Annotated in this window: 54 protein-coding genes and 1 pseudogene (1 of these 55 cut by a window edge); 30 read left to right on the forward strand and 25 right to left on the reverse strand. The window is 69.0% G+C overall.

All coding sequences use genetic code 11. From position 1 onward, the window contains the following. Window positions 1–290: FGGY-family carbohydrate kinase (locus tag ACFY2X_RS07315; protein WP_389933711.1), on the forward strand; the 290-nt coding region annotated here is incomplete at its 5' end. Window positions 291–392: 102 nt separating this feature from the next. Here the strand turns inward: ACFY2X_RS07315 and ACFY2X_RS07320 are convergent. Beyond that, window positions 393–1,154 carry a class I SAM-dependent DNA methyltransferase gene (locus ACFY2X_RS07320; RefSeq protein WP_389933714.1) on the reverse strand — a complete coding sequence of 254 codons (762 nt, stop codon included), beginning with the start codon at window positions 1,152–1,154 and terminating at the stop codon, window positions 393–395. A 240-nt stretch (window positions 1,155–1,394) separates the two neighbouring features. After that, entirely contained in the window at window positions 1,395–2,396 is a 1,002-nt protein-coding gene (locus ACFY2X_RS07325) for a trypsin-like serine peptidase (RefSeq protein WP_389933717.1), read from the reverse strand. Between the two features lie 709 nt (window positions 2,397–3,105). Between ACFY2X_RS07325 and ACFY2X_RS07330 the strand changes: the two genes are divergently transcribed. Further along, window positions 3,106–3,672: a GNAT family N-acetyltransferase gene (locus ACFY2X_RS07330; RefSeq protein WP_389933721.1), complete on the forward strand. Its 567-nt coding sequence runs from the start codon at window positions 3,106–3,108 to the stop codon at window positions 3,670–3,672. A 273-nt stretch (window positions 3,673–3,945) separates the two neighbouring features. On the opposite strand, the gene ACFY2X_RS07335 is transcribed toward ACFY2X_RS07330, so the two are convergent. Next, the gene (locus tag ACFY2X_RS07335) at window positions 3,946–4,422 is read right to left on the reverse strand and encodes an NAD-dependent epimerase/dehydratase family protein (protein WP_389933724.1); all 477 of its coding nucleotides are present in this window, start codon (window positions 4,420–4,422) and stop codon (window positions 3,946–3,948) included. 517 nt (window positions 4,423–4,939) lie between these two features. Between ACFY2X_RS07335 and ACFY2X_RS07340 the strand changes: the two genes are divergently transcribed. Beyond that, window positions 4,940–5,635 carry an NAD(P)-dependent oxidoreductase gene (locus tag ACFY2X_RS07340; protein ID WP_389933727.1) on the forward strand — a complete coding sequence of 232 codons (696 nt, stop codon included), beginning with the start codon at window positions 4,940–4,942 and terminating at the stop codon, window positions 5,633–5,635. Between the two features lie 367 nt (window positions 5,636–6,002). Here the strand turns inward: ACFY2X_RS07340 and ACFY2X_RS07345 are convergent, their stop codons facing one another. Together ACFY2X_RS07345 and ACFY2X_RS07350 are read right to left on the reverse strand one after the other, a co-directional pair. Further along, window positions 6,003–6,467, reverse strand: coding sequence for a hypothetical protein (locus ACFY2X_RS07345; RefSeq protein ID WP_389933730.1), 465 nt, complete (start codon window positions 6,465–6,467; stop codon window positions 6,003–6,005). Window positions 6,468–6,615: 148 nt separating this feature from the next. Further along, complete coding sequence (locus ACFY2X_RS07350; RefSeq protein WP_389934771.1) at window positions 6,616–7,095, reverse strand: MarR family winged helix-turn-helix transcriptional regulator; 480 nt, start codon at window positions 7,093–7,095, stop codon at window positions 6,616–6,618. A 92-nt stretch (window positions 7,096–7,187) separates the two neighbouring features. Between ACFY2X_RS07350 and ACFY2X_RS07355 the strand changes: the two genes are divergently transcribed. Both ACFY2X_RS07355 and ACFY2X_RS07360 read left to right on the forward strand, forming a co-directional pair. Beyond that, entirely contained in the window at window positions 7,188–8,135 is a 948-nt protein-coding gene (locus ACFY2X_RS07355; protein WP_389933733.1) for a zinc-binding alcohol dehydrogenase family protein, read from the forward strand. Between the two features lie 70 nt (window positions 8,136–8,205). Next, a complete protein-coding gene (locus tag ACFY2X_RS07360) occupies window positions 8,206–8,772 on the forward strand; it encodes a GNAT family N-acetyltransferase (protein ID WP_389933736.1) in 567 nt (188 codons plus the stop codon). Window positions 8,773–8,808: 36 nt separating this feature from the next. Here the strand turns inward: ACFY2X_RS07360 and ACFY2X_RS07365 are convergent, their stop codons facing one another. Together ACFY2X_RS07365 and ACFY2X_RS07370 are read right to left on the reverse strand one after the other, a co-directional pair. Further along, the gene (locus tag ACFY2X_RS07365) at window positions 8,809–9,921 is read right to left on the reverse strand and encodes a hypothetical protein (protein ID WP_389933738.1); all 1,113 of its coding nucleotides are present in this window, start codon (window positions 9,919–9,921) and stop codon (window positions 8,809–8,811) included. Continuing rightward, window positions 9,918–11,174: a glucarate dehydratase family protein gene (locus ACFY2X_RS07370; protein ID WP_389933740.1), complete on the reverse strand. Its 1,257-nt coding sequence runs from the start codon at window positions 11,172–11,174 to the stop codon at window positions 9,918–9,920. The genes ACFY2X_RS07365 and ACFY2X_RS07370 overlap by 4 nt, the downstream gene beginning before the upstream one ends. A 129-nt stretch (window positions 11,175–11,303) precedes the next feature. Here ACFY2X_RS07370 and ACFY2X_RS07375 point away from each other — a divergent pair, with 129 nt between their 5' ends. Continuing rightward, window positions 11,304–12,776, forward strand: a complete 1,473-nt coding sequence (locus tag ACFY2X_RS07375; RefSeq protein WP_389933742.1) for an aldehyde dehydrogenase (NADP(+)) — start codon at window positions 11,304–11,306, stop codon at window positions 12,774–12,776. Window positions 12,777–12,875: 99 nt separating this feature from the next. Here the strand turns inward: ACFY2X_RS07375 and ACFY2X_RS07380 are convergent, their stop codons facing one another. From ACFY2X_RS07380 to ACFY2X_RS07400, 5 genes are read right to left on the reverse strand one after another with little or no spacing between them, the layout of a single operon-like run. After that, window positions 12,876–13,775 carry a 5-dehydro-4-deoxyglucarate dehydratase gene (locus tag ACFY2X_RS07380; RefSeq protein WP_389933744.1) on the reverse strand — a complete coding sequence of 300 codons (900 nt, stop codon included), beginning with the start codon at window positions 13,773–13,775 and terminating at the stop codon, window positions 12,876–12,878. Window positions 13,776–13,787: 12 nt separating this feature from the next. Continuing rightward, a complete protein-coding gene (locus ACFY2X_RS07385; RefSeq protein WP_389933747.1) occupies window positions 13,788–14,537 on the reverse strand; it encodes an IclR family transcriptional regulator in 750 nt (249 codons plus the stop codon). 52 nt (window positions 14,538–14,589) lie between these two features. Beyond that, window positions 14,590–15,447, reverse strand: a complete 858-nt coding sequence (locus ACFY2X_RS07390; protein WP_389933750.1) for a carbohydrate ABC transporter permease — start codon at window positions 15,445–15,447, stop codon at window positions 14,590–14,592. Continuing rightward, entirely contained in the window at window positions 15,444–16,367 is a 924-nt protein-coding gene (locus ACFY2X_RS07395) for a carbohydrate ABC transporter permease (protein WP_389933753.1), read from the reverse strand. The genes ACFY2X_RS07390 and ACFY2X_RS07395 overlap by 4 nt, the downstream gene beginning before the upstream one ends. Then, window positions 16,364–17,671 (reverse strand): ABC transporter substrate-binding protein, encoded by a 1,308-nt coding sequence (locus tag ACFY2X_RS07400; protein ID WP_389933755.1) that lies wholly within the window; start codon window positions 17,669–17,671, stop codon window positions 16,364–16,366. The genes ACFY2X_RS07395 and ACFY2X_RS07400 overlap by 4 nt, the downstream gene beginning before the upstream one ends. A gap of 136 nt (window positions 17,672–17,807) precedes the next feature. Here ACFY2X_RS07400 and ACFY2X_RS07405 point away from each other — a divergent pair, with 136 nt between their 5' ends. After that, window positions 17,808–18,647, forward strand: a complete 840-nt coding sequence (locus ACFY2X_RS07405) for an NAD-dependent epimerase/dehydratase family protein (RefSeq protein ID WP_389933758.1) — start codon at window positions 17,808–17,810, stop codon at window positions 18,645–18,647. Window positions 18,648–18,749: 102 nt separating this feature from the next. Here ACFY2X_RS07405 and ACFY2X_RS07410 read toward each other — a convergent pair whose 3' ends face one another. Further along, the gene (locus tag ACFY2X_RS07410; RefSeq protein ID WP_389934774.1) at window positions 18,750–19,802 is read right to left on the reverse strand and encodes a mandelate racemase/muconate lactonizing enzyme family protein; all 1,053 of its coding nucleotides are present in this window, start codon (window positions 19,800–19,802) and stop codon (window positions 18,750–18,752) included. Then, complete coding sequence (locus ACFY2X_RS07415) at window positions 19,802–20,689, reverse strand: NAD-dependent epimerase/dehydratase family protein (protein ID WP_389933761.1); 888 nt, start codon at window positions 20,687–20,689, stop codon at window positions 19,802–19,804. Before ACFY2X_RS07415 ends, ACFY2X_RS07410 begins: the two co-directional genes overlap by 1 nt. A gap of 146 nt (window positions 20,690–20,835) precedes the next feature. Between ACFY2X_RS07415 and ACFY2X_RS07420 the strand changes: the two genes are divergently transcribed. Continuing rightward, window positions 20,836–21,807, forward strand: coding sequence for a LacI family DNA-binding transcriptional regulator (locus ACFY2X_RS07420; protein ID WP_389933764.1), 972 nt, complete (start codon window positions 20,836–20,838; stop codon window positions 21,805–21,807). A 270-nt stretch (window positions 21,808–22,077) separates the two neighbouring features. Here ACFY2X_RS07420 and ACFY2X_RS07425 read toward each other — a convergent pair whose 3' ends face one another. Next, complete coding sequence (locus tag ACFY2X_RS07425) at window positions 22,078–24,159, reverse strand: ATP-binding protein (RefSeq protein WP_389933767.1); 2,082 nt, start codon at window positions 24,157–24,159, stop codon at window positions 22,078–22,080. A 320-nt stretch (window positions 24,160–24,479) separates the two neighbouring features. On the opposite strand from ACFY2X_RS07425, the gene ACFY2X_RS07430 reads away from it, so the two are divergent. Both ACFY2X_RS07430 and ACFY2X_RS07435 read left to right on the forward strand, forming a co-directional pair. Further along, window positions 24,480–24,902, forward strand: a complete 423-nt coding sequence (locus tag ACFY2X_RS07430; RefSeq protein ID WP_389933770.1) for a YchJ family protein — start codon at window positions 24,480–24,482, stop codon at window positions 24,900–24,902. Window positions 24,903–25,076: 174 nt separating this feature from the next. Continuing rightward, a complete protein-coding gene (locus ACFY2X_RS07435) occupies window positions 25,077–25,838 on the forward strand; it encodes an MBL fold metallo-hydrolase (protein WP_389933772.1) in 762 nt (253 codons plus the stop codon). Between the two features lie 157 nt (window positions 25,839–25,995). Here the strand turns inward: ACFY2X_RS07435 and ACFY2X_RS07440 are convergent, their stop codons facing one another. Continuing rightward, entirely contained in the window at window positions 25,996–26,475 is a 480-nt protein-coding gene (locus tag ACFY2X_RS07440; protein WP_389933774.1) for a nucleoside deaminase, read from the reverse strand. A gap of 114 nt (window positions 26,476–26,589) precedes the next feature. Continuing rightward, the gene (locus ACFY2X_RS07445; protein WP_389933777.1) at window positions 26,590–27,567 is read right to left on the reverse strand and encodes a GlxA family transcriptional regulator; all 978 of its coding nucleotides are present in this window, start codon (window positions 27,565–27,567) and stop codon (window positions 26,590–26,592) included. A 113-nt stretch (window positions 27,568–27,680) separates the two neighbouring features. Here ACFY2X_RS07445 and ACFY2X_RS07450 point away from each other — a divergent pair, with 113 nt between their 5' ends. Next, the gene (locus ACFY2X_RS07450; RefSeq protein WP_389933780.1) at window positions 27,681–28,616 is read left to right on the forward strand and encodes an NADP-dependent oxidoreductase; all 936 of its coding nucleotides are present in this window, start codon (window positions 27,681–27,683) and stop codon (window positions 28,614–28,616) included. Window positions 28,617–28,827: 211 nt separating this feature from the next. Beyond that, window positions 28,828–31,074 carry a family 2 encapsulin nanocompartment cargo protein terpene cyclase gene (locus ACFY2X_RS07455; RefSeq protein ID WP_389933782.1) on the forward strand — a complete coding sequence of 749 codons (2,247 nt, stop codon included), beginning with the start codon at window positions 28,828–28,830 and terminating at the stop codon, window positions 31,072–31,074. A 156-nt stretch (window positions 31,075–31,230) separates the two neighbouring features. Here the strand turns inward: ACFY2X_RS07455 and ACFY2X_RS07460 are convergent, their stop codons facing one another. Then, window positions 31,231–32,484 carry a serine hydrolase domain-containing protein gene (locus tag ACFY2X_RS07460; protein WP_389933785.1) on the reverse strand — a complete coding sequence of 418 codons (1,254 nt, stop codon included), beginning with the start codon at window positions 32,482–32,484 and terminating at the stop codon, window positions 31,231–31,233. Between the two features lie 360 nt (window positions 32,485–32,844). Here ACFY2X_RS07460 and ACFY2X_RS07465 point away from each other — a divergent pair, with 360 nt between their 5' ends. Beyond that, window positions 32,845–33,759: a DUF6891 domain-containing protein gene (locus ACFY2X_RS07465; protein WP_389933788.1), complete on the forward strand. Its 915-nt coding sequence runs from the start codon at window positions 32,845–32,847 to the stop codon at window positions 33,757–33,759. Between the two features lie 25 nt (window positions 33,760–33,784). Here ACFY2X_RS07465 and ACFY2X_RS07470 read toward each other — a convergent pair whose 3' ends face one another. The 3 genes from ACFY2X_RS07470 to ACFY2X_RS07480 form a co-directional block, all read right to left on the reverse strand. After that, the gene (locus tag ACFY2X_RS07470; protein WP_389933791.1) at window positions 33,785–33,940 is read right to left on the reverse strand and encodes a hypothetical protein; all 156 of its coding nucleotides are present in this window, start codon (window positions 33,938–33,940) and stop codon (window positions 33,785–33,787) included. Window positions 33,941–34,612: 672 nt separating this feature from the next. Next, a complete protein-coding gene (locus tag ACFY2X_RS07475; RefSeq protein ID WP_389933794.1) occupies window positions 34,613–35,197 on the reverse strand; it encodes a hypothetical protein in 585 nt (194 codons plus the stop codon). Window positions 35,198–35,213: 16 nt separating this feature from the next. Then, window positions 35,214–35,891 carry a C39 family peptidase gene (locus ACFY2X_RS07480; RefSeq protein WP_389933797.1) on the reverse strand — a complete coding sequence of 226 codons (678 nt, stop codon included), beginning with the start codon at window positions 35,889–35,891 and terminating at the stop codon, window positions 35,214–35,216. A gap of 554 nt (window positions 35,892–36,445) precedes the next feature. Between ACFY2X_RS07480 and ACFY2X_RS07485 the strand changes: the two are divergent. From ACFY2X_RS07485 to ACFY2X_RS07530, 10 genes and pseudogenes are all read left to right on the forward strand, one after another. Beyond that, window positions 36,446–36,535, forward strand: a pseudogene (locus ACFY2X_RS07485) (hypothetical protein); the annotation flags it as partial. 84 nt (window positions 36,536–36,619) lie between these two features. Beyond that, window positions 36,620–37,012 (forward strand): tyrosine-type recombinase/integrase, encoded by a 393-nt coding sequence (locus ACFY2X_RS07490; RefSeq protein ID WP_389933800.1) that lies wholly within the window; start codon window positions 36,620–36,622, stop codon window positions 37,010–37,012. After that, entirely contained in the window at window positions 37,002–37,253 is a 252-nt protein-coding gene (locus tag ACFY2X_RS07495) for a tyrosine-type recombinase/integrase (protein ID WP_389934778.1), read from the forward strand. Before ACFY2X_RS07490 ends, ACFY2X_RS07495 begins: the two co-directional genes overlap by 11 nt. A gap of 91 nt (window positions 37,254–37,344) precedes the next feature. Further along, complete coding sequence (locus ACFY2X_RS07500; protein WP_389933802.1) at window positions 37,345–38,778, forward strand: hypothetical protein; 1,434 nt, start codon at window positions 37,345–37,347, stop codon at window positions 38,776–38,778. A gap of 120 nt (window positions 38,779–38,898) precedes the next feature. Then, a complete protein-coding gene (locus tag ACFY2X_RS07505; RefSeq protein WP_389933805.1) occupies window positions 38,899–39,927 on the forward strand; it encodes a hypothetical protein in 1,029 nt (342 codons plus the stop codon). A gap of 30 nt (window positions 39,928–39,957) precedes the next feature. After that, on the forward strand, window positions 39,958–40,332 hold the full coding sequence (locus ACFY2X_RS07510; protein ID WP_389933808.1) for a Mu transposase C-terminal domain-containing protein: 375 nt from the start codon (window positions 39,958–39,960) through the stop codon (window positions 40,330–40,332). After that, window positions 40,295–40,477: a hypothetical protein gene (locus ACFY2X_RS07515; protein WP_389933811.1), complete on the forward strand. Its 183-nt coding sequence runs from the start codon at window positions 40,295–40,297 to the stop codon at window positions 40,475–40,477. Before ACFY2X_RS07510 ends, ACFY2X_RS07515 begins: the two co-directional genes overlap by 38 nt. Then, entirely contained in the window at window positions 40,477–41,241 is a 765-nt protein-coding gene (locus tag ACFY2X_RS07520) for an AAA family ATPase (RefSeq protein WP_389933814.1), read from the forward strand. The genes ACFY2X_RS07515 and ACFY2X_RS07520 overlap by 1 nt, the downstream gene beginning before the upstream one ends. Beyond that, window positions 41,234–42,721: a hypothetical protein gene (locus ACFY2X_RS07525; RefSeq protein WP_389933817.1), complete on the forward strand. Its 1,488-nt coding sequence runs from the start codon at window positions 41,234–41,236 to the stop codon at window positions 42,719–42,721. The genes ACFY2X_RS07520 and ACFY2X_RS07525 overlap by 8 nt, the downstream gene beginning before the upstream one ends. Next, complete coding sequence (locus tag ACFY2X_RS07530; protein ID WP_389933820.1) at window positions 42,718–43,509, forward strand: hypothetical protein; 792 nt, start codon at window positions 42,718–42,720, stop codon at window positions 43,507–43,509. The genes ACFY2X_RS07525 and ACFY2X_RS07530 overlap by 4 nt, the downstream gene beginning before the upstream one ends. A gap of 545 nt (window positions 43,510–44,054) precedes the next feature. Here the strand turns inward: ACFY2X_RS07530 and ACFY2X_RS07535 are convergent. The 3 genes from ACFY2X_RS07535 to ACFY2X_RS07545 all read right to left on the reverse strand — a co-directional run bounded on the left by ACFY2X_RS07535 (window position 44,055) and on the right by ACFY2X_RS07545 (window position 48,342). Continuing rightward, on the reverse strand, window positions 44,055–44,525 hold the full coding sequence (locus ACFY2X_RS07535; protein WP_389933823.1) for a hypothetical protein: 471 nt from the start codon (window positions 44,523–44,525) through the stop codon (window positions 44,055–44,057). A 442-nt stretch (window positions 44,526–44,967) separates the two neighbouring features. After that, window positions 44,968–46,197 carry a hypothetical protein gene (locus tag ACFY2X_RS07540; RefSeq protein WP_389933825.1) on the reverse strand — a complete coding sequence of 410 codons (1,230 nt, stop codon included), beginning with the start codon at window positions 46,195–46,197 and terminating at the stop codon, window positions 44,968–44,970. A gap of 993 nt (window positions 46,198–47,190) precedes the next feature. Next, window positions 47,191–48,342 carry a polysaccharide pyruvyl transferase family protein gene (locus ACFY2X_RS07545; RefSeq protein ID WP_389933828.1) on the reverse strand — a complete coding sequence of 384 codons (1,152 nt, stop codon included), beginning with the start codon at window positions 48,340–48,342 and terminating at the stop codon, window positions 47,191–47,193. A 142-nt stretch (window positions 48,343–48,484) separates the two neighbouring features. Here ACFY2X_RS07545 and ACFY2X_RS07550 point away from each other — a divergent pair, with 142 nt between their 5' ends. The 4 genes from ACFY2X_RS07550 (at window position 48,485) to ACFY2X_RS07565 (ending at window position 51,539) form a co-directional block, all read left to right on the forward strand. After that, entirely contained in the window at window positions 48,485–49,123 is a 639-nt protein-coding gene (locus ACFY2X_RS07550; RefSeq protein ID WP_389933830.1) for a class I SAM-dependent methyltransferase, read from the forward strand. Between the two features lie 12 nt (window positions 49,124–49,135). Continuing rightward, a complete protein-coding gene (locus tag ACFY2X_RS07555; RefSeq protein WP_389933833.1) occupies window positions 49,136–50,068 on the forward strand; it encodes a Ppx/GppA family phosphatase in 933 nt (310 codons plus the stop codon). Between the two features lie 37 nt (window positions 50,069–50,105). Then, a complete protein-coding gene (locus ACFY2X_RS07560) occupies window positions 50,106–50,918 on the forward strand; it encodes a DUF1206 domain-containing protein (RefSeq protein WP_389933836.1) in 813 nt (270 codons plus the stop codon). Window positions 50,919–51,083: 165 nt separating this feature from the next. Beyond that, entirely contained in the window at window positions 51,084–51,539 is a 456-nt protein-coding gene (locus ACFY2X_RS07565) for an ATP-binding protein (RefSeq protein WP_389933839.1), read from the forward strand. Window positions 51,540–51,640: 101 nt separating this feature from the next. Here the strand turns inward: ACFY2X_RS07565 and ACFY2X_RS07570 are convergent, their stop codons facing one another. Next, window positions 51,641–52,618 (reverse strand): response regulator transcription factor, encoded by a 978-nt coding sequence (locus ACFY2X_RS07570; protein ID WP_389933841.1) that lies wholly within the window; start codon window positions 52,616–52,618, stop codon window positions 51,641–51,643. A 124-nt stretch (window positions 52,619–52,742) separates the two neighbouring features. Between ACFY2X_RS07570 and ACFY2X_RS07575 the strand changes: the two genes are divergently transcribed. From ACFY2X_RS07575 to ACFY2X_RS07585, 3 genes are all read left to right on the forward strand, one after another. Beyond that, window positions 52,743–54,347, forward strand: coding sequence for an ABC transporter substrate-binding protein (locus tag ACFY2X_RS07575; protein ID WP_389933844.1), 1,605 nt, complete (start codon window positions 52,743–52,745; stop codon window positions 54,345–54,347). 65 nt (window positions 54,348–54,412) lie between these two features. Then, the gene (locus ACFY2X_RS07580) at window positions 54,413–55,336 is read left to right on the forward strand and encodes an ABC transporter permease (protein WP_389933847.1); all 924 of its coding nucleotides are present in this window, start codon (window positions 54,413–54,415) and stop codon (window positions 55,334–55,336) included. Then, window positions 55,329–55,411: the start of an ABC transporter permease gene (locus ACFY2X_RS07585; protein ID WP_389933849.1), read on the forward strand. Its footprint extends 805 nt past the window's final position; 83 of the gene's 888 nt are visible here — the first part of the coding sequence; the start codon lies at window positions 55,329–55,331; its stop codon lies off the right edge, out of view. The genes ACFY2X_RS07580 and ACFY2X_RS07585 overlap by 8 nt, the downstream gene beginning before the upstream one ends.

Below are 55,411 nucleotides of genomic sequence, written 5' to 3' on the forward strand. Positions count from 1 at the left end.
GTCTGGCCGACGGTCTTGAAGCGGTGCGCGGGCAGGGTGTCGAGACCGACCGGGTGTTGTTGATCGGCGGGGCGGCGCAGAACGCCGCGGTGCAGGAGATCGCCGCCCAGACGTTCGAGCCGCCGGTGATCATTCCGCTGCCCGGCGAGTATGTCGCGGACGGGGCGGCGGTCCAGGCGGCGTGGGCGCTGACGGGGGCGCGGCCGTGTTGGCCGTTGTCCGTCGCGGCCGAGCCGGTGCCCGACTACCGGCCCGTCATCCGCGAGCAGTACGCCCGATACGCGCGCTGATCATGCGCACGCCGACAGCCGAACATGCTGATCTAGCCGTTGGCGCCGATGCCGTCGGCGATTCGACGCTGAGGGACGTAGTACTTCGGTCTTCGGGCGAAGCTAGTGGTCCGGCGGGATGCGGTAGACGGACACGTGGGAACGCGACTCGGCGGTGAAGTCGGCTCCGGCCCAGTCGGCATGCCGGGTCTCCAACTCGAACCCGGCCAACTGAGCCATGAGGTCGAGCTCGGCCGGCCAGATGTAGCGATGCGGGCTACGGAACAGCTGAGCCTGTCTGCTCTCATCGAACCTGAAGTGGTGCGATACAACGTGCTGGCGCAGAACGTCGTAGGTGTCCAAGCCGATGTAGCCGGGCTCGCAATGCCAGACCGTGGCCGGCTGACCAGGTGGAAGCTTGCGGAGCTCAGGTACCCAGAGCTCAACCACGAACCGGCCGCCGGGTGTGAGGTGACGGGCAGCATTGCGGAAGCACGCGACCTGCTCGGCTTGGGTGAGCAGGTTGGAGATCGTGTTGTAGACAAGGTAGACGAGCGTGTACTTCCCCGGAGCGACGGCAGTCGCCATGTCGCCGACGATCACTGGGATCGTCGCTTCGTCCACCTTCGTTCGTAGTTGGTCGATCATCGGAGGTGACAGCTCTATGCCGGTGACGGGCACCCCTCGCGCGGCGAGCGGCACGGCCACGCGGCCGGTTCCGATGGCGAACTCGAGCGCGGGTCCGTCGCCCGCAAGCTCGGCCAGGCGACCCACGGTCGGCTCCAAGGCCTCGGGTGCGAACATGCCGGTACCCGGAGTGTCATAGTGCCGGGCGGCATCGATGTCCCAGATCTCCTCCTGTTGCATGCCGCCAACGATGGTCATGGGTGTACGCGTTGTCCAACGATTTTGTGATCCTACGGTCGCAAGCGCATTCAGACCGCCGGCCGTGCGCGGCTGCACCGCCAGCCGATCAAGCTCAAAGACCGTCAGCCACGCACAACGGAGATCATCCTGATCGGCCAGGGAACAGGATGTTTACAAGTCAGCGGTCAGAACCGGTTTCCTCCAGACCATGACACCGCGTCCGCCCCTCTGGGCGGACGCGGCGGGGACGGAGGCCGTCTAAGCGATGGAGCCGGTCCAGAGGTCGGAGGCCCTCCGGTAGACCGTGTACAACTCACCGTCGAAGTACGGTGAGACGCCGGTGTCATACCGATTGTCGCCATCGGTGTCGGAAACGCTGATCGTGATGCCGTTGAGATAGCCGGTACGGCTGTCACTCGTGTAATGGGTCAGCCACGAGGAACCGAGAGAGCCTTCACCGGTGAACGGGGAGTCCGCGCCTATGGGCCGGTCTGCGGGGAGGCCGGTGACCTTCATCGCGAATGTCGACCCGGTCGACCGTTCAAGGGTCTCGCCCGTGTAGGGCCGGCTGCCGTCGGGCTCGGGGCCGGCGGGGTAGCCGAAGACGTCGACCGTGGGCGCGAGCGGCTGGTTGAACGCGACCCCCTGACCGCCGACGTTCTCGGCCAACTTCCCGGCATTGGTCAGCACGTCCGGAGAAGAGGAGACGACACCGCTGTACACGTTGACGAAGGCGAGGTCGCGGTCGTAGTCCCGGATGTCGTCGAAGTCATAGTGGGCGACGCCCTGCTTCCCGACGTACAGGCCGAACGGGGTCATGCCCTCGGAGTAGCCGGGGACGAAGACCCACTTGGCCAGCGGGCCGCCCGGGGCCTCGATGTCCAGCAGGCAGTGACCTGCCGTCGCGACAACATTCCGGTATTTCGACTGCACAGCCGTGCCGGTGCACCAGTGCGGCTGGAGGTCGCTGCCGATGAAGAACACCTTGCCCGAGGTCGTGGGCATCCCCTCCTCCGGCGAGGTCGGCCCCTCCAGGGGTGGAATGGAAGCCGGAGGGCCGTCCGGGACGATGTCCGTAGACAGGCGTTCCCCGCCGACCGCAGTCCGCACGGCGTACGGCGTGGCGTTCTTCAGGTTGGCAGCCCCGTCGGCGAGCCAGAACCTCGCGACCTGCTGAGCCGTCGTCACGGTGGGAGCCAACGGGACCACCACCACACTCGCGGCCTGTGCCGGCTCGGTGACGATAGCGGAACCCAGCACGCTCAAGCCGATGCCTAACGCGATCAGTGCACGCCTCAAGGTTGATCTCCCATCCAGTCATGGGGCGTCTTCGCGCCCCGTCAGCGTGGAGAGCCGGCCGATCAACACGGCCGGCGAACAGCAAGATCGTAATCTTGGCCGAGGCTCTGACTCCAGAAGTTTTGGATCACGTGTTCGATACAAGAGCCTCGATGGGCCACCACTTCGCGGCTGCGGAGGCCGCGCACGCCAGAAGGCCATGAACAGGCACGACAGCCCGGCTCGGCGCACCGGCAGCGGCGTTCGGCGCGCTGCATCGGGAAGCCGAATGGGAAGCCACTCGGTCACGCGGTCTGCGCTTTGAAGATCTTGTTCATGACCACGGCGCCCTTGGTCAGCGCCGGCCTGATCTCCTGGCGGTGGACGGTCTCGGTCACGTTCGTTGACGAGTGGCCAACGAGACGCGCTATCTCTTCTATGGCGACATCACGCGCGGACAGCAGGGACACAAGCTGTGCCGCAGCTCGCGGGGGCACCAGTCCGTTCCGATACCGGCCGCGTTCGTGACCTTCTGGAACTTCCGGCGTACGTACCAGCGATCCATCGCACGGCCGTCCTCGCGACGGAACACGAGCGCGTCATCAGGGCCTCGTTCGCCCGACGCGAGAGTCAACATTCGTGGGCCGATGACTGTTTTTTCACAAGGGGGTCCGATGCCAGACTGCCGATCATGAGTGGTGGACAGGCCCCCGTTGTGATCCGGCCCTACCGAGATGAAGACCGCGATGCCGTAGTCACGCTGGCGCCGCGCCTCACCGAGGGAGTCGCGGTCTGGCGGGACGCCGATGCCGTCGCCCTGGCCGTGCGGGGCTGGGTCACCAGTTCCCTGGACCAGGACGGCAGGGATGGTCACGGGGTGCTTGTGGCGATCTCCGACGGCTGTGTCGCGGGCTTTGTCACCGTGACCACCCGGCGGCACTTCACCGGCCAAGTGGACGCCTACATCGGCGAGCTCGTCGTCTCCGCCGAACTGGAGGGCATGGGCGTCGGGCGTGCTCTGGCGGACGCTGCTGAGTCCTGGGCACGCGAACGCGGTCTGCAGCGCATCACGTTGGAGACCGGTGCGGCCAATGTCCGTGCCCGGAGCTTCTACCAGGCGCTGGGATATGCGGAGGAGGAGGTACGGTTGAGCAAGCCGGTATCGATTGATGATCAGGCGGCGTCAGCGGTGTCCGGTGTCGCCGCCTTTGAGCTTGGCCGGTCACTCGATGACGGGAATGCCGCCGGTTCGTCGTAGGCCTTGCGTTCGTTCAGGCGGTGATAGAGGGAGCCGAGCATTCGGTCGGTCGGTCCAGGCCTCGATCGTGGCCCAGGCGGGCGCGGCCGGTGTGCGGGCAGATGCCGGCGCCCGCGGACTTCCAGGCCGAGGCCCTCGATGTTGAGGGCGAGGACCTCGGCGGCGCGGGCTGCAGTTTCGTAGAGCATCCGCCACAGTGTCTTCTTCCGCAGCGGGATGCCGCGGCGCGACAGCAGCCGGGGCGGTCGCCGTCAGGCCGGCGCCGAGCCGAAATCAGCCGCGCGATGGGCGACCCATTGGGCATAGGTGAAAGCCGGTCGCCCGGTGACTTCCTCGACTGCCGGCAGTACTGGCTCCTCCGCCCTGACGGATGCCGTTCCATGCGGCGTAGCTCTGCGCGACGAAATGGGACACCCCGGTCGCTTGGGCGGCGGCCAGCAGGTGGTCCGACCCCTCGGTGCGCAGCCGGTTGGTGGTGGCGAACCAGCGGTCGAAGTGCTTGATGTCGGGCTTGCCGGAGATAGCGGTCATCTGGTGCACGATCACATCCGGCCGGGCCTGGGCCACCGCCTCACCGACCGACACCGCATCCAGCCCGTCCATCACGACCGCTTCAGCACCCAGCTGCTCCACCAAGTCCAGCTTCGCCACGCTCGTCGTCGTCGCCGTCACCTCGTGACCACGTGCCACAAGCTGTGGCACCAGCCGCCGCCCCAGCACCCCGGCCCCGCCGGCCACGAACACCCGCATGACCACCACCTTCCAGATTCCAAAACCTGTCTTCCCAACCCGAGACGAGACAGCCCGCCCTTCTGTGACATGGGAGGCAGGACAGTCGGGAAAAGATCGTTCGCGGCTATCAGCCGATGCCCCCGGTTTCATGGAGCAGTGAGCCGGCAGGCGGCGTTTGAGGAGCCGTGCCGGACGCAGGCCGGGCTTCAGGGGCTTTGCGTCAGATCAAGGATCCTGCGTCCGATGCAAAGCCGCACCGGATCTCCGACCTCGGCTCGGATGTCTTTCGCAGGTGGAGGGCCGAGGAGAGCGCCGTTATCGGGTGGCCGCCGGCTCAGCCGTGTTTCCTCCCATGTCACAGAACGGCCGGGCTGTCTCGTCTCGGGAGAGCTCGGGGGAGACGGACTCGGCCCTCGGAGCGTGGAGGAACGGAAAACGTACGCCAAGCCCGTTCTCCACCGCCCGCACGGGCGTCTCCAGCTTCTGACGGACAACACCACAGGAAACTCGGACACGACCAAGGAAGACAGCCGCCATGCGGATCGCAGTCTTCGGAGCCAACGGTCCCACCGGCCGCCTGCTCACCGACCAGGCACTGGCCGCCGGACATCGGGTCGCCGCGGTCACCCGGCAGCCGGACTCGTTTCCACTGCGCCATGATCTGCTCGAGGTGGTCGGTGCCGACGTCCTCGATCCGGTGGCCGTCGACGCCGCCGTGGCGGAGCGGGATGCGGTGCTGTCGACGCTCGGGGTGCCCCCTGGGAAGGAGCCGATCAGCACCTATTCGCGCGGTGTGGCCAATATCGTCGCCGCGATGAAACGGCATCGGGTGCGCCGGCTCGCCGTGGTCAGCTCAAGCGGGGTCGACCCGCACCCGTACTCCGAGGGCGGGTTCCTGTTCAACCGGGTATTGCTGCCATACGTGACGCGGGTACTGGGTAAGACGCTGTACGACGACATGCGGCGGATGGAAGCGCTGGTCCGCACCAGCGATCTTGACTGGACGATCCTGCGCCCGAGCGGGCTCTACCATTTGCCGTCGGTCACCGACTACACCCTCGTCGAGGGCCACGCCGACGGCAGGTTCACCGCCCGTGCGGACCTGGCCGCGAGCATGCTGGCCCTGCTGGACGACGACCGCCACCTCCGCACCACCGTCAGCGTCGTCACCACCACCGACAACCCCACCTTGCTCCAGTGGATCCGCCGCGAAGCACTCACCAAAAGCTGAGCCGATGGGCAGGGCGTCGTCCGGGTTGCGCCACCTCTCGGCGCCGAGAACCCAGATCTCCTTACAGCGCGGCTTCTCTCGCGGCGTCTGGAACACGCCGCACCCGTACACGGTCCGCAAGATCCGCCGCCGACCAGGTGCCGCCGGCTCGAATCAAGGCTTCAGGGCGAGTACCCGAGTCGGCGGACTCGGGTACGTACGGAGTCATCAGGTTCGGATCCTGCCGGGGCGCACACTTGTGATCTGCCCTCTGAACTGGGAGTTCTCCCCGGGTACGGCTTGCGTCCGTGTGCGGCCGTAGGCCGTCGAGAGCAGCCCTCGGCCGGAAAGCCGTACCCCGCCGGCGCTGTCGGGTGACAGATGGCCACTACCCGGAGGCTACGACCTCGCCGGCCATGATCTGAGGAGGGTTCGGAAGCAGGGAGGTGAGCCTTTCCCGCACGAAGTCCGCAGCCCTTTCGATGGATTCCTCGGCCCCGGCTTGATCTTCAAAGACGCTGGTGGAAACCATCACCCCACCCCCAGCGTCGACCCAGTAGTAAGCCACGAAGCCGGGGACCTGGCGCATGAGCGGCACGAACCCCTCACTCACCAGGCGTCCCGCCTCGGCGGGATCGGTTACCCCCTCATATCGCCGTACCGTTGCGTACACGGCTGATCTCCTTTCTGGGCCCAAGATCGCCCCGTGAGGGACGACATACCCCCACCACGCGTCTTCAGATGCCAAGGGCCTGTAAATGAATGACATGCCCAGGATCGCCCGGCTGCGGGCGTGACCCACGGTCGCTGCGGCCCGTTCACCTATGGCTCTGATGCCTCCGAGATCCTTCACATATGGCTTCGTCCGGAGTCGTTGACGGTTCAGGACCGGGTCGCCGCTGGCTGGACACTTCGCCTCACTGCTCGCGGGCAGAAGACCTTCCCCGGCCGCGGACACGGGATCCAGCCCGTTGGCGGACAGCGGTTCTCCCCGGCTCGGCTCAGGTCGATGGGGGGCGATGGGATGTTGACTTGGCGGGTCGGGGGGTCTGTTCGATCAGAGTCTCGGTGGCTCGATCGAGGAGATCGCAGAACTGCCTGTGCTCGGCTGGGGTGAACTTGTCGATGAGGGCTTTTTCGAGCACGTTGACTTCTTGGTAGGCCTCCTCGAGAAGGCGCTGACCGGCGTCGGCGAGGGTGGCGATCATGACCTTGGCGTGCACAGATGATGGCTGCCGGTCGATGAGGCCCTTGGTCTGCATGCCGGTGAGGACCGTGGCCATGCTCTGCTGGGTGACGCCGCAGGCGCGGGCCAGCTGGGCACCGGACATGCCTTCATCGCGGGAGAGGGCGAGCAGCACCGTGTACTGGGTCATGGTCAGCCCATAGGTGCGCAGGACGGCTTCGTGATGGGCCATCAGAGCCTGCTCGGCGCGGCGGATCCTGGTGCACAGGTATTCCTCGGCGGACACGTCGACCATATTTGTCACAGCTCCCTCATTTGACTCAGCTTCCTGAGACTCGCTATCGTCCGAGTATCAGGATACTGATTCGACCAAGAAGGTTGTGAATTATGAAGGCTGCCGTGCTCGCCGGCGACGACCAGTTCCACATGACCGAGATCGCCGAGCCCGTCCCCGGGCACGGGGAGGTGGCCATCCGCGTCGCTTACGCGGGTGTTCAGTGGGGAGACGTGCTGGTCCGCGACGGCCACTTCTCGACTCCTCGTCCCTTCGTGCCCGGCTTCGAGGCGTCCGGGCAGATCATCGCGGTCGGCGAGGGTGTCGACCCGGCACGCGTCGGTGAGCAGGTCATCGCGCTGACCAGTTCGGGCGGCTTCGCGGAAGTCGTTGTCGTTTCCTCGGTGCTGGCGATCGCGGCGCCCACCGTGGACTCCCGGACCGCCGCCGCGTTCGGCTGGGTCACCTCCACCGCCTATGACCTGATCAACACTGTCGCGGGTGTCCGGCCGGGCCAGAGCGTGCTGATCCACGCGGCAGCCGGCGGGGTCGGCACGCTCGCGGGACAGTTCGCCCGGGCCGCCGGCGCGGGGCGGGTCGTAGGTGTCGTGGGCAATCGGGGACAGGCCGACTACGCGCGGCAGTTCGGTTATGACCAGGTGATCAGCCGCGAGGAGTTCCCCCAGGCGCTGGACGGAGAGCTTTTCGATGTGATTCTCGACCCCATCGGCGGCCAGACCCGGCTGGCCAACCTGGAACGCCTGGCACCGCACGGCCGGATCGTGGTCTACGGCAACATCGCCACCTTCGAGCCGGTCTCGGTCTCGGCCAACGATCTGCTGATGCGGGGCACGTCGATGCTGACCTACAACAGCAACCTGCTCAGCCAGACCCATCCCGAGCGGCTCGCCGACAGCGCGCGCCGCGCGCTGGAACTGGTCGGAGACGGCAAGGTCGGCATCGATATCACCGCCGAATATGAGCTGGCCGACGTCGAGACCGCCATCGCCGATCTCGCCGGCGGAGCGACCCGCGGCAAGAGCATCGTCCGGATCGGATGACGCCAGTCCGGGTCTGCCCGGGGCGCGGCCGACTGTCGGATCTACCTGTGAGCATGTCAACCTCTACACCATGCACATCAGATTCGGAACGAAGGACGACGCCGAGCGTATTGCGACGCTGCATACCCAGAGTTGGCTGACCGCCTACGCCGGGATCATGCCCGCCGGCTATCTGAACGGACCGTCGCTGCTCGACGAGCGCAAGGCCATGTGGGCCACACGCCTCACCACCGTCGCCCCGGAACCGGATCACGCCTCCTGCCTGCTCGTCGCCGTCGACGACACCGCCCTGTTGGGGTTCGCCTACCTGACCCTTGAGGCCGATGGCCGCATCCTGCTCGACAACCTCCACGTCCAACCCCGGCGTAAGGGCTCCGGCATCGGCCGCCGGCTCATGCAGCACGCCTCCACCTGGGCGGCGAGCCGCCATCCGGGGAAGACCGTCTACCTGGGAGTGCTCCAGGCCAACGCCGCCGCAATCGCCTTCTACCGGCGTCTGGGCGGCCGCCCCACGAAGGAGTTCGTCGAGCGCTTCCCCGCCGGGTTCGAACTGCCCGTCGTCGAGTACACCTGGAATCCGGACGCGATCAGCACCCTTGCCGCCAACCGTTCCACCGATGATCGCCGGGCCTCCTGAATCGAGGGAACATCGCGACTGGGGATCACACCCGGTTCACCGGCTGAGCGCCTCCCGGAGCGCGGCGAGGCGGGCGGGCGAGGCCAGGCCCGCGTGATACAGGTGGAACTCCGTCGCCCCCGCCTTGGCGTAGGCGGCCAGCTGCTCGGCGAGGACGGCGGCGTCGGCGGGCCGTGGCGGCAGAGCCAGCACGTAGGCGCCGACGCGCTGCCCTGGCTGGGTCATCGCGGCCAGCCGGGCCAGGCGTTCCGCGTCGCCCGCCGGGTCGCCCCAGCAGTTGCCGACCAGCACGTCCACACCCGCCTCGCCGTACGGCAGCGCCGCGAACGCCCCCGTGGCCCACGGATCGGGAGTGGCGTGCAGGGTGATCGGCGTGCCGGGAGCCACCTCGCGGGCGACGGCGATCAGCCGCGCGCGCAGGTGCGCCGAGAGCTCGACCCGTACGGCCCGCACCGCTTCGGCGCTCTCACCCAGCGCCTCTGCCATCGACGCGAGCGGGGCCGCCTCGTCGACCGCCTGCTCGACCAGCCGCCTGACGCCCTCCGGGTGGCGGGGAGCGCAGGCCGTACAGAAGCAGAGGGAGAGCAGGTCGGCGAGGACGCCCGTCCAGTCGGCGCCGGCGGTCTTCTCGTGCGTGTTCTGGTGGGGGAAGCCCGCCGGGCCGCATGACTCCAGCACCAGCCCGTCCGGCTCGCCCAAGGTCAGGATCTCGCGGACCAGGCGCTCGCAGTAGTCGACGACATCCGGATGGGCGGGGCAGAGCGCGTGAGAGTACCGGTCACCGAAGGCGTTGCGTGTGACCAGGTCCGGGTGGGCGGTGCCGAGGTGGGAGTTGTGGGTGAGCACGGTCCAGGCCAGCACCTTGAGCCCGGCCGCCGTCAGCGTGTCCCGCGCCCGCAGGTAGGCGTCGGGCGGCGTCCAGGTGGGCGAGGCGGGCACCAGTGTGCCCCAGGCCTCGGGACGCACGGGCAGGTAGAAGGCCGAGTGGGGGACTTCGAGCACGCGGTGTGCGGGGTGGTACGGCGTGGCGGCGCGGGTGGCGTGGTAGGAGGCGGCCAGCGCGACCGCCTCCACGCCGAGCCCGGCGATGCGCTCGGCCGCCGCGGGGTCGCCGACGAGGTCCCAGGGGTAGGCGTAGGCGACCTTCACCAGCGTGCTCTCCTCGCGGTGAAGGCGGGCTCGAAGCGCCGCATGTAGGCGGTGTCGTCGCGGGAGACGATCCCGCACGTGAGGTACTGCTCGTGCATGACGGCCACCGCGTCTCTGTCCAGCTCGACGCCCAGCCCGGGACCGCCGGGCACGGGGACGGCTCCGTCGACGAAGCGCAGGGCACCGGGCAGGACCACGTCCTGGCCGTCCTGCCAGGGGGTGTGGGTGTCGCAGGCGTAGGTGAGGTTCGGCGTGGCGGCGGCGAGATGGGTCATCGCGGCCAGGCTGATGCCGAGGTGGGAGTTGGAGTGCATGGACAGCTCCAGGCCGAATGTCGCGCACAGGGCGGCCACCTGCGCGGATCGCACCAGCCCGCCCCAGTAATGGTGATCGAGCAGCAGGACCTGGACCGCGTTGGAGGCGACGGCGGGGGGCAAGTGCTCGGGTGTGACGACGCACATGTTCGTAGCCAGCTTTGTAGCGATATTTCGAGAAACCTCAGCCATGCCGGAAATACCGGGTGTGGGGTCCTCCAGGTACTGGAGCACGCCGTCGAGCTCTCCGGCCACCATGATCGAGGTCGTCGGCGACCAGGCGGCGTTCGGGTCGAGCCGCAGCGGAACCCCGGGAAAGGCCTCGTGCAGGGCCCTGATCGCGGCGATCTCCTGCTCCGGTGGGAAGACCCCGCCCTTGAGCTTGATCGAGCGGAAGCCGTACTCCTTCACGAGCAGCGCGGCCTGCTCGACCAGCCCCGCCGGATCCAGCGCCGCCCCGAACCTGTCCGGCTCCGCACCCGGATGCCCCGCCCACTTGTAGAACAGGTAGGCGCTGTACGGCACCGCCTCGCGCACCCGCCCGCCGAGAAGATCGCAGACCGGGACGTTCGCCGCCTTTCCCCTGACGTCCAGGCATGCCACCTCGAAGGGGGAGAACACCCGGTCGACGCTCTTCTGCCTGGTGGCGGCGCCGGTCAAGCCGTGCAGGTCGCCGACCGCGTCGCCGACGACCGCGCTGACCCTGGCGTACATCTCGTGAGCGGCGTGCACGTCCAGCCCGACCAGCGCCTGCGCGCACTCGCGCACCTTGGCCAGGTGGCCGAGGTCGCCGTAGGTCTCGCCGAGCCCGCTGAGCCCCTCATCGGTGACCACCTCGACGATCGTGCGGAGCGCCCAGGGCTCGTGCACGCCGGCGGCGTTCAGCAGCGGCGGGTCTCTGAAAGCGACGGGCGTGACACGGATTTCCCTGATGACCATAGAAGTCGCCGTCCATGTATGTGAACAGTGGCCAGGTTTGTGGACAGGTGACGCAACTGTAAGAATCGCCTTGCACAAGTGTCAAGCTGTAGTCTGTGTAGTGTGATATTGCACCGAAAGGGCCAAGCGATGATCTACGGATATGACCCGCGGACCGGCGAGACCGTAGGCGCCGCGCTGCCGGAGACGGACCCGGCCGAAGTCGACACGATCGTGCACGCCGCCGAAGCCGCGGGCGCGGCCTGGCACGCCACCTCGGCCGAGGAGCGGGCGCGCGTGCTCGAAGCCATCGCCGACGCGCTCACCGCGCGGGTGGACGAGCTCTGGCAGGTCGCCGACGCCGAGACGGCCCTGGGAGAGGTACGGCTGCGCGGCGAGGTGGCACGCACCGCCGGGCAGTTCCGGCTGTTCGCCCAGGTGATCAGGGACGGCGGGTACGTCGAGGCGATCATCGACCACGCCGACCCGTCGCTGACGCCGCCCCGGCCGGACGTGCGCCGTATGAAGCGGCCCCTCCCCGGCGTGGTCGCGGTCTTCGCGGCCAGCAACTTCCCGTTCGCGTTCTCTGTCGCGGGCGGCGACACCGCCTCCGCCCTGGCCGCAGGCTGCCCGGTCGTGGTCAAGGCGCATCCAGGACACCCGAACACCTCCGCGATGGTCGCCGAGACGGTCCGTGCGGCGCTGCCGTCGCCCGACCTGCTCGGCCTGGTGCACGGCATGCAGGCGGGGGCCGACCTGGTCCGGCACCCGGTCGTCGCGGCGGCCGGTTTCACCGGGTCGGTGGCGGGAGGCAAGGCGATCAAGGCGCTGATCGACCAGCGGGAGGTGCCGATCCCGTTCTACGGCGAACTCGGCAGCGTGAACCCGGTGGTCGTGCTGCCGTCGGCCCGCGCCGACGAGGTGGCGAAGGGGTTCGCGGCCTCGCTCACGCTGGGGGTCGGGCAGTTCTGCACCAACCCGGGTCTGCTGTTCGTGCCTTCGGACACGGAACTGCTGGACGCGATCGCCGACGCGGTGGCGGGCACCACCGGCGGGCCGATGCTGGGCGAGCGGATCAGGGACGGATACCTCGGCGGGGTCGAGCGGCTGGGCGAGCTGCGGTCGCTGGCCTCGGGCAAGCCGGGGGAGGGCGCCTGGGCGGTCACCCCGCAGGTCTTCGTGACCGATGTCGACGCCTTCGCCGAGAAGCTGCCGCGGATCGCGGAGGAGTGCTTCGGGCCCGCATCCGTTGTGGTGACTTACCGCGATATTCCCGGACTGCTCGCCGTGCTGCGGAACCTCGAAGGCTCGCTCACCGCCACCATCCACGCGAACGTGCCCGCTGAGGCGACGCAGGTGGCGGAGGTGCTCGGCCGCAAGGCCGGACGGCTCCTCTGGAACGGCTGGCCGACCGGCGTGGCCGTGTGCTGGGCGATGCACCACAGCGGTCCCTGGCCCGCCTCGACGGCCCCCGCGCACACCTCGGTCGGCGCGACGGCCATCGACCGCTGGCTCGCGCCCATGGCGTACCAGGACTGGCCTTCGGAGCTCCTCCCGCCTGAGCTCCAGGACGGCAACCCGCTCGGCGTCCCCCAGCGCGTTGACGGCCGCCTCAACCCCTGACCCGCGGCACCTCGGGGAGCGCCGCGCAGCCGCGTAGCCGCGCCTCGGGAGGACTTCCGCCCTCCCGAGGCCCGCACCTCCGAGTACGCCGCACCGTGGTCAGGCGCCGGCGACGCGGCGGCCTTCGGCGATGATGCGGGACAGCTCGGCCACATGTTCCGGCCGAGGGTCGAGCAGCGGGGGCCGCACACCTCCCACATCCAGGCCGCCGAGCCGCACACCGGCCTTGACCAGTGACACCGCATACCCCTGCCGGCTGTCGCGCAGCCGTACCAGCGGAAGGTAGAACCGCGTCAGCAGCGCCGTGGTGAGCCGGTCGTCCCCGCTGGTCACCGCCTTGTAGAAGGCCAGCGCGATCTCCGGGGCGAACGCGAACACCGCGCTGGAGTAGAGCGTGACCCCGAGCCCCCGATAGGCGGGAACGGTCAGCTCCGCCGTGGGCAGCCCGTTGAAGAAGGTGAACTCCCGGTCGGTCGCCTGCCGGACGGTCAGGATGATCCGCTGCAGCAGGTCGATGTCGCCCAGCCCGTCTTTGAAACCGATCACGTTCGGGATACCCGCCAGCTCGGCCACCGCGTCGGGGGTGAAGCGGGCGTTGCCGCGCTGATAGACGATCACCGGCAGATCCGTCTCGGCGGCCACCTCGCGCACGTATCGGACCAGGCCTTCGGCGGGTGAGGCGACCAGGTACGGCGGGAAGAGCAGCAGTCCGTCCACACCTCCGTCGGCGGCCACCCTGGCGAAGGCGCGGGCCGTGACCCCGCCCGCGCCGGAGAAGACGGGCACCCGGCCGGCCGTGGCCTCGACGCTCGCCTTGACGACCCGCGTGTAGTCCTCAAGGTCGAGTGCGTTGAACTCGCCCGTGCCGCACGCGGTGAACACTCCTCCCGCCCCGGCCGCGACCCCGCGTCCGACGTGCTCGGCCAGCACCGGCTCCGCCACGGCGCCGTCGGCCCCGAACGGGGTCACCGGGAAGAAGAGAACACCATCAAGACGCATGAACGGTCCTTTCTAGCGGATGCCCTCCCTGCGCAGGGTGGCAGCCAGCTTGCGCGTGTGTCGGGTCACCGCGTCGATGACCTTCCCGATCTCGCTCTCGTCCAGGTGGACGGGCATCGAGCAGCTGATGGCGTCGGTCGCGGGGATGCGGTAGTCGACCGCGACGGCGACGCACTGCACGCCCGGGGTGCCCTGCTCGCGTTCGAACGCCCATCCGCGAGTGCGAACCTGGTCCAGCTCCTTGTTCAGCTTCCCGTGGTCGGTCAGCGTCTGAGAGGTGAACCAGGCGAGCTCGTCCGGGAGCAGTTCCATGACCTCGTCGAAGGTCAGCTGGGCGAGCAGCGCCTGGCCGAGTGCCGTCACGTGGGCGGGCAGCCTGCGGCCCACCCGAGGGATCACGTGGTGCGCCCTGCGGCCTTCCCTGGTCGCGAGGTACAGCACGTGCGCGCCGTCCCGCCGGGCGAAGTGCACGGTGTGCCCGATCTCGTCGCGCAGGTCCTCCAGCGTTTCCAGCGCGAACGGCAGCGCGAGGTCCTTGTCCAGGTAGGCCGTCCCGGTCAGCAGGGCGTGCGGGCCGATGCCGAAAGCGGCCTTGGCGCTGTCGGTCTCCACCCAGTTGAGCTCGACCAGCGTGCGCATCAGGGCGTGCAGGCTGCTGCGGGGGAAGCCGGTCTGCTGTTGAAGTTCCGACAGCGAGAGGCGGTCCGGAGACGCGGCCAGCGTCTCCAGAATGCGTACCGTTCGCTCTGCTGACTTGACCATCGAGGGCTCCATGGTTTCCAGAATATTGGATGCCATCCATGTACATGGACACCTAACCCTTGATGGCGCCGCTGGTCAGACCGCGCATGAACTGCCGCTGGAACGCCAGGAACGCGATGATCGACGGCAGCAGCGCCAGCAGCGAGGCCGCCAGCAGGACACCGATGCCCACCTCCTCGTCGGAGCGCAGCGAGCGCAGCGCGATCGGCAGCGTCCACTGGTCGGATTCCGTGGCCACGATGAGCGGCAGCACGTACTGGTCCCAGATCATGGTGAAGCCGAAGACGCCGATCACCCCGAGCGCGGGCCGGCACAGCGGCAGGATGATGGTGAAGAACGTGCGCAGCTCGCCGGCGCCGTCGATCCTGGCGGCCTCCTCCAGCTCGACCGGCACCTCCTTCATGAACTCGGTCATCACCAGGATCGAGAAGCCCCAGGCGCCGACCGGCAGGATCATGCCCGCGTAGGTTCCCAGCAGGTTGGTGCCGAAGACCGGCAGGTCGCCGAGCACCGCCGCCAGCGGCAGGATGATGACCTCCTCGGGGATCATCATCGTGACCAGCATGAGGATCAGCACGAACGCCATGCCGCGGAACCTCTTGCGGGCCAGCGCGTAGGCCGCGAACACGCTGACGAGCATCTGCAGCAGCAGCCCGAACCCGACCACGACGAACGAGTTCAGCAGATACAGGTAGACCTTCCGCTCGCCGGCCCGGGCGAAGTTGTCCAGACTGAAGCCGGTGGGCAGGGAGAAGCGGGTCGGGTCGGGGACCGTGCCGAAGGCGTTGACGAGCAGCCCCGCCAGCGGTCCGAGGAAGACGATCACGATGGCCGCGTAGAGGATCGTCTTGAGCGTCAGGGCCACGGGTCCGCGCCGGTCCTCCAGCCCGAGCGTGCTGTCGAACCTCATGTCTCCTGCCTCCTGCGCAGCACCTGCACGATGACCGTGAGCACCAGCGTCGCCAGGAACAGCACGACCGCGCCCGCCGAGGCGACGCCGAGCCTGTTGTTCTGCAGACCCTCCTTGTAGATCAGCGTCATCAGCACCTCGGAGGAGCCGTTCGGCCCGCCGTTCGTCAGCACGTACACCTCGACGAAGACGCGCAGCCCGCGGATGGCCGCCAGCGTGAACAGGATCCAGAACACCGGCCGCAGCGCCGGGAGCGTCACGCGGGTGAAACGCTGCCACACGGTCGCGCCGTCCACGGCCGCCGCCTCGTACAGCGTGCGGTCCACGCCGACCAGGCCCGCGACGAAGATCATCATGTCGTACGGCGCGCCGCGCCAGACCATCATCCCCATGATCGACCAGAGCGAGGTGTCCTCGCTGGACAGGAACGGCATGGGGGTGAGCCCGGCGACCCCGGCGATGCCGTTGAGCAGGCCGTCGGGCCCGGGGTGGTACATGATCCGCCAGACCTCGGCGACCGCCGCGATCGTGGTCACCACCGGCAGGAACGCCGCGGTCCTGACGAACCACAGATACCTCGCCGGCCCCTCGACCAGCAGCGCGAGCACCAGCCCGAGGAGGATCGAGCCGACGGTGGTGCCCAGCGCGAGGACCGCGCTGTGCAGCATCGCCGAGGTGAACGCGTCGTCGGTGACGACGGTGCGGTAGTTGTCGAGGCCGACCCACAGATTGCCGAGGAAGGGCCGGACCTCGAAGAAGCTGTCCCGTATCATCACGAAGATCGGGATGAACTTGAAGTACAGGAACAGCAGCAGCGCGGGAGCCAGGAACAACCAGGGGACGAGGGCGCCACGCCGGCGCACCGGCTTGTCGTGGCGTGACGCCGTCCCGGATCTCGGGGGAGAGAGCGTGGCGGTCATGACGCCTTCTGGGTCGCCAGTTCCCGGGCGAACGTGGTGTTCAGCTCGTCCATCGTGACCTTCACGTCCTTGGCGCAGTCGGCCCACGCCGCGTTGATCGCGTCGGCCGCCTTCTGCCTGAACGGCGTCCAGTCGGGAACCGGCGGGGTGTAGACGGCGGTGGGGTAGGCGTCGGCGAACACCTTCCATCTCGGGTCCTTGCGCTCGGCGCCGAGGTCGACTTCCTTGTTGACGGGGAGGCGGACGATCGGGCCCTCGGCGTCGCCGTTCATGCCGACCCTCTGGCCTGCCGCGGAGATCGCGAACTCGGCGAACTTCTGCTGTTCCGCTTCGAGGTCGGATCCGGCCATCAGGTAGACGTTCTCGCCCTCGCCGAGCGTGCCCGGGCCGCCGGACGGGCCCTTGGGCACCTGGACGACCTCGATCTTCTCGTCGCCCACGCTCTTGACGAATCTCGCCAGGACGTACGGGCCGACCAGGTAGATGCCGCCCTGCCCCTTCTCGAACACGGTGTGCGTGACGGTCGTGTCGTTGCTGACCGCGCCGGGGTTGACGGTCTTGGCGGTGCAGAACTGGTCCTGCAGCCACTTGACCGCCTCGACCGTCCTGGGGTCATCGGCCGTGGGGGCGAACTTGCCGCCGCCGGTGGCCTTGAGGAAGTCGCCGCCGTTGGCGTAGATCATCGAGGAGGCGTACCACGAGGCGTAACCGCGCTTGGTGCCGGCCGGGATCACGAAGCCGTAGGTGTTGGCCACGCCGTCGCCGTCGGGGTCCTTCTCGGTGAACGCCCTGGCCAGCTTGGCCAGGTCATCCCAGGACCGCGGCGGCTCCATGCCGACCTTCTCGCGCCAGTCCCTGCGGATGATCAGCGCGAAGGACTGGGCGGAGAACGGCGCCGCGTAGTATTTGCCGTCACCGGCCTGCGCGGCCTTCCACGCCTGGTCGGCGAGCTTGTCCTGGCCGGCCAGCCTGGTCCTGTCGACCTCGCGTAACCAGCCCTGGTGCTGCATGTTGCCGAGCCGCGCGGTGTCGTTGATGACGATGTCGGGCAGGTCCTTGGCCTGGGCCTGCTGTTGCAGCTTGGTCTCGAAGTCGTCGAAGAGCGAGACGAGCTTGGTCTTGAGGCCGGTGGCCTTCTCGAACTCCGCCACGAACTTCTGGGCGGTCTTGTGCGAGGGGGAGTTGGGCACCTGGCGGATCCAGATTTCGAGGGCGTCCCCACCGGAGCCTGATCCCGCTCCACAACCCACCGCGGTTACGGCCAGAGCCATGGCAACGCCGGCCCCGATCAGGTTGCGTGACATCAGGCCGCCTCCTGTTCATATATGTGGATGACTTATCGGAATATGGAATCAGTTCATGTGAACGTAACGACGGTGCGTGGCCACGGTCAAGATTCAAGGATGTGAATTTGGTTCGGAGTTGTGTACAACAGACCGCATGCGCATCCTGATGACCGGCGCCGCCGGCAAGGTCGGCACCCTTCTGCGTCCCCTCCTGGCCCGCGAAGCCCGCATCCTGCGGCTCTCCGACCTCCATCCCCTCCCCACGCACGTGCCGAGCTCCGAACCGGCGCCGGGGAGGGTGTGTGACATGGGGCCTGGCGAGGAGTTCGTGGTGGCGGATCTGGCGGACGAGGCACAGATGGCGGCGGCCATGAAGGGGGTCGACGCGGTGGTGCACCTGGGTGGCCAGAGCCGGGAGCACCCGTGGGCCGACATCGTGCGGGCCAACATCGACGGCACCCAGGTGCTGCTGGAGGCCGCCAGAAAGGAAGGGGTGCGACAGGTGGTGCTCGTCGGCAGCCACCACGCGGCCGGGTTCCACACGCGCCCGGCGGACGGCACGGACCTGCCCGACCACGCCTTCCCCCGGCCCGACACCTTCTACGGCGTGAGCAAGGTCGTCATGGAGGCACTCGGCAGCCTCTACCACGACAGGTTCGGCATCAACGTGACCGTGATCAGGCTCGGCACCTGCAACGAGGGCTCGGGCGACACCCGCGGCCTGGCCACCTGGATCTCCCCTGACGACATGGCCAGGCTGGTGGAGGCCGCGCTGACCGCTCCCGGCTACCACGTGGTCTGGGGCGTCTCCGACAACACCCGCCGCTGGTGGTCGCTGGACGGGGCCCGAGCGATCGGCTACCGGTCGCAGGACGACTCCGAGCGACACGCGGCCGCGCTCATCGCCGAGCAGGGCGAACCGGACCTGACCGAACCCCTGCACGACCGGGTGGGTGGCGCCTTCACCCTCAAGGAACTCGGCGGCTCATGGTGAGAGCCGGGTCGCCGGGAACGCGCCACAGGATGTCACCTCAGACGGAAGACGCAATCGGTTGCATGAAACACCACGGCCATTCGAGGGCACCCTCAGGTGTCATCAATGCGCGAGCGATTGCACCCCAAGCCCCCGGTGCGGTCCGACCTTCGCCACGCCGCTCTCCACCGTGACGGGGTACGGCGGGGCCAGCAGCCCCAGCGCGGCGAACGAGGCGTCCTCGACCTCCTCCACCTGGCACGGCAGCGGCAGATGGAGGGCCAGCTGCGCCGACATCTCGGGCAGCAGGTGGGGATAGGTGGGCACGCCGAAGGTCCGGGCCAGCTCGGCGATGCGCAGGAAGGGCGTGATGCCGCCCACCCTGACCAGGTTCGGCTGCACCACGTCACAGGCGCCCGCCGTCAGCAGGTCGCGGAAGCCGTACACGGTGTAGACGTTCTCGCCCACCGCGATCGGCACGTCCACGCTGCGCCGCAGCTCCACGTGCGCGGCCACGTCGTCGGCGGGCAGCGGCTCCTCCAGCCAGTGGAGATCGAACGGCCGCAGGGCCTCCACCGCGCGGCGCGCCCTGTGCAGGTCCCAGCGTTGGTTGGCGTCGATCATCAGCAGCGTGTCCCGGCCGATCACCTCACGCACCGCGGCGACCCGCTCCAGATCCTCCCGCAGGTCGGGGCGGCCCACCTTCATCTTCACACCGGGATAGCCGGCCGCCTTCCACCGCCCGGCCTGCGCGACGAGCTCGTCGAGCGAGTAGTGCAGGTTCACGCCGCTGCCGTAGACGGGCACGCTCTCCCTCCGCCGGCCCAGCACGTCGGCCAGGCCGTGCTCGCCGCAGCGCAGGTCCCACAGCGCCAGGTCGACCCCCGCGAGCGCGATCGTGGTGATCCCGCCGGGCCCGGCCTCGCGCAGGTGCCGCCACAACCGGTCCCACACGACCTCGGGGTGCGGGTCCAGGCCGATCAGCGCCTTACGGACATCGTGTTCGAGCAGAGCCTGTACGGCCCGCGCCCCGATCTGCGGCGTCCAGGAGAACCCGGTGCCCGTGCGGCCGTCGTCCAGCGTGACCTCGACCGCCAGGACGTGGTTGAAGGGCACGCCGGCTCCCCACGGCCTGGGCAGCTCGGCGGTGCGCGGGGTGACCCGCAGATCGCGGATCACGGGCCGGCCTTCAGCTCGGTGCGCCAGCTTCGTTTCGCGCTCCAGCCGAGCAGCCGCCCGGCCTTCGCCGAGCTGAACGCCGGGGACGTGCCCGTCAGCGCCGCGGCGGCCTCGGCGGTGCCCGGCATCACCTCCGGGAGCAGTACGGCCAGCGGCTCGCGGGCCAGCGCGTCGGCCGCCCCCGCGAAGAACACCTCGCCGGAGGGCACGTCGGGCCGATCCAGGACGGCCCCGATGAGCTCGGCGCAGTCCCTGGCGTCGACGTAGTTGAACAGCGAGACCCCGGCGATCTCCGGCCTGTCCAGCCGTTCCGCGATGGTGTGCCCCGACTGCGTGGCGGCCCCCGCCCACTCCTCCGGCGCCACCACGAAACACGGCCTGACGGCCGCGAACCTGGTGTCAGAGCTGCGGGCGAAGGCGGCCATCACCTGCTCGGCCACCAGCTTCGACAGGCTGTAGGCGTTCCACGGCTCGGTCGGGTGCTCCTCGTCGATCGGCAGGTAGCGCGGCGCCCAGCCGCGCGGCGCGCCGTACCCGATCACCGTGGGGCTGCTGGCCACCACGACCGTGCCGACGCCGCATGCGGAGGCGGCCTGGCAGACGTTGAAGGCGAGTTGCGCGTTGGTGCGGAAGGTCACCCCGTCGGTGCGGCTGAACGGGGCGGCGACGGCGGCCAGGTGCACCACGGCGTCCGGCCGGAAGCGGGCGAGGACGTCGTAGGTCTCGCCCAGATCGGTCAGGTCGGCGGGCAGGCTCGCCACGGCCTCCGAGGGCGTGCCCGGCCCGGAGTCCACCCCGATGACCTCGTGACCCGCCCGCGCCAGCGAGGTGACGACGCTGCGGCCCAACCGGCCCGCGCTGCCCGTCACCAGTGTTCGTGTCATGGCGCTCCCTTGGCAACCGGTTGCATCGCAGTATTGGCGGGTGAATCAGGCCCGTCAAGCACGGGGAGGAGGTATAGCCTGCTGCCGCAGGCGCCGGTTGACGCTAATGCAACCGATTGCACAAGATTGGTCCGAGGAGGCCAAGCGTGGCGGTGACGATCCGGGACGTGGCACGGGCGTCGGGGGTGCACGTCTCGACGGTGTCCCGCACATTCTCCGCACCCCACCTGGTGAACGCGGAGACCCGCATCAGGGTGCTGGCCGCCGCCGACGACCTCGGCTACCGGCCCAACAGGGCCGCGCAGGCGCTGACCACGGGGCGGACGCACAACCTCGGCCTGATCGTCGCCGACATCGCCAACCCGTTCTTCCCTCCGCTCATCAAGGCGGCCCAGGCGCAGGCCAGGATCCGCGACCACCACGTGTTCGTGGCGGACACCGACGAGGATCCGCTGGTCGAGAAAGAGCTCATCCAGGCCTTCGCCAAGCAGGTCGACGGGGTGTTGCTGTGCAGCCCGCGCCTGGCCGACAGGGCGATCGAGCGCCTGAGCCGGGACGTGCCGCTGGTCGTCGTGAACCGGCGGCTCAAGAGCGTGCCGGCCGTGCTGATGGACGTCGGGCGCGGCGCGACGCTGGCCATCGAGCACCTGGCCTCGCTCGGACACCGCAGGATCGCGCTCGTCACCGGACCGAGTGGGTCGTGGACCAGCAAGGAGATGCGGGAGGCCGCCGCGGCGGCCGAAGAGGTGGACGTGGTCTTCCTCGGCCCCAACCCGCCGACCGGGCAGGGCGGCCTCGCCGCGGTCACCGACGTGATCGCCTCCGAGGTCACCGGCGTACTGGCCTACAACGACCTGGTGGCGATCGGCCTCATCGAAGGGCTCGGCGAGCGCGGCGTGCGCGTTCCCGAGGACCTGAGCGTGATCGGCGTCGACGACATCATGTCGGGGCGGCTCAACAGGCCCAGGCTCACCACGATCGCCATGCCCACGGCCGCGGCCGGCCGGATGGCCGTCGACCTGCTGCTGCAGTCGGTCGACGAGGAAGAGCCCGCCACGGTCGCGACTCTGCAGACCAGTCTGGTCGTCCGCGAGTCCACGGGAAGGCCGCCGCCATGATCTTCGGTATCACCCCGGAAGGCGACGGCGTCCACCGCGTGGAGCTGAGGTCGGGCCCGATGCGCGCCGCCGGGTCGACCTCCATCGCGCGCAGGGCCCGGGGTGCGGTCCCCTGTTCGAGCTCGGCGACGGCGGTGACGGAATGAGCGCCCAGCAGCGGGGAGTCGTCGGCCTCGGCCTGCCGTACGGCGGCCTGGAACGTCTCCTGCGCGGTCGTCAAGTCGTCCGGACGGCCTGATCCATCAAAGATCAATCGGCTGGAAACGCCCGTCAGGGCCCCTCGTCCTCGAGCGCGTATGCCACCGCACCGTCCAGCCTGAGTTTCCTCCCGCTTTGGAAGGCCGTTCTGAAGGCCTGGGATCCCAGCGACTGCCGCGCGTGCGCGTCGCAGTTCCGGTGCGAGTGCACGGAGTACCCCAGTTCGGTCGGAGAGGAGTCGAGGGCCTGCCAGAGCGTGTCGGCCGCGCCCAGCAATCGGGCGGCGCGTAGGTGCAGGCCGCGTGCGCCGGCGGTCCAGGCGAGGACCTCCAGGCACTGGGTGAGGCACCATTGGTCGTTGACGCCTTCCAAGGGCGGGAGCGCCTTGCGCATCATGGCTTCGGTCTGGCGCCAGTCGCCTTGCTTCCACGTGGCGAGGCCGACCGCGAACAGCGCGTATGCCCGGTAAAGGGGTGCGTCGTAGGCATCGGACAGGGCGAGGAGCTCATCACCGAAGGCCTTGGCGCGGCCGGGGTCTTCCGCCGAGCCGAACGCGGCGGCCTGGAACAGGGTGCGGCTGACGGCGTTGATGTCGCCGGCCGCACGGTGGAGGGCGAGCGCGTCGTCCATGAGCGCCAGCCCGCGCCGGCACTCACCGGCGGACAACGCGGCGAGGCCCGCGATCTGGACGGCGAACGCGAGGGCCGCCTTGTCCCCCATCCGCTGCGCGAGGGTGTGAAACTCCTCCAGCCGTGGTGTCGCCGCGGCAAGGTCGCCCTGATGGATGGCGAGCTCGCTGTCGGCCGCCAGGGCCGTCAGCCGGGCGGCGTTCGCCCCCGTCACAAGTTCGAGCCCTCTCGCGAGCCAGTGCCGGCCCTCGGTGAGGAACCCGGAGACGATCCAGTAGCCCCACAGCGAGGACGCGATCTCCAACCCCTCCGGCGCGTCGTACGGCCGGCCGAAGCAGAGGTCGATCGCGGCCCGCACGTTCGAAAGCTCCCCGTGCAGGGTCCAGAACCGCTCGACCTGATCCGGAACCATCTGATCAAGCCGGTTCCGGTCGGTCAGGCGTCGATAGTGATCGCGGTAGCGCCGGGACAGCTCCCGCTCCTCCGAGTCGGTCATGTGCTCGCGGCCGTACGCGCGGATGCTCTCCAGCATCCGGTAGCGGACCTCGGAGCCCCGGTGTTCGACACTCAGGATGGATTTGTCCACCAGCCCGGCCGTCAGTTCGAAGACGTCATCACGCGCGATCTCGTCACCCGCGCAGATCGCCTCGGCCGTCTCCAGGTCCACGCCGTCGGGGAACAACGACAGCCGTGCCCACAACCGCTGCTCACCGGATGAGCACAGGGCGAAGCTCCAGTCCATGGTCGCCCGCAGGGTCTGATGGCGTGGTAACTCGGTGTTGCCCCCGGCCAGCACGTCGAAGCGTTCGTCCAGTTCTCGTACGAGCTGCTCCACCGGCATCGTTCGCAACCGCCCCGCCGCCAGCTCGATGGCCAGCGGAATCCCGTCCAGGCGCCGGGCCAGCCGGGTCATCGCCATGGCGTTGGCCGCATCGACGGCGAATCCGGGCCGCGCCTTCGCCGCCCGTTCGGTGAACAACCGCACCGCCTCACATCGCGCGATGCCGCGAACGGTGTCGGTGAGATCCGGGACCGGCAACGACGGAACCCACAGAATCTGTTCACCGGCCACCCCCAGCGCCTGCCGGCTGGTGGCCAGGATCCGCAGGCGCGGGGCCGCGCGAAGCAGCGCGTCCACAAGGATCGCGCACGCGTGCAGCAGGTGCTCGCAGTTGTCCAGCACCAGCAGCATCCGCTTGCCCCGCAGATAGTCCGTCAGGACCGGCATCGTGTGAGATCTCGTATCACGAAGGCCCAGCGCCGCGGCCACGGCCGGACCCAGCAACTCGCTGTCCTCCAACGTGGCCAGCTCGACGAACTCCACCCCGTCCCGGAACCTCCCGCCCAGGGACTGGGCCGTCCGCCGCGCCAGCCGCGTCTTGCCGACCCCGCCGGCACCGGTCAGCGTCAGCAGCCGAGTTCTGGGCAGCAGCCGCCGGACATCGGCCATTTCCTGCCTGCGTCCGACGAAACTGGATGCCTCGATCTGCGGGTGATCTCTTGTCAGCGCGTCGTGGGTAATCATGGTGGCTCGTCACCCAGATGGCGTGGTTCTTCTTGGACGTCCGCTCCGCTTCCCGGCTCGGCCGGTGATGCGGGAGCGGGAACCCGGCTCTGTTCAGGATGTGCTCGATCAAGAGCCTGGCGGGTACGCGATTCACGGAAGCCCTGATGGCAGGATAGTACGCCGCCCGCTCAAGGCCCCTCGCCCGTTGCCGGGGTCAAGGCGGTCGTGGCGGCGTCGCCGTACCCGGACTTCTCCCCGGCCGTGGCCGCCCGGAAGGCGTTTTCGCGTGGGGGGCTCCGCCCGGGAGCGACCGGCGGGAGACCGGATAGCCTCGCAGGGTGAACGGTACCTCCAGCCCCCGTCGTACGCCGCCGCGCGCCGCCGCGCGGCCCTGCCCCTGCGGCCTGCCCGCCGCCTACGGCGAGTGCTGCGGCCGGTTCCACGGCGGCCAGGCCGCTCCGACGGCGGAGGCGCTCATGCGCTCGCGCTTCGCCGCGTTCGCGGTCGAGGACGAGGCCTATCTGCTGCGAACCTGGCATCCCACCACCCGGCCGGCACGCGTCGAGTTCGAGCGGGGCATGCGGTGGACCGAGCTGGAGATCGAGGACGTCTCCGGCGGGAGCCCTTTCCACACCGACGGCACCGTCACCTTCCGCGCCCGCTACACCTACCGCGGGCAGCCCGGAGAGCTGCACGAGCGGAGTCGGTTCGCACGGCACGAAGGCGCGTGGGTCTATCTGGACGGCGTCGTCCCGAGCTGACCGGCCGCTTCCCGCGATCGTGGCGGACACGTTCTTCGCCCGGCTGTCCCGGCCCGACGGGTCCCGGATCGTGCCGTGGCTCTGGCCGTGGGAGGCCTGCGGATCATGGGATCTCGGCAGCTGTTAGAGTGTCCGATTTGTTGGCGATTGGGTTAGTGGCAGGAGATAGAGCGGATGAGGATTCGGTACGTCGGCGGTCCCACCGCCGTTCTTGAGCTGGGAGGCCTGCGCCTGCTGGTCGACCCGACCTTCGATCCGCCGGGCGACTATCCCGTCGGGAGCCGCTTCCTGACCAAGACGGCCGGTCCCGCGTTCGGGCCCGAGCAGGTCGGACCGGTCGACGCGGTGCTGCTGTCCCATGACCAGCACCCCGACAACCTCGACGCGTCCGGTCGCGAATGCCTGCTGGGCGCGCCGCTGGCGCTGTCCACCGCCTCGGCTCACGGCCGGCTGGGTGAGCCGGTGCGGGCGCTGGCCCGCTGGGAGCACGTGGACCTGCCCCGCCCGGCCGGTGGCGTGCTGCGCGTCACCGGCGTGCCCGCACAGCACGGGCCGGACGGCAGCGAGCACCTGGTCGGGGAGGTCACCGGCTTCGTCCTGTCCGGCGAGGGCCTGCCGACGGTGTATGTCAGCGGCGACAACGCCTCGCTCGACGTCGTACGCGAGATCGTCGCGCGGCTGGGCACGGTGGACGTCGCGGTCCTCTTCGCCGGTGGCGCGCAGACCGCGCTCCTCGGTGACGCTTACCTGACGCTGCCGAGCGCGTCGGCCGCGGAGGCGGCGGCGATCCTCGCCGCCCGTCACGTCGTGCCCCTGCACTTCGAGCACTGGACGCACTTCACCCAGGGCGCCGACACCCTTGCCGAGTCGTTCGAGCGTGCCGGGCTGACCGACCGGCTCCACCTCCTCAAGCCCGGCGAGCAGATCGACCTGTGAGGGCGGGCGCCGGTCTGTGAGGGCGGGCGCAGACCTGTGAGGGCGGGCGGCCCGCGGGGCGCGGGCCGCCTTCCGGATCCGAGGCCCGACCGGCCGCGCCGGGCGTCCGGGGCTCCGCGATGAGGGCCTCACGGTGGTGCGATCGTAGTCCTGCTTCTCAGGACGAGCCGTGAAATCGGCGGTGCAGGTCGCGCACCTGCTCCGCGAGGCCGGGAAACGGGCCCTCCACCACGAGGCCGGGGACGACCTCCCGGATCGGCAGGGTACGCACGGGAGGCGCGGGAACCCCCAGCTCGGCGAGCCAGGTCGCCAGTTGCTCGGAAGAGCTCACGTACACGATGCGGCCCAGCCCGACCCAGCCGTGCGCGGCGGCGCACATCGGGCAGTGCTCACCGGAGGTGAAGACGGTCGCCGCCGCTCGTTCCTCGGGGGTCATGTGCGCCGCGGCCCAGCGCGCCAGCTCGAACTCCGGATGGCGGGTCCGGTCGCCGGAGGCCACACGGTTGTGGTCCTCGGCGAGGACGGTCCCGTCCGCGGCGACGAGCACGGAGCCGAACGGCTCGTCGCCCTCCTCCAGGGCCTCGGCCGCCAGCTCCACGCAGCGGCGCAGGTAGCGCAGTTCGTCGTCGTCCGTCATGACGCCCTCCCCGAAAAGTGATCTTCAATGCAATTGATCGGGATCCGGCGGGCCGGCTGCTTCACCGCGGTCCCGGGCTTTCGGCGACACCCCTGGCCGAGAGGGGTGCCGATGTCACGCGCTCATCGGCATGTGATCGTTGGTGCGGAACGTGTGGCGGTAGGCCGTGGGCGACACGCCGATCGTGGACGCCAGGTGCTGGCGCAGGGAGGCGGCGGTTCCGAAACCCGCTTCGGCGGCGACGCGGTCCACCGGTAGATCGGTGGTCTCCAGCAGGCGGCGCGCGTGCTCGACGCGTTGCCGGGTCAGCCATTGGACGGGAGTCATCCCCACCTCGTCGCGGAAGCACCGGGAGAACGTGCGGACGCTCATCCCGGCGTGAGCGGCCAGTTCGGACAGCGCGAGCGGCCAGTGGAGCTGCTCAAGCGCCCATGCGCGGGTCGCGGACGTGGTGGCCGTCGACGGCTCGGGCACCGGGCGCTCGATGAACTGCGCCTGGCCGCCCTCGCGCCATGGCGGTATGACGCACAGACGGGCCACCCGGTTGGCGACCATGCTGCCGTGGTCGCGGCGCACGATGTGCATGCACAGGTCGACGCCGGCGGCGACCCCCGCCGCGGTGAGCACGTCGCCGTCGTCGACGAACAGCACATCCGGGTCGACCTTGACCTGGGGGAACGTCCGCTGGAAGTGGTCGGCGTCGTTCCAGTGCGTGGTCGCCGGGCGGCCGTCGAGCAGGCCGGCGGCGGCGAGGACGTACGAGGCGGTGCAGATCGACACGATGCGGGAGCCTCGCCGGAGGTGGGTGAACGCTTCGGCCAGCTCGTCGGGAAGCCAGTTCCTCTCGTCCACGGGGCCGCACGCGAACGGGGGGATCACCAGTGTGTCCGCCGTCTTGAAGGCCTCGGCTCCGTGCTCCACGGCGACGGCGAAGTCGGCGCTCGTCTTGACCGGGCCGCCGTCGAGGCTGCAGGTGATGACGTCGTAGAGCGGCTCGCCGCTCTCTCCGGTCGCGGTGCCGAAGATCCGGACCGGGATGCTGAGCTCGAACGGATAGACACCCTCGAGGGCCAATACGACGACACGATGCATGGCTAGATTCTTTCACATATTGGCCATCTGGCCACTCGTGAGGGCATTGCCGGCTGCGGCAACGTTGGTCACACGCCGCGAGGCGATCCACACGAGAGCAAAGGAATGTGACTATGCGCGCTATCGGTCAGGACTCGTTCGGAGGGCCCGAGGTGCTGAAGGTGGTCGAGGCCGATCGCCCGGAGCCCGGGATCTCGGAGGTGCTCATCCGGGTCCACGCGGCCGGGGTCAACCCGACCGACTGGTGGCACAGGGCCACCGGAGGGCTGCTGGGCGACTCACCGGTCCGGCTGGGGTGGGACGTGTCCGGCGTGGTCGAGGCCGTAGGGCTCGGCGTGACGATGTTCAAGCCGGGTGACGAGGTGTTCGGCATGCCGCGGCTCCCGCAGGCGGCGGGTACGTACGCGGAGTACGTGACCTCCCCGGCACGGCACCTCGCCCGCAAACCGGCCGGGATCTCCCACGTGGAGGCCGCCGCGCTCCCGGTGGCCGCGCTCACCGCGTGGCAGTCGCTGGTGGACACGGCCGACGTGCGCCCCGGCCGGCGCGTCCTGATCCACGCCGCGGCGGGCGGCGTCGGCCACCTCGCCGTCCAGATCGCCAAGGCGCGCGGCGCGTACGTCATCGGCACCGCCCGCTCGGCCAAGCGCGACTTCGTCCGCGGCCTCGGCGCCGACGAGGTCATCGACTACACGCAGGTCGACTTCGCGTCGGCGGTCGGCGACGTCGACATCGTGATCGACACCATCGGGGGCGACTACGGGCCGCGCTCGCTTCGGACCCTGCGTCCCGGCGGCATCGTCGTGTCGCTCGCCTCGCCGGCCGAGGCCCACCTGGCGTCCAAGGCACAGGAACTCGGCGTCCGGGCCGGGTTCATGATCGTCGAGCCCGACCACGCGGGGATGAAGGCGATCGCGGCGCTCGTCGAGGCGGGGCAGTTGCGCGCCGAGATCGACACGGTTCTGCCGCTTGAGCAGGCGGCCAAGGCCCACGAGATCGGCGAGGCCGGCCGTACGACCGGAAAGATCGTTCTTACCGTCGCCGGCTGACGGCCTGCCGTCACCAGGGGCGCCACGGCGATGACGGACAGGACGAAAGCGGCACCGGGAACGGATCCGGCCCGGCCCGCGGTCCTGGCCGCCCCATGCGGGCGGGCGCCTCGGACCGGCGCTCGGCTGGATCTTGCGAAACGCTGCTTAAAGTGACAGTATCATCACCGTAAGTGAAAAGCATTGGTCGGCCTAGGAGAGTGGCGCGCTCATGCAGGCTTTCGCACTGCCTGACTTCTACATGCCGTATCCGGCCAGGATCAACCCGTACCTGGAGCGCTCCCGCGAGCACAGCGCGACGTGGGCCCGGCGGATGGGGATGCTCGACGCGCCCAAGCCCGCCGGCGGCGTCGTCTGGGACGAGGCGGCGCTGGCCAAGATGGACTACGCGCTGATGTGCGCCTACACCCATCCGGATTGCGACGGTCCCACCCTGGACCTGATCACCGACTGGTATGTCTGGGTGTTCTTCTTCGACGACCATTTCCTTGAGCATTTCAAGCACTCCCGCGACCTTCCCGGGGCCAAGGCCTACCTCGACCACCTCGAACTGTTCATGACCGAGGACGGGCAGACGCCACCGGAACCGACGAACGCGGCCGAAGCAGGGCTGAGAGACCTGTGGGAACGCACGGTGCCGGCGATGTCGCAGGGATGGCGGCGACGCTTCGTCACCAGCACGCACAACCTGATGGTGGAGTCGATGTGGGAGCTCGACAACATCGACCGTGGCCGGATCGCCAACCCGATCGAATACGTGCAGATGCGGCGAAGAGTCGGAGGGGCGCCATGGTCGGCGAACCTCGTCGAGTACGCCGCCGGCGCGGAGATCCCCGACGACCTCGCCGGGACGAGACCGATGCGCGTCCTGTCGGACACGTTCTCGGACGCCGTGCACCTGCGCAACGACCTGTTCTCCTATCAGCGCGAGGTCCAGGAGGAGGGCGAGAACTCCAACGCGGTGCTGGTCTTCGAGAGATTCTTCGGCTGTTCGACACAGGAGGCCGCCGAGCTCGTCAACGACCTGCTGACCTCGCGGCTGCAGCAGTTCGAGGACACGGCGCTGATCGAGGTTCCGGCCCTGCTGGCCGAGCACGCCGTGCCCCCGCACGAACAGATCGGAGTGGCCGCCTACGTCAAGGGCCTGCAGGACTGGCAGTCCGGCGGGCACGAATGGCACGCGAGATCCAGCCGCTACATGAACGACGGCGCGGCCTCGGGCTCCGTGGGCGTGCTGGGAGGCCCGACCGGCCTGGGCACCTCCGCCGCCAGGCTGCTCTCCCCGGCGAGTTCCAGCCTGCGAAGAAGGCTCCGGCAGCGGTCTCACGTGCCGTTCCAGCCGGTGGGGCATCTGCCGTTGCCGGACTTCCACATGCCCTACCCGATCCGTGTCAGCCCCCACCTGGACGCCGCGCGACGCCACGCGGTCGGCTGGGCGCGGCGGATGGGCATGTTCGACTCGGTGCCCGGGACGGAACCCGGCGGGATGTGGGACGAGCGGCGCTTCCTCGGCTTCGACTTCGCGCACTGCGCCGCGATGATCCACGCTGACGCGAGCCCCGAACAGCTCAACCTGTCCTCCGACTGGCTGGCCTGGGGAACCTACGGCGACGACTACTTCCCCCTGGTGTTCGGCAGGTCCCGCGACCTCGTGGCGGCGAAGCTCTGCGACGAGCGGCTCCCGGCGTTCATGCCGCTGGACGCGGGGGCCACCCCGGAGCCGGCGAACCCGATCGAGCGTGGCCTGGCGGACCTGTGGCGGCGCACCGCGGGGCCGATGAGCATGCCCGCCCGGCGGCAGTTCCGCCAGGCGATTGAGGACATGACCTCCGCCTGGCTGTGGGAGCTGGCCAACGAGGCCCAGAACCGCGTCCCCGACCCGGTCGACTACATCGAGATGCGCCGCAGGACGTTCGGATCGGACATGACGATGAGCTTGGCCCGGCTCGCGCACTCGGAGGTGATCCCCCCGGAGATCTACCAGACCCGGACCATGCGCGAGCTGGACACCGCGGCGCATGACTACGCCGCTTTCACCAACGACCTGTTCTCCTACCAGAAGGAGATCGAGTTCGGGGGCGAGATCCACAACCTCGTCCTGGTCGTGGAGAACTTCCTCGACGTGGACCGATGGACGGCCCGGGACATCGTGACCGATCTGATGACGGCGCGGATGCGGCAGTTCGAGCACATTGTCGCCAACGGCCTGCCGGCGCTGTTCGAGGAGTTCGCCCTCGACGAGCAGAGCCGGAGGACTCTCACCCGTCACGCCGACGACCTCAAGGAGTGGATGTCGGGGATCCTGGAATGGCACCGCAGGTGCGCGCGCTACACCGAGGCCGAACTCCGGTGTGCCCGGACCCCGGGCACACCGGCGGATTCCTCGTTCCTGCCCACCGGGCTCGGCACCTCCGCGGTGCGGGCCGTGGCCGCCGGGAACTCGATGGGGACGGGCTGACTCTCGCCCGGCCAACCGTGACGCCTCCTGCCCGGCCGACCATGATCCCGCAGGTTCAGGCACGCGTTCCGCGGCCGAGACCCGATGGGCTGAACTCGCCCGCCAACGTATCGCCACCGCCCGCAGGATTGCCCGCCAACGAGAGGATCAGGCCGCCTAGTCGGCGGCGGTGGGGAGGGAGAGGCCGGCGTAGACCTGGTTGAGGACGGTGGGCAGCAGGGCGTTGGCAGTGGTCCGGCCGCCGGGCGACAGGGTCAGGTTCGTCCAGATCACGAGCGTGACCTCATTGTCCGGGTCGTGGCCGATGAAGGAGTTGAATCCGGGGAGTTCACCGCCGTGGTAGTACATCGAGGCGTTCGGACCGAAGCGCTGGTAGGTGATGCCGTACCCGTACTTCCGCCCGTCGGGCCCGGCCGGGTCCTCGGCTTGCAGGCTGTGGAGCCACTGCTGCTGGAACGGGGGGTTGAGGACCTTGCCCGTCACCAGGGCCCGGATCCAGATGGCCAGGTCGTCCGCGGTGGAGATGACACCTCCGGCAGCAGTGGCGTAGGAGGGATTCTGATGGGTGTAGTCCAGCGGCCGGAGCTTTCCGGACCGGACCGCCGCCTGCACGTCGGCGGGGTAGGGCCGGTCGACCAGCGCGTAGGCCGACCCACCGTACATGTAGCCGTGTGAATAGGGGGCGGGGAGGGACAGGTCGTCGGGGCCGGGCAGCGAGGTTCCCGTCAGGCCAAGCGGGGCGAGCAGCCGGTCCCGGAACTGCTGGGCCAGCGGGTGGCCGTCCGCCTTCTCGGCGACGAGGCCCAGCAGCGCGTAGTTGGTGTTGCTGTACTCGTAGGACGCGTCGGGCGCGAAGTTCGGCGGGTGCCGGAACGCGATGGTCAGCATCGCCTGCGGTGTCTGGGCCTTGCCCGGGTCGGTGTCCATGGTCGCCGCGAGTTCGGGTGCGTTGGTGTAGTTGTAGAGTCCGCTGCGCATCTTCAGCAGCTCGGCGATGGTGATGTGGTCGCCGTTGGGTACTCCGGGGACGTAGGCGGACACCGGGTCGCTCAGCCGGAGCTTGCCGTCCTGGGCGAGGAGGACGATCAGCGCCGCGGTCATGGTCTTGGTGTTGGAGGCGATCCGGAAGTGGTCGCCCGTGGTGGGCGGTTTGGCCGTGCCCAACTCGGTTGTGCCGGTGGTCGCCCGGAAGGTTCCCTGCGGGGTGCGGAGCAGGACCACCGCGCCGGGCACCATGAGCTTCTTCGCCGCACGCTCCACGGCAGACTGGAACACGGCCGGATCGATGGGCTTCAGCGCCGACGGAGTGGCACTTGCCGTAGCCGGCACGTCGAGCAGGGCAGTGAAACTCACCCCTGAGGGCAAGGTGCCCGCGATCAGCAGAGCCGCGCACGGCGCCAGCAGAGCCATACGGCGGGCGGTACGCGACGCCCCGAAGCCGGCTCTCATCCGGCGCGCACGGTTCGGGGCGTCGTCGTCAGCTCGGGAATCATTCCTCATGCCGGCGTCACCGCCCTTGTGCTCGGCGGTCCAGTACTGCGGCCAGGGTGATACGAAAAGTGATGCGACAGGACTGAAGAGACGAAACGGAATAAACACCAAATTTGTCATCTTTTTGCACATCTGAGGGCTCGGGCGTCGGGGCCGACGGCCATGTGCGGCGGGGGGCGGGTTGGCCAGATACGGAGATCAGACCGGCTCTGGGGCCCTCACTGGAGGACGGTCCGGCATGGTTTCTCCTTCGGAGGGTGGTGTGCCAGGGTGGACGGCATGTTGGCGATCACTGTGGTGACCGAGGACGGTCGCCGGTTCGTGCGGGCAGGCGAGGAGGACATCGCCGGACTGGTCGGTGGGCTGGGGCGGCGGAATTGCAGGTTCCTGATCCTTCAGCGAATCCCCGACCTGCCGGACGTCTTCATGCAGGTGTGGTCCGACGGAGGCGACTATATGCTCGAGCATCGTGAAGGCGGGGCCGACCGGCACTTCCAGGTCATCCTCGACAGTTCCGAGCCGGTGATCGCAGCCATGATCGCGTGGGCGCGCCAGGAGGACAGTCGGCGATCCGCGCTCGCCTGGACCCCGTTGGACCTGGGTACGGCCAAGCCGACTCCGCCGCTCGACCTGGGAGAGGACGATCGTGCGAGCCTCGAGAAGCGCATCCGCGAGGTGATCACAGGCGGGTATGCGACCAGGGCGGAGCTGGCCGAGATCGCGGAGGAGTACCTGGTGTCGGACGATCGCCGGCCTGTCTCACCTGAACAGGCCCGCGAACTGGCCGACCGGCTATGGCTGGAGCGTGTCGAGGAGCAGGCCGCCTGGGAGGGTGAGACCGACCCCGAACGGCTCACCCGCGCGTTCACGGCCCTGGCGGCCGCCGGCATCACGACGAAGGAGAACTTCACCTGCTGCGGTTCGTGCGGCCGGACGGAGATCGGCGACGCGGGCTCACCGGACGCCCGGGGCTACGTCTTCTACCACAGCCAGTGCACGGACGTCGTCGCGGCCGGGCACGGTCTGACGCTCCTGTATGGCGGCTTCGACGGCTCACCGGCCACCACGGCGGCCATCGGCCATGAGGTTGTGGCCGCGCTCGGGCAGGCCGGCCTCCCCGCCGAATGGAACGGCGATCCGGATCAGACCATCACCGTCACGCCGATCGACTGGCGCAGACGCCTCATCGGCTGACCTCAGCCCGACGATCAACCGACAGTCAAGCGGCCGGCTGATCGTGGACGTCCACGCCGCGCAGGTCATCGGAAAAGCAGGCCCAGGTGGCCCACAGCAGGAAGACCGCTTGCTCACTCGCCGACGGGCGCGATGCCCACAGGGTGTTGAGCGACAGGAGAGTGTCAGTGGGCCGCGACATTAACGTCAGTAGCAGAGTGTGATCAGGCAGGTGGACGGAGAGTCTCGATGAAGAGCGGGACCGAGGGCATCACTCTGGCTGACTGGGCGCCAAGGTGGGGCCGCTCGGCAAAGTACATCCGCAACTTCTGGCGTCCCCAGGACGGCTTTCCCGCCCCCCGATCGGGCGGACAGCCGACGCCGCACACCACTGGGCCCGGATCCCGAGCTTTACGACGAGGCCGCCCTGGACGCGTGGCGGGCCAGGGCGCTGACGCAGCCGGCGCCGTACCCGATGTCCGCCGAGGCCGATCAGATGCGCACCCTGGGCGGCATCGCGCGACTGCTGAGTGTGGACGGTAAGACGATCAGCCAGTACCGGGATGCGATCGAGGCCCGCGTGCAGGACCGCGAACAGAGGCGTAGCCGCACCCTATGCCGGGTGCGCGCGGTCATCGAGGCGCTGAACGAGATTCGCCGGGGTTCCGGGGTCGCGTGCCGAACCGGAGGAGGACCGCCGCAGAAGATCCTCAAGCCGAAGGCCCGGTTCGGCTGCCCGGGTCGAGCCCCGACCGGACGGTGGTGGGCGCCACGGCCTTGGAGCGGGGGCGATGAAGTCGCCTCCGCTCCCCGAGCAGCTCACGCCGACCGCCGGTTCTTTGCGGTCATCTCCAGGGAGGGCGAGCGGATGGCGTCAGGTCGGCTCCCGGTGGCGGGGCTGGTGGGCTCTGTACTCCTGGGCACGGACGGCGAGTTCCCGGAAGAACACCGGTGGTGGTGTGACCTGGCCTTCGTGCCCGATCGGGGAGGGTGCCAGTGGTATGAGCAGGTCGGTGTTGGGTGAGTGCAACCACAGGGCGGTCTGGTAGAGCTCGGGGATTTGCAGGAGCCGGAGGTCGAACCCGGCCTTTTCGAGCTGTGGCAGGGCCCGTGCGGCTCTGACCGCGGTCGCGGTGGCTCCGACGGATGAGCTTCTGTAGAACGTTGGCGGGAAGGTGCGGTCCGGTGTTTCGGCGACTTCGGCGCCGGCGAGCACATTGCCGCCGGACTCCAGCAGGAATCGCCAGCCCACCGGCTGCGCCACTTCCAGGCCGCCGCCAGCCTCGATGTCTTTGACGAGCAGGGCGAACACCCGGTGTGGGGTGGACACCTCCACGTCATCCGGGGAGACCTCGCCCAGCAGTTTCGGGCCCTCTCCGCCGGCTCTGGCGATGAGGCCGAGCTGGGACCGTGTTTCGTCCCGAATCCGTCCCGGCGGTTCAGGCATGTTCAACGGCATCGCATGCTCCCTGAGGCTAGTTTCGCCGAGTCTTGAAGGTCCTGTTCCAGGTGCCGTTCGGGCCGCCCGGGTAGCCGCCGAAGAGCGTCTCCCATGCGACCCACATGATGGGATCGTTCTCCTGGCCCGCGTATGTCCCGTGAGTACCCTCCCACGGGTCATGCACCCATACGTGCACCAGTTCACCGGTCTCCGGACGGTAGCTGTAGCCCCAGATGTTGACGATGTGGCCGGAGAGGCCGCCACCCCAGCCGATGTTCATCATGATCGGGCGTCCGGCGTCTATCTCCGCCTTGACCTCGTTCTTCGTCAACGTCGGGAACCTTCTGATCTGCACCCACCCGGGTGCCTCCACCCAGTCGGCGTAATTCCTGGAATCTTCGGGGGCCGGGATGTAAACCCCGGCTTGCTGCAGCGGGCCGGCATCCGGCCACCAGCCCTGGTTGCAGTCCCCGCGTAACGCGCCATCCGGGCAGCACTGGAACGGCTGCTGGTTGGCGAGCCGGGAGTCCTTCCTGTTGAGGACCGCGGTGGCGAATCCGCACTGGGTCCATGCCTGGGCGTTGGCGTAGAAGTTCGCGATGCTGACCGTTGTCGCGTTCCAACACCAGTATGTCTTTTCCTGGTATTGACGCCAGCGCCAGTATGTCGAGCCGAGACTCTTGACCATAACGCTCTCGTCTGGTTGTGACATGCGACGTCATCCCTTCGCTATGCCGGTCACGTCGCCGTCGTCTCCTTGGACAAACCCCATCGTTGCGCCTCCTCGCCGGGGCCCGGGAGGGCCCACGCCGCTGACGTTAAGAGATCACGACTTCGCTAACAATGATCACAACCTGTCAGGTTGGACCGAAATGGACAGAGTGGGCTCGCATTTCCATTGCGGGCCGCCCCCATTACGTCTCCGTCTTCCGCTCGGCCACGACCAGCAGCGCCCCGCACGGCCTCGTCTCCTCGGCGCAAACCCGCGAGGTCCGGGTCGTCGAAAGCACTCAAGCCTCGGCCTGGTCGCATGGGGGAGATCGCATCGCTCTGCCACTCCCGTCTCATCAGCCTCCGAAGCGGAGTGCCGTAATCGTCACCATCCCGTGGCCTCATCCGGCCACCGGTACAGCAGCTGTGACAGCTTGGCCGGGCGATAGCATCCGATTCAGTTCTTAGATAACCGTTGTTATCTGGCAAGATGGCGATCACCGGCAGGGCGCGAGCAGGGCGGCCGTCGCCCGGCGCGCCTACCGCGGCGACCTGATCGCCTTCGCCGCCCACCACGGCGAAGAACTCGCCGAGCTGACCGCCGCGCCGGTCCGCGCCTTCCTGGCCGAGCTCGCCGACCTGTCGCCGGCCAGCCGCAAGCGCAAGCGCGCCGCCGTCGCCTCCTTCGCCAAGTGGGCCGTCCGCCACGACCTGCTGGACGCCAACCCGATGGACCGCATCGACACGGTCAAGGTCCCGAAGGCCCTGCCGCGCCCTGCCGCGGCCGCCGACGTGACCAAGGTGCTGGCGGTGATTTGCACGCGGCGGCCGCGCAAAGATCTGCCGCTGGACCGGCTGCGCGACCGGGTGCTGTTCGAGACCGCCTACGTGTGCGGCGCCCGTGCCGCCGAGGTGTGCGGTCTGTATGTGGAGGACCTGGACCTGCGCCTGGACGACGAACACGTCCGCGTCCACGGCAAGGGCGGCAGCGTGCGCACCGTGCTGCTGGACGACCGCGGCTACGTCGCCCTGCTCAAGCTCTACCTGGCCCGCGCCGGCTACTCCGCCGGGCCGCTGTTCCGCGCCTCCATCAACGGCCGCGGGGGGGCCGCTGTCGTATGACGCCGCCCACCATCGCTGGCAGAGCTACTGCGCGCAGGCCGGCGTCGAGATCGACATCCACCAGCTGCGTCACGCCCACGCCACCGAGCTCATCAACGTCGGCGTCTCCATCGAGGCCGTGCGCCGCCGCCTCGGACACGCCTCCACCGAGACCACGCGGCTGTACGCGCTGCTGGACGACAAGGCCGCCGACGCCGAGATTCGCTCCGCCCGTCGACACCGAGACCGGTCGGCTCGCTGATCGTCTCAGAAGCGGAAGTGTGAGGCCGTTCTCCTGTTGGTGAGGTCCGGCATGCTGGATCGAACCCATCCGCGCGGCGAAGCGAGGCACCATGGCGTTGGACTTCGACACCCGTTCCGCTCCTCGGCGGCCCGCCGATCTCGTGACCCTGGCTGAGGCCGTTTTCGAGGCCAGCATCGCCGACGAGTTCACGTGGCTGGAGTGGAAGTCCACCCTCGACCTGGCCAGCAAGCACGGCTGTCACCACATCGCTCGCGCCATCATCGGTTTCGCCAACCGCATGCCGGACGAGGCTGCCCGTTTCACGGAGGGGTGCGCCTACGTCGTTGTGGGTATCGAGCCGAACAGTCTTGCCGGGATCACGCCCATCGACGTGGTCGATCTGGACAAGGGACTCACTCCCTACTTGGGCACTCCCGGCCCGCGCTGGCGCCCGACGTATGTGACCGTCACCCTGCCCTCGGGATCGGCTCAGGTTCTCATCGTCGAGGTCGAGGCACCTCGGTGGGGAGATCCGATCTTCTGCATGCACAAGGAACTCGAAGGAGTTGCTGAGGGCACCATTTTCGTGCGCGGGCCCGGCGTCACTCGGCGGGCGACAGCACGCGACCTGGCGGCCCTGGAGGCGCGAGTGCGGCGGGGAGCACAGCAGATCGAGGCCGAGGTGCTCCTGCGCGCGGGAGCACCCGTGCGTCCGATCGATTCAAGTGAGGATGCCGTGGGGCAATGGCTCCAGCAGGAGGAGCGAGCAGTGATGGCGTCGCTGCTGCGCTGGGAGCGAGAACAGCGGAGGCAAAACGACCCGGCCGCCGAATACGCCGCCCTACAGGCCCGCACGCGGGCGTTAGGCCAGTCGCTACGCCCAGGGGTGATGCGAGAGATCCCAGAAGACCGCTCTCCCCAGGAGTACCGCGAGCAGGTCGCCGGCTACTTGGAACGCTGCGCCGACAGTTGGGCGCAGGCGCTCGCGCCGGGTGCGGCGGCGCACGTGACGCCCATCGAGCTGGAGCTGCACAACCTGCTGGCGGCCAACCTGGCCGAGGTCGAGGTACGCCTGTACGTGCCCGGCGATGTCCAAGCTGTCCGACCGCGTCCTGCGGAACTCATCGTGGCCAACGAGAACTTCGTCCCGCTGCCTGCCCGGCCACGCCCCTTTGGCCCCCGTCAAGCTTCTGTCTTCGACGAGAGCCTCTACAGCGCCGCGCGCACGTCCGGGTTCTCGATGATGACCAGTAGGCCGACGTGTCCTGCTGTGCCCCGCATCGAGAACGGTGGCTCGGTCACCATCACTTTCCCACCGGTGCACCTGCGCCCAGACCAGCGTGTACGGCTGGATCCGATCGTGCTGGTCGTCGATGCTCCCGCGCCTTCCATCGTGTTGGCGGAATGGTGGGCCACCTCGACCAGCATGAACGGCACTGCCTACGGTCAGCTGCCCATTCCCATCGCCAGCGATCCTCTACCGCTCGCCGTGGTGCTGACCGAACCCGACACCTGGCGTAAGCGCAGAGACAACGCCGAGTAGGTCAGCCCGACTCGGCCGCTTGGCCCGGAGAGTTTCTCATTCGCCTGACCGCGGTGACATGCCTTGCTACGTTCCGGTCCGGGCACCTTGAGACATCTCCCTCGCAGCGGGAGGCCGATCATGCCGAGAGCCGATCGTGAGCGGCGTCAGGCCGCCGTCGAACGGCTGCGTCAGTTGCGTGCCAACGGCGATCTCACCGCCGCCCATGTGCGCCTGGCGGCCGCCGGTCTCGGGCTGAGTGAGCGCAGCGTGTGGCGGATGCTGGGCAGCGAAGACGGCGCTACCTGCCGTCCCGGTCCCTCGCCCTACGAACTGTCGGAGACCGACCGGGAGGCCTACGCGCACTACGGCGCGAACATCGCCGCCGTGCACCGGGCTCGCGCCGCCGTTCTGGACGGTCGCACCAGCGCGGCCGGCGTGCCGATCCCGGAGTTCCTGTGTCAGGGCTGGGCGGGAGCCGAGCCGGTCACGCTGCGCACGCTGCAGCGGGCCTTCACCCGGGCGCTGTCGCCCGCCGAGCGGGCCGGCTGGAGCTCCGGCGAGCAGGCCCGGCGCGAGGCCGGCGTCTACCTGGTGCGCCCGGCCGCGCACCGCAACCAGGTCTGGGAGGCCGACCATAAGAAGCTGCCGATCCTGGTGCTGCCGCCGCGCGGCCCGGCGGTGTGTCCGTGGCTGACCACGATCGTCGACGACGGTACCCGCGCCCTGCTCGGGTGGGCGCTCGCGCTGACGCCGCACGCCGGTACGGTGCTGACCGCGTTGCGGATGGCGCTGGTCTGCGATGCCGAGCGCGGGCCCTTCGGCGCGATCCCGGCCTTGGTGCGCATCGACCGCGGGCTGGAGTTCGCCGCCGCCCCGGTGCGGGAGGCGCTGGCCGCGTTGTGCGTCGAGGTGCTGCGGTTGCCGGCCCGTCAGCCGCACCGCAAGGGCAAGATCGAACGCCTGCACCGCACCATCGACCAGACGCTGCTGTCCGGGCTGCCCGGCTTCACCGAAGGCCCGCGCGACGTGGCCGGCAAGCTGTACGGGCCGCTGGACGACCGAGCCGCCGCCCGCGCGGCCGCGACCGATCAGGCGGTGCAGCCGATGCGCATCGAACGCTTCGCCGCCCACTTCGCCTCCTGGGTGGCCTGGTACAACACCGAATGACCACACACCGCGCTGGATGGGCGCACCCCGTTGCAGGCGTGGAACGACGATCCATCCGCGCTGGCTCGCATCGGCGCCGAGCGGTTGCGCCATCTGCTGCTGGCTGGCATCGAGCGCACCATCGGCAAGGACGGCGTGCGCCTGCACGGCCTGGCCTACGTCGCTCCCGAACTGCAGGGCCGCCGCGGCCAGCAGGTGCAGGTGCGCTACATGCCGCACGACGACCGCTTCATCGAGGTCTACCTCGACGGCGAGCACCTGTGCACCGCGCACCCGCAAGGCCAGCTGAGCGAGGAACAGGTCGAGGCCTTCCGCGAACACGCCCGCCAGGAGACCAAACGGCTGAACCGGCAACGCCGCCAGGCCAGTGCCCGCACCCGCGCCGCTGTCCGACGACCAGCGTGAGCCAGCCCAGGCACGGCTGCTGCCCGCCGCGGTGCTGACCGACCAGGCCCGCCGCCGCGCCGACAGCGAGCTCACCCGCCGCTCGCGCAGCGACCTGCTCGGGCTGCGCCCGGCCCGGGCCATCCCGCCGAAGGAGACGCCCTGATGCCCGCCCACTTCCTCGGCCTGCAGGGCGCCGCCACCCTGGACACCGCGCAGTTCCAGCTCACCGGCCGCATCATCGACGACCTCATCGACTACTCGGCCACCGGCGTCATCCACGGCCCGGCCGGCGTCGGCAAGACCTTCGCCGTCGACGCGCATCTGGAACGGCTGCGCGAAGACGGCGAGCACCGCGTCATCACCTGCTCGCTGGCCTTCCCGTCCAAGCCCACCATGCGCCGGGTGGCCGCCGAGCTGTTCACCGCGCTGACCGGCGGCGCGCCGCCGCGCTCGCACAGCCGCTTCCACCTCATCGCCCACCTGGTCGGCCTGCTGACCGGCCCCCGCCGGCTGGTGTGCATCGATGAGGCCCAGCGCCTCAACAGCGACTGCATCGAACTGCTGCGCCACCTGCACGACCACCACGACACCCGCTTCGCGCTGCTGTACGTCGGCGGCGACGGCTGCTGGGAGGTGCTCTCGCGCGAGCCGATGCTGCGCTCGCGCGTCTTCCGCCGCCTGCCGTTCAAGGTACTGCCCGCCGCCCAGGTCCCCGAGCTGATGCGCGGCTACCACCCGATCTACGCCGACGCCGACGACAAGCTGCTGCTCGACATCAACGACTTCTACGCCCACGGCACCCTGCGCGACTGGGCGGCCTTCACTCACACCGCAGCCGAGCTGTGCCGCCAGGCTGGCCGCGACCACCTGGACGAGGCGGTGCTGGCCAACGCCTACACCCTGCTCGGCGGCGGCCTGGATGACTGACCGCCGCCTGTGGCCCCACCCGCAGCCCATCATCGTCGACAACCGCCATCACCTCCGGGCCACTCAGCACTACCTGCACCGCCTCGGCACCCTTCACGCCACGAACACCCCCTGCCCGCGCCTGCTGGTCCGTCCCACGCCCGGCGGCGGCGACGAGCTCACCCTGGGGCTGGACATCCTGGCCGCGCTCGGCAAGAACCCCGAAGGACTGCGCCACGACAAGATCGGCGGCACCGGATGGGAGCTGACCCGCGCCTGGCTGACCGCCACCGGCATCACCGATCTGCTCATCGACCGCGCCCACACCCTGCCCTCCGACCGCATCGCCGACCTGATCACCCTGTCCGACGAGCTCGGCATATGGCTGTGGCTGATCTGGAGCGGCGACGAGCACCTTGTCCCGGCGATGAAACTCATCGTCGAGGCCGGTCATCCCGATCAGGTGATCCGCCCGCAGGACCTGCCCGACGTGCTGCCGCTCCCACGAGTTGCCCGGCCCGAGCATCGCGAGCCCTGGCCAGCCCTACCGGCCGCCGACTTCACCACCTTCCGCGCCGCCTGCCGCCGCCACCTGTCCCCGCGCGCCTTCGCCCGCGCCGACGAGCACTACCGCGCCGCCGTCGGACGCGTCCACGTCTGGATGGCCGATCACGATCCCCGACTGGACGACTGGCTCGCCCTGCCCTCCCCGCCGCTGACCGACGTCGCCACCGACCTGACCGGCTGGCTGCGCGACACCCACCTCGGACCGGCGACCGAACCCGCCCTGGCGCTCATCGTGCTGCGCGCCACCCAAGCCGCGCTGTTCCGGCACGCCATCTTCCTGCGCTGGAACCCGGCCACCCTCGGCCCTGCCCCCGCCGCCCGGCTGCCCGGCGACCTCACCCCGGCCCGGGCCCGCGACCTGGCCGCGCTGGCCCCCACCGACCACGTCGCGGCCACCGCGCTGTCGCTGCACCTGAACCTGCCGCCCACCCACTTCGGCTGCTTCCGCCACGGCGACCTCGCCGCCGACGCCTCCCTCCTGACCGCGCCCCCACCGCACAGCCACCCGCCACCACCGCAGGCCAAACTCTTCTACGCGCCTAACGGCGCACTCACCCCGCTCTCCGTCGCCGAGGGCGAACTGGCCTGCTGCCAAGGCCCGATCCTCATCCCGCCGCACGCCCGGCACCTGCTCGCCGCCCACCAGGCCCTGCGACGCCACCAGAACGCCGACGCCGACGAGCCGCTCTTCCTCAACGACCACGACCCTGCCCGTACCCCCGCCACCGTCTTGCTGCAACGGACCATCCGCACCTGTGACCGGCTCAACCTCAACCCGCCGTGGCTGCATCGAGGTCCCTGCAAGTACGGCGCCGACGTCGGCCTCGCCCCGCGCTCCTACGGCTGGCTGCACGAACGCGCTCTGGTCCTGCGCCAGCTCGACCGCGACCTCATCGCCCGGCTGACCTTCCCACCCGTGGGGCGACCCGCATGAACCGCCGGGCGTTCCTGCAACGCGTCGAGCAAGCCGGCCTGTCGCTGTGGGAACTGGGCGACCTGCTCGGCATCCACCCGCACCACTTGCACACCAGCGACGTCCCCGGCCTGACAGCACTTCCCGTCCGGGTCATCATCGACCTTGCCCGCCGTCTTGATCTGCACCCCGCCGATCTCATCGAGGAACTCGATCCGCCCACACCCGCCCGGAGCACCACCACGGCCGACACAACAGCCGACACTGCCCGGCCCAACCTCGACATCGACGCGCTGACCGTGCTCACCGCGCTGGCCACCACCAGTAGCCCGCTCACCGCAGATGAACTCGCCGCAGCACTGCGATGGACGCTCGATGAAGTCACCACGGCGCTGGGCCACGCGCACGCCCATCCCGCACTTGCCGGCCCGGTCGCGCTCCGCCGCGTCCCCCCGGATGGCTGGACCATCTCCGCCCGTCTGGACGTGCTCACCGACGGCCAGCGCCGAGCCCTGGCCGACAACGTCCGCTACCGCGCCCCACTCACCGACGAAGAAGCCAACATCTTGCTGGCCGCTAGCGTCCTTCGCGGCCACGGTGAATATGGCAGCTGGCGCCAGGATCACCTTGACGCCGAACAAGCACTCAAGGACAGCGGCCTGCTCCACAGCCAGAACGGCCCGCACCGCGTCAGCTTGGACGACGATGTTCGTTTCAGTCTCGACCATCGGCCCAGTGTGCCGGCCGACGCACCGCGAGCTGGCTTCCAGGCTCCGCGCCGCCCGGATTCCCCTCCGGAAGCGCAGTGACTGAGTGTCACCCTCCCTGACATCAACTTGTCGTGAGCCACTGCCAAGAACCTGTCGTTTCCACTGACAGAAACTCGTCGCTCAACACAGGGCAGGAAACCCCGGTTCCCCCGATGCTGCAGTGGTCACCGGGGTTCGGGAGGCTGCCACGGTCCGGACAAGGGATCACCTGATCGACTCCCACCTTCGGCTTCAGGTGTCGGTGTCTTTCGGGTGCCGGGGGGAGGCGTAGACGATCCAGACAGTACGAGTGGCGTCATCGATGACATAGCGGACACGCCCGCCACTGGTGACCTCGAACTCCCACTGCTCCAGGTCCCTGCCGTTGTGACGATGAGTCGCGAGGTCGCCGCGTAGGCGATGTTGCCGCTCGTGATCCGCCCGTGAGCGCGGGTCAGCGCGCAGCGCCTCGAAACATCGGCGTGTGTTGCCCAGGGCGTGACGGCACAGTTCCTCTCACCCTCTGACCGCGTCGCCGGCACCGAACCGGATGTCCCATTGGTCATCCGGAGGCGGGACCGTGACTCGGTCACCGCGCTTTGGGCTCACGCTGAAACCTCTACCGGCCCGTAGTCGCCGCTTGTGGCCTTGCGAGCCTGGGCATAATGGGCGGGGTCGGCCTTGATCCGAGCGGTCGCCCGCCAGCCTGCGATGACTTCCTGCGTGGTGACATCGACATCGAGTTCTGCGGCGTCAGAGAGCGCCTCCACCAGTTCGAGGGTGAAGGCGCGTAGTTCGGCGGAGGTGAGGTGGCGCACCCAGGGGAAGACTTCGGGCATGGCGATGACCAGCGTGCGGGCGGTCGGATCGTGCTTGATGAGCGCGAGGAACAGGCGGGATGCCGTAGCCAGCGTCTGCTCGCGCCGATCCTCACGATCAACGGCGGTCAGGTAGAAGTCCGGGGCATCGCGATGAGTGACGCGTACTCGTCCGAGGCGCGCGGCGCGTTCGGCGACGGCTCGGGGGTTTCTCGACAGGTCCGAGAAGGTGACGGCGTCGGCATTGCTGGTGCTCACCCCGCCATCGTAAGTCAGAACACATTCTGAAGTTAGCGAACCGGGGAAGGAGCGTCACACGATCGCCCGTCGGCAAGCAGGCCGAACCGAGCTGCCGAACGACTTTCAGCGCGAAGGACGGCCGTGAATCGTGCAGCAGCCCTTAGAAGGTCGCCCTGAACCAGTTCCCCTCGATGAAGGAGCGACGACGAAGCCACGCAAACAGGTACGGCTCATCCCCAGGAGACGGGGGCGAGCCGTACCGGTGAAATCGGCGCTACTCCTCAGTCGGGACCAGGCCCGTCTGGCAGGCGCCCCACCCCGATGGGTCACCTAACTTGACGTTGGTGCCGCCGATGCCGCAGTAGCCGCTGCGGCCTGAGAATCGGCTCGCTGCTCTTCGCCGTTGGCATGGTTCACGAAGAGCAGCGTGTAGTGCGGCGGCCGTCACGTGTTAAAAGACTCAGCCCGTGTAGTCGGTGGTATGGGTCTCAGAGCCGGTCGGCCACAGATATTTGCCATGGTCGGCGGTCGAATATTCGTGGTTGCCATCTCCTGGACGGACTTGGATGAGATTGCGGCGCCAGGTGGAGCCGCGGGCCTTCCCACCCCAGAGGTTGCCGTACAGGAAGCCGTACAACTGCTCGAGTTCCGCCGAGAAGACGTTGTCGGTCACGGTGATGTTCCTGGCGTTGTTGACGACGCCTATGGAAATCGCGTAACCCCAGCCGGAGACATAGTTGTTCGTGAACTTGATGTTCTTGTATACGCCGTCGCCCTGCAGCGCCAGGGCATTGGTGTTGCCCAACGAGGCCAGGGTGTTGTGGTGGACGATCATCGGACCGCCGTCGCCCTCGCTCTGCGGACCGATGCCGTCGTGATGGTAGACGTCACGCGCCGTATCGGCCATGTCATGGATGTAGTTGTTCGTCCAGGTCGACGGACGGCCGGGGAAGCCCGTCACCATCTCCAAACCCGCGTTGCCCCAGATGTCATTGTGGTCCATGACGGCCACGGCTTCCTTCATCGTCGTCATCAACTGCCATGACTTGTTGAAGGGCGTACCGGGCTTGGAATGAGATGACGAGACGGTGCCGTCGTTGCCGGGAGGCCTCGAGTAGGAACTCGGCTTGAACGTCGAGTAGAGGAACTTGATGTTGGTGTCCGAGTAGATCTGGACGAGGTTGTCGTTGGGAATCGTGCCCTCGAACAAGCAGCCGACGAATGTGAGATTGTCGCCGTAGATGGATACCTTCAGAGCCCGGAAGCGCTTGAAGGAGATGACGCTGTTGTCGGGGAACTCGAGCCTCAGCGGCTTGGCCGCGCTCATGTTCTTCGCGTAGTCGGTGAGCTTGCCCGGGTACGCGCCCAAGCCCAGGCCTCCGGCGTTGGCCGGCGTTCTGGTGTAACCGGTGTTCGAGAAGTCCGGCCAGTATCCGGAACCGTCGTTAGGCCTGGCCTTGAGAGCCGCACTGGGCTTCGCCGGGTCAGGCGTAGGGGACGGGCTGCTGGTCTTCGCCGGAGTAGGCGTAGGAGATGCGCTGCTGGTCTTCGCCGGGTCAGGCGTAGGGGCTGCGCTGCTGGCGGTGGCACTTGAGGGCAGTGCGGATATGAGGAATGCGAGAGCAACGCCGGCGGCGACGCCACTCCGGAAGAGGGGACGGACGAGCGGAAAGCGGAGGCGGTCGTGCATGCCTCGGCGATGTAACGTCTTGATTTTTTGCTCCGATACAGTCGGTGATGAGCTCATGCTGTCCAGCCGACAGAATGAGCTGTTACCTGTTGAGGTCGAGGCCCTGTGCGATCCGGGAGGATCACGCGTGAGGTGTGCGTGACAGATCTCAGTCGTCACCTGCACCCCTCGGATGATCAGCTGTGGGGGCGATGCGGTAGGCGCGGATCACTGTCTGTTCCACAACCTTGCCTACGGTGTTCGCGGACTTGGCCCGCAGGGACACGCAGCCGTCGCCGTCGGGGCATTAGAGATGATCGCGAAATAGTCGATCTTCGCTGTGGTCCTCATCGGCCACCTGTCGGCTGGAGCGGCTGACAACATAGGCCCGTAAGGATTGTTGGCATTCGTCGTATGTGCAGGTGAGCCGTTGCGCATCATCCGGCACGACCGCACTCCTTTCATCCCAGAGGTTCCTTTGACACCGGGTAGTGGTCTGGGGCGCCCTAGTGTCACAGGCAATTTCTGATGACCCACACGGCGCAGGATGCAGCTCGCCCGTCGGGGGGTTCGGGTTCATACCCGGACCTGCTTGCCCTCGTCCGCTACGTCCTCCACGGCCAGCGGCGATGATCCCGAACAATACACCCACAAGATCGTTGACACCATGCATGGCCAAGCGTGACCCTATGAGGGCTCACCGGGGTTGAGACAGCGGCGTTCCACTGACCTACTTCCGGCGGCGTCTGGCCCGCTCGAGTGACCCGAACTGGATCTTCGCCCGGGTCAAGCAGGTGATCGCGGCCACCGGGCGCAACCTCACCGTCCACCCGCATCACGACCTGCTGAGTGCCGCCCGGCGCCAGGCCGCCACCGATCCGGCCTGGCAGGCCGACTACCGCCGCTGGCGGCCACCGGTCGAACGCGGAGTGGCCTGGCGCCCGGCGCCGTGCCCCCGAGTCTCCGGCCCTCGGCCCAGGGGCTCTTTCCGAGGCCCAGAGGGCTCTTGGCTCTCTACGCGGTCCTGCCCCAGACGGGTGTGTACGGCGCGATGCGGTCGAGCTGGGCGAGGAGGTGTTCCGCCGTCGCGGCGGCGCGGACGCGCATAGCCGGGGTGCGGGCGTTGATCCGTTCCCTGTGCGCGGGCCGTTCGTCCCACACCCGGTCGACCTCCGCCAGCAGCGGACCCGCGGCCTCTCTGACGACGCCGCTGAGGGCCGGCGCTCCCAGCTGCTGGGCGAAGTCGAAGACCTTCCCGGCGTAGGGCAGCGGCAGCAGCGGCACGCCCTGCAACGCGGCGAAGATGAGGAAGTGCAGCCGCATGCCGACCACGAGGTCCAGGTGTCGCACCAGGCCGAGGAGCTGGCGTGGCCGGTAGTGGCCGTGCAGCACGCGGCAACGGTCGGCGGAGTTCATGTGGGACAGCACCGCGTGCGAGTGCCGGATGTCGTCGCGTTCCATCGGGACGAAGACGATGTAGGCGTCGAGCCGGCGGACCAGGAAGTCGCCGACGTGTGCGAGCAGTTCGTGATAGCCCTGCACGTCCAGGTGCTCGGCGGCGCGGCCGGGCTCGCGCACGCTCATGCCGACCAGCCGCACGCTCTCGGGCACTCCCTCGGCGCGCAGCAGGTCCTGGCCGAACTCCTCTTCTTCGAGAAGCAGTGCGGGGTCGGCGGTGACGGTGATCGCGTTCATCACCCCGACCTCCTCCAGCACGAGTCTGGACTCCTCGTCGCGAACGGTGATCTTGGCGGCGGCCGTGAGCGTGTCCCGCGTCATCGAGCAGTCCAGCCGGTCGGTGAGGGGCCCCGCGCCCAGCGCGTAGGTGAAGACGGGGACGTTCTGCTCCTGGGCGAGCCGGACCACTCGCAGGTACCGGCGGGCCTCGGTGTCGTAGAGGATGCCGCCTCCGCCGAGGATCAGGATGTCGAGGCGGCTGATGATCTGGGAGACGGGCTCGCGGCTCATGCCCTCCCATCCGACGACCTCGACGCCTTCGTGGTGGACGCGGGTGTGGTCCGGTGAGCGGGAGAACACCACTGTCATGGCGTCGGGGCGTCCCTGCCGGATGCTGTTCAGAATGCTGGTGAGGATGGCTTCGTCCCCTACGTTGCGGCCGCCGTACGAACCCAGGAGTCCGATGGTTGGCCCGCGCGCTCTGTCCATATTTGTTCCTTTTCTCCCTTTTTGGGTATTCGGTACCCGGCGAGATGCCCGGCTACGCCCCGCCCGCCGGCCCGGTTGTGTGCGGGCCCGGTCGCGAGGGGATGGTGAACCGTGAGGTGCGGGGGAGTGGGACCCTTGACGGATGGGTGAGTTGAAAAGCCGCTGGGCGGAGATCGCGGGCGGGAACTCCGGGGATCGGTACGCGGCGCGGTTCGCCGAGCTGGCCGCCTCCGGGAAGGACGTGCACGGAGAGGCGAGGTTCTGCGCGGGGCTGCTGCCCGCGGGGACGCGGGTGCTGGACGCCGGATGCGGAACCGGGCGGGTGGCGATCCGGCTGGCGGAGCTCGGGTACGACTGCGTGGGCGTCGATCTGGACGAGTCGATGCTGGCGGTGGCCAGGCGGGCGGCGCCGGAGCTGACCTGGACGCTGGCCGACCTGAGCGGCCTCGACCTGGCGGACATGGAGCCCTTCGACCTCGTCGTCGCCGCCGGGAACGTCATCCCCCTGCTCGCTCCCGGGACCGAGGCCCAGGCCATCGCCAGGCTCACGGCGGTGCTGCGGCCCGGTGGCCTGCTGGTGGCCGGGTTCGGGCTGGACGCCGGGCACCTCCCGCTCGCCTCCGCCACGGTCGGCCTGACCGACTACGACATGTGGTGCGCGGCCTCCGGGCTGGTCCTGGAGCGGCGCCTGGCGACCTGGGACGGCGACCCCTACGACGGAGGCGGATACGCGGTCAGCGTCCACCGGCTGGCGGCGGACGGCGGGACTCGGGAACGGTAGTAACTTCGATCCATGCGACTGGGTGTTCTCGACATTGGTTCCAACACGGTGCATTTACTGGTGGTGGACGCACACCGGGGAGCTCGGCCGCTGCCGGCGTACTCCCACAAGGCGGAATTGAGGCTCGCCGAGCACATGGAGGACGGTGAGCGGCTCTCCGAGAAGGGGGCGGCGCGCCTGCGGGAGTTCGTCGAGGAGGCCCTGCACGTCGCCGAGGACAAAGGCGTAGAAGACCTCATGGCGTTCGCGACCTCGGCCCTCAGAGAGGCCGTCAACGGCGAGGAGGTGCTCGGGCGGCTCAGGACCGGCGCCGGGGTCGACATCGAGGTGCTGTCGGGCCAGGACGAGGCGCGGCTGACGTTCCTGGCCGTGCGGCGGTGGTTCGGCTGGTCGTCGGGGCGGCTGCTGGTGCTGGACATCGGCGGGGGTTCACTGGAGATCGCCTCGGGGATCGACGAGCAGCCGGACGTGGCCGTGTCGTTGCCGCTGGGGGCCGGGCGGCTCACCCGCGGTTTCTTCACCGCCGACCCGCCCACGGCCGACGAGGTGCGGGTGCTGCGCAGGCACGTGCGCGCGGAGATCGCCCGCACTGTGGGTGACGTGGCGCGGTACGGCCAGGCCAACCACGCCGTGGCGACCTCCAAGACGTTCAGGCAGCTCGCGAGGATCACCGGCGCCGCGCCCTCAAGTGAGGGGCCGAACGTCCGCCGGGTGCTCAGGCACGCCGACCTGGTCAGGTGGACCGGCCGGTTGACCACGATGGGCCTGCGGGAGCGGGCGGAACTGCCCGGGGTGTCGGAGGGGCGGGCGCCGCAGCTCCTGGCCGGGGCGATCGTCGCGGACGCCACGATGGACCTGCTCGGGGTGGGCGAGTTGGAACTGTGTCCGTGGGCGCTGCGTGAGGGCGTCATACTGCGACGGCTGGACGCCATGCCGGAAAGCTGAGGTTTGCCTCGCCCCTGACCGGTAAGGGCGCATTGGTATGAACAGCGCTCAGGTGGAAGGCGCCGTACGCAGAGCGGCGAACAGCGAGACGATGGGCCGGCTGGCCCGGCTCGGGCTGGCCTGCCGCGGCGTCCTCTACGGGCTGATCGGGCTCCTGGCCCTGCAGATCGCCTTCGGCGGCGGGAGCGGAGGCAAGGAGGCCGACAAGACCGGCGCGGTCGAGACGGTGGCCGAGCAGCCGTTCGGCACGGTGCTGCTCTGGCTGATGGCCGTCGGTTTCGCCGCGCTGACCCTCTGGCAGCTCTCGGAGGCGGTCCTCGGCCGAGGCCAGGTCAAGGAGCGGGTCGAGTCCGCGGGGCGGACGGTCGTCTACGGGCTGATCGTGGCGACGCTTCTCGGCGTGCTCCTGTGGGGCGACGCGGGCAGCTCGACCGACAAGAGCTCGCAGGACCTCACCGGCAGGCTGATGGGCCTGCCCGGTGGCCGGCTGCTCGTGGGCCTGGCCGGGCTGGGCGTGATCGGGTTGAGCGTCTACTGGATCTACGAGGGATGGAAGAAGAAGTTCCTTTCGGATCTGCGCACCGGTGAGATGTCTCCGAGGGCACGCCGGCTCGCCGAGAAGCTCGGCATGGCCGGATACCTGGCCCGCGGTGTGATCGCGGCGGTCGCCGGAATCTTCGTCGTCCAGGCCGCGATCACCTACGACCCCGACAAGGCCAAGGGCGTCGACTCGACCCTGCGCGCGCTGACCGACACCCCGGCCGGGCCGTGGCTCCTGGGGGTCGTCGCGGTAGGCCTGCTGCTGTTCGCGGTCTACTGTTTCTTCGAGGCGCGCTGGCACCGGCTGTGACGGATGGGACCACAAGTGGCGGCAGGGGCGGCAACGCAGGCGAGGAGCCTCTTGGCAAGCCCCACCTGTCTATCCGGTAAGTGATCGAACCCGTACTTTTCCGAGACATCTCCCTTTCCGTGCGACGCGTCCTTCCAGAGGCGCGGACAGCATCGGAGGGGCCGTATGGACTCGTCGGAGTACGACAGCATCGAATGGGTTCTCCGCCTGGCGGGCTCCCCGGACCAGGTGGCGCGGGCCCGCCGCCTGGTCTCGATGACCCTGGGCCGTGACCATCCGCGCCACGACGACTGCGTGCTGCTGACCAGCGAGATCGCCACGAACGCGGTGGTCCACTCCCGGTCCGGGGACGGCGGGGCGTTCACCGTGACGGTCGTCTGCTCGGCGCGGAGCGTGCGGGTGTGCGTCCAGGACGAGGGCTCGCTCGCGGTGCCCTGCGTGTGCCACGCCCCCGCGGACGCCACCGGAGGCCGGGGTCTGCCGCTGCTGGAGGCGCTGGCGCATCGCTGGGGTCTGACCCGGGAGGCGGGGACCAACAGGGTCTGGTTCGAACTCGCGCTGGAGCCGGTCGCGGTACCCGAGATCAGCCTGGCCGGGGCCGGACGAGCCGGGGGCGGCTGAGCCGGAGCCAGAGGAGCCGGAGCCAGAGGAGGCGGGGCCAGAGGAGGTGGGGTCAGATGAGCCGGTGCCAGGCGGCCAGGGGACGGCTGGGCGACCGGAGATCAGACGAACAGCCGGCACAGGCCCTCGGCGAGGGCCTTGGTGGTGAGCCGGGTCCGGCTCTCGCACCCCAGCTTGGCGAAGATGTGCTCCAGGTGGGTGGTGACCGTCCGGACGCTCAGCACGAGGGCCGCCGCGATCTGCGGGTTGGAGTCACCGAGCGCGACCCGGGTGATCACCTCGATCTCCCTGCCGGTCAGCTCGTACGGCAGCGCGCACGGCCGTTCGGCGATCACCGCGCCCTGGATGGCGCCGTGCGGCCCGACGGCGGCGCGCATGAGCCGCACCTCACGCCACTGCCCGGTCCTGTCGAGCCAGAGCCCGCGCCGGTTGAGCTCGCGGGAGTCGATGAACTCCCTGGCCAGTTCGGCCATGGCGGGCTCGGCGGCGATGGCCTGCGAGGCGGGGGTGTCGGCGACGTTCCTGCGGGTGCCGCCCCGGTCGAAGGCCGCCGCGTGGAAGCCCGGCGGCAGGCCGAGGGGGTCGATCACGCAGCGGCTGAGGTCGGTGACATGTGCCAGGGTGGGGGAGACGGCGCTGATCAGCGCGCTGGTCTTGGCGGAGAAGGCCTCCGGGTCACGGGCGTTCAGGTGGAGCAGGCCGGTGTAGCGACCCTCGGCCAGGAACAGAGGAGTGGTCAGCCCGGCGAGCCAGCCGTACGGCTCCAGATGGCGCCGGAAGTAGCGTTCGGTGCCCGGGGCGCCCATGACCAGCGGAACCCGGCACTCCTTGGCCCGGCGGTAGGAGTCGAGCCGGACATACTCCTCGGCGGCGTCGCGGTCCACGCGCGTGTAGCCGTCGGAGACCAGGCTGCGATGCCGCCCGGTCGCCGGGTCGTAGGCGACGAACTCGTAGGCCTCCAGCGGGATGATCTCGCGCAGGGCGCGCATCGCACCGGATGCGCCACCGCGCCCGGCGACCTGGAAGCCCACCTCGGTGAACGCATGGAGGTGGCGCGGGCTCAGGGTGATCTGGTCCATGGTCTCCTCCACGCACAGCGTGCCGCAAACCACCGACTATAGGGAATACGTAAACTCTCCGATGTCCCGGCTTGATCGCGTCTTTACCCTCTCCGCAATACCCCTGGGAGGAACAGTGACGGTCTTGACGAGGACGCGAGGCTCTGCCGTCCTCCTGGCGACGATGCTCGCCGTGGGCGCGTGCGGCGGCCAGCAGGCGTCGAGCTCCGGAGGAAAGCAGGGCGCCAAGGAGTTCTCGGTGGGGCTGACGGAGCCGGACCACCTGACCCCTGGCAACACCTCCAGCAGCTACTCGATCACCGTGTTGCAGGCGTTGTTCGACACGCTGGTGGTCATCGACTCGAAGGGCCAGCCGCAGATGCGGGCCGCCGAGTCGGTGACCAGCAAGGACCAGAAGGTCTGGACAATCAAGATCAAGCCGGGGCAGAAGTTCCACAACGGCGAGCCGGTGACCGCCGAGAGCTTCGCCGACGCGTGGAACGCCGCGGCCTACGGTCCCAACGCGTGGACCAACAACTACTACTTCGAGAACGTCGAGGGCTACGACAAGCTGAACCCCGAAGCCCCCGAGGGCTCGGAGGAGGCTCCCAAGCCCGCGACCGACAAGCTCAGCGGGCTCAAGGTCGTGGACCCGAACACCCTCCAGGTGACGCTGACCGGCCCGTTCAGCCAGTTCCCGATCACCCTGGCCTACACCGGGTTCGCCCCGATGCCCAAGGCCGCCTTCACCAACCCGGCGGCCTACGACGTCAAGCCGATCGGCAACGGTCCCTTCGCCCTGGACGGCGAGTGGGTGCGCAACCGGCAGATCAGGGTGAAGAAGTTCGACGGCTACGCCGGCCTCCGCCCCGCCAAGTCCGACGCGATCAACTTCAAGATCTACGAGAGCCGCGACACCGCCTACGTGGACCTGCGGGCCGGCAAGGTGGACCTGCTCCAGACGATCCCCCCGGCGAGCGCGTCGGAGGCCAAGCGGCTGCTCGCCGACCGGTTCGTGTCCACGCCGAGCGGGACCATGGACTATCTGGGCCTCCCGGTCTACGACAAGCGGTTCCAGAACCCCGACCTGCGCAAGGCCATCTCGATGGCCATCGACCGGCAGGCGATCGTGGACGCGGTGTTCAACGGCACGTTCAAGCCGATGGGCTCGCTGCTGGCGCCGCTGGTGCCGGGTTACCGGGAGACGGCCTGCGGCGAGGCGTGCGTCTTCGACAAGGCCAAGGCCAAGGCCCTGTTCGACAAGGCGGGCGGCTTCAGCGGCACGATGAACCTCTACTTCTCCAACGCCGACCCGAGCTATGAGCAGTGGATGACCGCGGTGGCCAACCAGCTCAAGGACAACCTCGGGATCGCCGACATCCAGTTCCGCAAGATCCCGGCGGCCGACTACCTGTCCACGCTCCGCGCGCACAAGCAGGACGGGCCGTACCGCAACAACTGGGTGATGGACTACCCGAGCCCGCAGAACTACCTGCAGCCGATGTGGGGCGAGGGCAACCGGATGGGCTGGGAGAACAAGGAGTTCAACGACCTGCTCACCCAGGCCAACTCCGCCGCCAGCATGGAGGCCAGCATCCCGCTCTACCAGAAGGCCGAGGACCTCGCGCTCCGTGAGATGCCGATGATCCCGCTGTGGAACTGGCAGGACCAGGCCGGATACTCCAACAAGATCGGCGGAGTCCAGATCGACGCCTACAGCCCGAACCTCGACACGATCACGGTGAAGTAGTTGATCCACGAGGCACACCCGACCCCGGAGCTCCTCGCTCCGGGGTCTCCCCTTGGGACGGCGTCGTGAAATACGCCCTCCAGCGGCTGGCCCAGGCCATCCCGGTCTTCTTCGCGACCACGTTCCTGATCTACGCGATGGTCTTCGCCCTGCCCGGCGACCCGATCCTGGCCCTGGCGGGCGACAAGCCCCTGCCCGACGCGGTTCTCCACACGCTCAGGGAGCGCTACCACCTCAACGACCCGCTGATCGTCCAGTACGGCCTCTACATGCTGAACGCCTTCCAGGGCGACCTGGGGGAGACCTTCACCGGGCAGCCGGTCAGTGAGCTGCTCCAGGGGCGGTGGGTGGTGACGGCCCAGCTCGCCGTCACCGCCTGGATCTTCGAGCTCGTGGTCGGCATCGGCCTCGGCGTGATCGCGGGGCTGCGCCGGGGCGGGATCGCCGACACGGCGGTGCTGGCGGGGACCACGTTCATCATCGCGGTGCCGGTCTTCGTCGTCGGCTACACCGCGCAGATCATGCTGGGCCTGAACCTCGGACTGTTCCCGACCGCGGGGGTGGACGAGGGGTGGCCGATGAGCTACCTGCTGCCGGGCATGGTGCTCGGTTCGTTCGGCCTGGCCTACGTGGCCAGGCTGACCCGCACCAGCCTGATCGAGAACATGCGGGCCGACTACATCCGCACGGCCCGCGCCAAGGGGCTGCGCCGGAGACGGGTGATCGGCAGGCACGCGCTGCGCAACTCGCTGATCCCGGTGATCACCTTCCTCGGCGTGGACTTCGGCACCCTGATGGCCGGCGCGGTCGTCACCGAGGGCATCTTCAACCTGCCGGGCATCGGCCAGCAGGTCTTCCAGTCCATCGAGCTCCAGGAGGGGCCCGTCGTCGTGGGCATCGTCACCGTGCTCGTGATGATCTTCATTCTGGTCAACCTGCTCGTCGACCTCCTGTACGGCGTGCTCGACCCGAGGATCCGCCGTGGTTGAGGCCCAGGTCGTGGAGGAGGAGGCGGTCCGGACCCGGCCCGGGTCCCTCTGGTACGACGCCTGGCTGGAGCTGCG

The sequence above is a fragment of the Streptosporangium sp. NPDC000396 genome, assembly GCF_042898655.1.
Lineage (GTDB): Bacteria > Actinomycetota > Actinomycetes > Streptosporangiales > Streptosporangiaceae > Streptosporangium.

Excerpts from the sequence above, each read along its gene's own strand:
- ACFY2X_RS07380 (WP_389933744.1), bottom strand. The coding sequence starts at position 13,775 with ATGCGTCTTGATGGTGTTCTCTTCTTCCCGGTGACCCCGTTCGGGGCC.
- ACFY2X_RS07550 (WP_389933830.1), top strand. The coding sequence starts at position 48,485 with ATGGGTGAGTTGAAAAGCCGCTGGGCGGAGATCGCGGGCGGGAACTCC.
- ACFY2X_RS07520 (WP_389933814.1), top strand. The coding sequence starts at position 40,477 with ATGCCCGCCCACTTCCTCGGCCTGCAGGGCGCCGCCACCCTGGACACC.
- ACFY2X_RS07370 (WP_389933740.1), bottom strand. The coding sequence starts at position 11,174 with ATGGTCATCAGGGAAATCCGTGTCACGCCCGTCGCTTTCAGAGACCCG.
- ACFY2X_RS07530 (WP_389933820.1), top strand. The coding sequence starts at position 42,718 with ATGAACCGCCGGGCGTTCCTGCAACGCGTCGAGCAAGCCGGCCTGTCG.
- ACFY2X_RS07335 (WP_389933724.1), bottom strand. The coding sequence starts at position 4,422 with ATGCGGGTGTTCGTGGCCGGCGGGGCCGGGGTGCTGGGGCGGCGGCTG.
- ACFY2X_RS07355 (WP_389933733.1), top strand. The coding sequence starts at position 7,188 with ATGAAGGCTGCCGTGCTCGCCGGCGACGACCAGTTCCACATGACCGAG.
- ACFY2X_RS07560 (WP_389933836.1), top strand. The coding sequence starts at position 50,106 with ATGAACAGCGCTCAGGTGGAAGGCGCCGTACGCAGAGCGGCGAACAGC.
- ACFY2X_RS07360 (WP_389933736.1), top strand. The coding sequence starts at position 8,206 with ATGCACATCAGATTCGGAACGAAGGACGACGCCGAGCGTATTGCGACG.
- ACFY2X_RS07350 (WP_389934771.1), bottom strand. The coding sequence starts at position 7,095 with ATGGTCGACGTGTCCGCCGAGGAATACCTGTGCACCAGGATCCGCCGC.
- ACFY2X_RS07540 (WP_389933825.1), bottom strand. The coding sequence starts at position 46,197 with ATGCACGACCGCCTCCGCTTTCCGCTCGTCCGTCCCCTCTTCCGGAGT.
- ACFY2X_RS07450 (WP_389933780.1), top strand. The coding sequence starts at position 27,681 with ATGCGCGCTATCGGTCAGGACTCGTTCGGAGGGCCCGAGGTGCTGAAG.
- ACFY2X_RS07470 (WP_389933791.1), bottom strand. The coding sequence starts at position 33,940 with ATGTCGCGGCCCACTGACACTCTCCTGTCGCTCAACACCCTGTGGGCA.
- ACFY2X_RS07545 (WP_389933828.1), bottom strand. The coding sequence starts at position 48,342 with ATGGACAGAGCGCGCGGGCCAACCATCGGACTCCTGGGTTCGTACGGC.
- ACFY2X_RS07340 (WP_389933727.1), top strand. The coding sequence starts at position 4,940 with ATGCGGATCGCAGTCTTCGGAGCCAACGGTCCCACCGGCCGCCTGCTC.
- ACFY2X_RS07525 (WP_389933817.1), top strand. The coding sequence starts at position 41,234 with ATGACTGACCGCCGCCTGTGGCCCCACCCGCAGCCCATCATCGTCGAC.
- ACFY2X_RS07385 (WP_389933747.1), bottom strand. The coding sequence starts at position 14,537 with ATGGTCAAGTCAGCAGAGCGAACGGTACGCATTCTGGAGACGCTGGCC.
- ACFY2X_RS07465 (WP_389933788.1), top strand. The coding sequence starts at position 32,845 with ATGTTGGCGATCACTGTGGTGACCGAGGACGGTCGCCGGTTCGTGCGG.
- ACFY2X_RS07435 (WP_389933772.1), top strand. The coding sequence starts at position 25,077 with ATGAGGATTCGGTACGTCGGCGGTCCCACCGCCGTTCTTGAGCTGGGA.
- ACFY2X_RS07375 (WP_389933742.1), top strand. The coding sequence starts at position 11,304 with ATGATCTACGGATATGACCCGCGGACCGGCGAGACCGTAGGCGCCGCG.
- ACFY2X_RS07320 (WP_389933714.1), bottom strand. The coding sequence starts at position 1,154 with ATGACCATCGTTGGCGGCATGCAACAGGAGGAGATCTGGGACATCGAT.
- ACFY2X_RS07390 (WP_389933750.1), bottom strand. The coding sequence starts at position 15,447 with ATGAGGTTCGACAGCACGCTCGGGCTGGAGGACCGGCGCGGACCCGTG.
- ACFY2X_RS07505 (WP_389933805.1), top strand. The coding sequence starts at position 38,899 with ATGCCGAGAGCCGATCGTGAGCGGCGTCAGGCCGCCGTCGAACGGCTG.
- ACFY2X_RS07455 (WP_389933782.1), top strand. The coding sequence starts at position 28,828 with ATGCAGGCTTTCGCACTGCCTGACTTCTACATGCCGTATCCGGCCAGG.
- ACFY2X_RS07425 (WP_389933767.1), bottom strand. The coding sequence starts at position 24,159 with ATGATTACCCACGACGCGCTGACAAGAGATCACCCGCAGATCGAGGCA.
- ACFY2X_RS07565 (WP_389933839.1), top strand. The coding sequence starts at position 51,084 with ATGGACTCGTCGGAGTACGACAGCATCGAATGGGTTCTCCGCCTGGCG.
- ACFY2X_RS07490 (WP_389933800.1), top strand. The coding sequence starts at position 36,620 with ATGGACCGCATCGACACGGTCAAGGTCCCGAAGGCCCTGCCGCGCCCT.
- ACFY2X_RS07445 (WP_389933777.1), bottom strand. The coding sequence starts at position 27,567 with ATGCATCGTGTCGTCGTATTGGCCCTCGAGGGTGTCTATCCGTTCGAG.
- ACFY2X_RS07570 (WP_389933841.1), bottom strand. The coding sequence starts at position 52,618 with ATGGACCAGATCACCCTGAGCCCGCGCCACCTCCATGCGTTCACCGAG.
- ACFY2X_RS07555 (WP_389933833.1), top strand. The coding sequence starts at position 49,136 with ATGCGACTGGGTGTTCTCGACATTGGTTCCAACACGGTGCATTTACTG.
- ACFY2X_RS07500 (WP_389933802.1), top strand. The coding sequence starts at position 37,345 with ATGGCGTTGGACTTCGACACCCGTTCCGCTCCTCGGCGGCCCGCCGAT.
- ACFY2X_RS07440 (WP_389933774.1), bottom strand. The coding sequence starts at position 26,475 with ATGACGGACGACGACGAACTGCGCTACCTGCGCCGCTGCGTGGAGCTG.
- ACFY2X_RS07395 (WP_389933753.1), bottom strand. The coding sequence starts at position 16,367 with ATGACCGCCACGCTCTCTCCCCCGAGATCCGGGACGGCGTCACGCCAC.
- ACFY2X_RS07475 (WP_389933794.1), bottom strand. The coding sequence starts at position 35,197 with ATGCCGTTGAACATGCCTGAACCGCCGGGACGGATTCGGGACGAAACA.
- ACFY2X_RS07330 (WP_389933721.1), top strand. The coding sequence starts at position 3,106 with ATGAGTGGTGGACAGGCCCCCGTTGTGATCCGGCCCTACCGAGATGAA.
- ACFY2X_RS07480 (WP_389933797.1), bottom strand. The coding sequence starts at position 35,891 with ATGTCACAACCAGACGAGAGCGTTATGGTCAAGAGTCTCGGCTCGACA.
- ACFY2X_RS07460 (WP_389933785.1), bottom strand. The coding sequence starts at position 32,484 with ATGGCTCTGCTGGCGCCGTGCGCGGCTCTGCTGATCGCGGGCACCTTG.
- ACFY2X_RS07415 (WP_389933761.1), bottom strand. The coding sequence starts at position 20,689 with ATGACACGAACACTGGTGACGGGCAGCGCGGGCCGGTTGGGCCGCAGC.
- ACFY2X_RS07400 (WP_389933755.1), bottom strand. The coding sequence starts at position 17,671 with ATGTCACGCAACCTGATCGGGGCCGGCGTTGCCATGGCTCTGGCCGTA.
- ACFY2X_RS07405 (WP_389933758.1), top strand. The coding sequence starts at position 17,808 with ATGCGCATCCTGATGACCGGCGCCGCCGGCAAGGTCGGCACCCTTCTG.